Annotated in this window: 52 protein-coding genes and 1 pseudogene (2 of these 53 only partly in view); 25 read left to right on the top strand and 28 right to left on the bottom strand. The window is 73.1% G+C overall.

The window, feature by feature from the left end; translation table 11 throughout:
• Window positions 1-1,154: the 3' portion of a cystathionine gamma-synthase gene (locus ACFZBD_RS13630; protein WP_391139521.1), read on the top strand. Its footprint begins 1 nt before the window's first position; 1,154 of the gene's 1,155 nt are visible here — the last part of the coding sequence; its start codon straddles the left edge of the window (only 2 of its three bases are visible, at window positions 1-2); it ends in the stop codon at window positions 1,152-1,154.
• A 75-nt stretch (window positions 1,155-1,229) separates the two neighbouring features.
• Here ACFZBD_RS13630 and ACFZBD_RS13625 read toward each other — a convergent pair whose 3' ends face one another.
• The 4 genes from ACFZBD_RS13625 to ACFZBD_RS13610 form a co-directional block, all read right to left on the bottom strand.
• Window positions 1,230-1,421: a DUF1059 domain-containing protein gene (locus ACFZBD_RS13625; RefSeq protein ID WP_391139520.1), complete on the bottom strand. Its 192-nt coding sequence runs from the start codon at window positions 1,419-1,421 to the stop codon at window positions 1,230-1,232.
• Between the two features lie 79 nt (window positions 1,422-1,500).
• On the bottom strand, window positions 1,501-1,746 hold the full coding sequence (locus ACFZBD_RS13620; RefSeq protein WP_391139519.1) for a hypothetical protein: 246 nt from the start codon (window positions 1,744-1,746) through the stop codon (window positions 1,501-1,503).
• A complete protein-coding gene (locus tag ACFZBD_RS13615) occupies window positions 1,743-2,324 on the bottom strand; it encodes a sigma factor-like helix-turn-helix DNA-binding protein (RefSeq protein WP_391139518.1) in 582 nt (193 codons plus the stop codon). The genes ACFZBD_RS13620 and ACFZBD_RS13615 overlap by 4 nt, the downstream gene beginning before the upstream one ends.
• A gap of 31 nt (window positions 2,325-2,355) precedes the next feature.
• Entirely contained in the window at window positions 2,356-2,871 is a 516-nt protein-coding gene (locus ACFZBD_RS13610) for a MarR family transcriptional regulator (protein ID WP_391139517.1), read from the bottom strand.
• A gap of 147 nt (window positions 2,872-3,018) precedes the next feature.
• Here ACFZBD_RS13610 and ilvA point away from each other — a divergent pair, with 147 nt between their 5' ends.
• The 3 genes from ilvA (at window position 3,019) to ACFZBD_RS13595 (ending at window position 6,310) form a co-directional block, all read left to right on the top strand.
• Entirely contained in the window at window positions 3,019-4,248 is a 1,230-nt protein-coding gene (gene ilvA, locus ACFZBD_RS13605) for a threonine ammonia-lyase (RefSeq protein WP_391139516.1), read from the top strand.
• A gap of 173 nt (window positions 4,249-4,421) precedes the next feature.
• The gene (locus ACFZBD_RS13600) at window positions 4,422-5,453 is read left to right on the top strand and encodes an ATP-binding cassette domain-containing protein (protein ID WP_391139515.1); all 1,032 of its coding nucleotides are present in this window, start codon (window positions 4,422-4,424) and stop codon (window positions 5,451-5,453) included.
• The gene (locus ACFZBD_RS13595) at window positions 5,450-6,310 is read left to right on the top strand and encodes an ABC transporter permease (protein ID WP_391139514.1); all 861 of its coding nucleotides are present in this window, start codon (window positions 5,450-5,452) and stop codon (window positions 6,308-6,310) included. Before ACFZBD_RS13600 ends, ACFZBD_RS13595 begins: the two co-directional genes overlap by 4 nt.
• Window positions 6,311-6,359: 49 nt before the next feature.
• Here ACFZBD_RS13595 and ACFZBD_RS13590 read toward each other — a convergent pair whose 3' ends face one another.
• The 3 genes from ACFZBD_RS13590 to ACFZBD_RS13580 form a co-directional block, all read right to left on the bottom strand.
• Complete coding sequence (locus tag ACFZBD_RS13590; RefSeq protein ID WP_391139513.1) at window positions 6,360-8,648, bottom strand: protein kinase; 2,289 nt, start codon at window positions 8,646-8,648, stop codon at window positions 6,360-6,362.
• 157 nt (window positions 8,649-8,805) lie between these two features.
• Window positions 8,806-9,303: a transcription elongation factor GreA gene (gene greA, locus ACFZBD_RS13585; protein ID WP_391139512.1), complete on the bottom strand. Its 498-nt coding sequence runs from the start codon at window positions 9,301-9,303 to the stop codon at window positions 8,806-8,808.
• 190 nt (window positions 9,304-9,493) lie between these two features.
• Window positions 9,494-9,895 (bottom strand): DUF4307 domain-containing protein, encoded by a 402-nt coding sequence (locus tag ACFZBD_RS13580; RefSeq protein ID WP_391139511.1) that lies wholly within the window; start codon window positions 9,893-9,895, stop codon window positions 9,494-9,496.
• Between the two features lie 100 nt (window positions 9,896-9,995).
• Here ACFZBD_RS13580 and mca point away from each other — a divergent pair, with 100 nt between their 5' ends.
• The 4 genes from mca to ACFZBD_RS13560 all read left to right on the top strand — a co-directional run bounded on the left by mca (window position 9,996) and on the right by ACFZBD_RS13560 (window position 14,112).
• On the top strand, window positions 9,996-10,877 hold the full coding sequence (mca, locus tag ACFZBD_RS13575) for a mycothiol conjugate amidase Mca (protein WP_391139510.1): 882 nt from the start codon (window positions 9,996-9,998) through the stop codon (window positions 10,875-10,877).
• A complete protein-coding gene (locus ACFZBD_RS13570; RefSeq protein ID WP_391139509.1) occupies window positions 10,870-11,109 on the top strand; it encodes a hypothetical protein in 240 nt (79 codons plus the stop codon). The genes mca and ACFZBD_RS13570 overlap by 8 nt, the downstream gene beginning before the upstream one ends.
• 397 nt (window positions 11,110-11,506) lie before the next feature.
• Entirely contained in the window at window positions 11,507-11,899 is a 393-nt protein-coding gene (locus tag ACFZBD_RS13565) for a rodlin (protein ID WP_391139508.1), read from the top strand.
• A 164-nt stretch (window positions 11,900-12,063) separates the two neighbouring features.
• Window positions 12,064-14,112: a DUF255 domain-containing protein gene (locus ACFZBD_RS13560; protein WP_391139507.1), complete on the top strand. Its 2,049-nt coding sequence runs from the start codon at window positions 12,064-12,066 to the stop codon at window positions 14,110-14,112.
• Window positions 14,113-14,173: 61 nt separating this feature from the next.
• Here the strand turns inward: ACFZBD_RS13560 and ACFZBD_RS13555 are convergent, their stop codons facing one another.
• On the bottom strand, window positions 14,174-15,214 hold the full coding sequence (locus tag ACFZBD_RS13555; protein ID WP_391139506.1) for an LCP family protein: 1,041 nt from the start codon (window positions 15,212-15,214) through the stop codon (window positions 14,174-14,176).
• 609 nt (window positions 15,215-15,823) lie between these two features.
• Here ACFZBD_RS13555 and ACFZBD_RS13550 point away from each other — a divergent pair.
• Together ACFZBD_RS13550 and ACFZBD_RS13545 are read left to right on the top strand one after the other, a co-directional pair.
• Window positions 15,824-16,054, top strand: a complete 231-nt coding sequence (locus ACFZBD_RS13550) for a chaplin family protein (RefSeq protein ID WP_391139686.1) — start codon at window positions 15,824-15,826, stop codon at window positions 16,052-16,054.
• Window positions 16,055-16,308: 254 nt separating this feature from the next.
• Window positions 16,309-17,454, top strand: a pseudogene (locus tag ACFZBD_RS13545) (glycoside hydrolase family 26 protein); the annotation flags it as partial.
• Between the two features lie 723 nt (window positions 17,455-18,177).
• Here ACFZBD_RS13545 and ACFZBD_RS13540 read toward each other — a convergent pair.
• From ACFZBD_RS13540 to ACFZBD_RS13505, 8 genes are all read right to left on the bottom strand, one after another.
• Window positions 18,178-19,326, bottom strand: coding sequence for a GNAT family N-acetyltransferase (locus ACFZBD_RS13540; RefSeq protein WP_391139505.1), 1,149 nt, complete (start codon window positions 19,324-19,326; stop codon window positions 18,178-18,180).
• Window positions 19,323-20,015 (bottom strand): lipopolysaccharide biosynthesis protein, encoded by a 693-nt coding sequence (locus ACFZBD_RS13535; protein ID WP_391139504.1) that lies wholly within the window; start codon window positions 20,013-20,015, stop codon window positions 19,323-19,325. The genes ACFZBD_RS13540 and ACFZBD_RS13535 overlap by 4 nt, the downstream gene beginning before the upstream one ends.
• Entirely contained in the window at window positions 20,012-21,157 is a 1,146-nt protein-coding gene (locus tag ACFZBD_RS13530; protein ID WP_391139503.1) for a glycosyltransferase, read from the bottom strand. The genes ACFZBD_RS13535 and ACFZBD_RS13530 overlap by 4 nt, the downstream gene beginning before the upstream one ends.
• The gene (locus ACFZBD_RS13525) at window positions 21,154-21,972 is read right to left on the bottom strand and encodes a polysaccharide deacetylase family protein (protein ID WP_391139685.1); all 819 of its coding nucleotides are present in this window, start codon (window positions 21,970-21,972) and stop codon (window positions 21,154-21,156) included. Before ACFZBD_RS13525 ends, ACFZBD_RS13530 begins: the two co-directional genes overlap by 4 nt.
• A complete protein-coding gene (gene murJ, locus ACFZBD_RS13520; RefSeq protein ID WP_391139502.1) occupies window positions 21,881-23,662 on the bottom strand; it encodes a lipid II flippase MurJ in 1,782 nt (593 codons plus the stop codon). Before murJ ends, ACFZBD_RS13525 begins: the two co-directional genes overlap by 92 nt.
• A gap of 223 nt (window positions 23,663-23,885) precedes the next feature.
• Window positions 23,886-25,208 carry an O-antigen ligase family protein gene (locus tag ACFZBD_RS13515; protein WP_391139501.1) on the bottom strand — a complete coding sequence of 441 codons (1,323 nt, stop codon included), beginning with the start codon at window positions 25,206-25,208 and terminating at the stop codon, window positions 23,886-23,888.
• A gap of 2 nt (window positions 25,209-25,210) precedes the next feature.
• The gene (locus tag ACFZBD_RS13510) at window positions 25,211-26,665 is read right to left on the bottom strand and encodes a sugar transferase (protein ID WP_391139500.1); all 1,455 of its coding nucleotides are present in this window, start codon (window positions 26,663-26,665) and stop codon (window positions 25,211-25,213) included.
• On the bottom strand, window positions 26,662-27,813 hold the full coding sequence (locus ACFZBD_RS13505; protein ID WP_391139499.1) for a glycosyltransferase: 1,152 nt from the start codon (window positions 27,811-27,813) through the stop codon (window positions 26,662-26,664). The genes ACFZBD_RS13510 and ACFZBD_RS13505 overlap by 4 nt, the downstream gene beginning before the upstream one ends.
• 469 nt (window positions 27,814-28,282) lie before the next feature.
• On the opposite strand from ACFZBD_RS13505, the gene ACFZBD_RS13500 reads away from it, so the two are divergent.
• From ACFZBD_RS13500 to ACFZBD_RS13475, 6 genes are all read left to right on the top strand, one after another.
• Window positions 28,283-28,522 (top strand): chaplin family protein, encoded by a 240-nt coding sequence (locus ACFZBD_RS13500; RefSeq protein WP_391139498.1) that lies wholly within the window; start codon window positions 28,283-28,285, stop codon window positions 28,520-28,522.
• A 256-nt stretch (window positions 28,523-28,778) separates the two neighbouring features.
• The gene (locus tag ACFZBD_RS13495; protein WP_391139497.1) at window positions 28,779-29,264 is read left to right on the top strand and encodes a hypothetical protein; all 486 of its coding nucleotides are present in this window, start codon (window positions 28,779-28,781) and stop codon (window positions 29,262-29,264) included.
• Window positions 29,265-29,509: 245 nt separating this feature from the next.
• Window positions 29,510-29,776 carry a hypothetical protein gene (locus tag ACFZBD_RS13490; RefSeq protein WP_391139496.1) on the top strand — a complete coding sequence of 89 codons (267 nt, stop codon included), beginning with the start codon at window positions 29,510-29,512 and terminating at the stop codon, window positions 29,774-29,776.
• A 259-nt stretch (window positions 29,777-30,035) separates the two neighbouring features.
• On the top strand, window positions 30,036-31,040 hold the full coding sequence (locus tag ACFZBD_RS13485) for a hypothetical protein (protein ID WP_391139495.1): 1,005 nt from the start codon (window positions 30,036-30,038) through the stop codon (window positions 31,038-31,040).
• 165 nt (window positions 31,041-31,205) lie between these two features.
• Window positions 31,206-31,718, top strand: a complete 513-nt coding sequence (locus tag ACFZBD_RS13480) for a hypothetical protein (RefSeq protein WP_391139494.1) — start codon at window positions 31,206-31,208, stop codon at window positions 31,716-31,718.
• Window positions 31,719-32,009: 291 nt separating this feature from the next.
• A complete protein-coding gene (locus ACFZBD_RS13475) occupies window positions 32,010-32,294 on the top strand; it encodes a chaplin family protein (RefSeq protein WP_391139493.1) in 285 nt (94 codons plus the stop codon).
• Window positions 32,295-32,370: 76 nt separating this feature from the next.
• On the opposite strand, the gene ACFZBD_RS13470 is transcribed toward ACFZBD_RS13475, so the two are convergent.
• The gene (locus ACFZBD_RS13470) at window positions 32,371-33,237 is read right to left on the bottom strand and encodes a tyrosinase family protein (RefSeq protein ID WP_391139492.1); all 867 of its coding nucleotides are present in this window, start codon (window positions 33,235-33,237) and stop codon (window positions 32,371-32,373) included.
• The gene (locus tag ACFZBD_RS13465; protein WP_391139491.1) at window positions 33,221-33,676 is read right to left on the bottom strand and encodes a tyrosinase family oxidase copper chaperone; all 456 of its coding nucleotides are present in this window, start codon (window positions 33,674-33,676) and stop codon (window positions 33,221-33,223) included. The genes ACFZBD_RS13470 and ACFZBD_RS13465 overlap by 17 nt, the downstream gene beginning before the upstream one ends.
• 198 nt (window positions 33,677-33,874) lie before the next feature.
• Here ACFZBD_RS13465 and ACFZBD_RS13460 point away from each other — a divergent pair, with 198 nt between their 5' ends.
• The 3 genes from ACFZBD_RS13460 to ACFZBD_RS13450 are packed head-to-tail and all read left to right on the top strand — an operon-like array spanning window position 33,875 to window position 36,059.
• Window positions 33,875-34,378 carry a DUF5949 family protein gene (locus ACFZBD_RS13460; protein WP_391139490.1) on the top strand — a complete coding sequence of 168 codons (504 nt, stop codon included), beginning with the start codon at window positions 33,875-33,877 and terminating at the stop codon, window positions 34,376-34,378.
• A gap of 18 nt (window positions 34,379-34,396) precedes the next feature.
• Window positions 34,397-35,041: a vitamin K epoxide reductase family protein gene (locus ACFZBD_RS13455; protein ID WP_391139489.1), complete on the top strand. Its 645-nt coding sequence runs from the start codon at window positions 34,397-34,399 to the stop codon at window positions 35,039-35,041.
• 1 nt (window position 35,042) lies between these two features.
• Window positions 35,043-36,059: a glycosyl hydrolase gene (locus ACFZBD_RS13450; RefSeq protein WP_391139488.1), complete on the top strand. Its 1,017-nt coding sequence runs from the start codon at window positions 35,043-35,045 to the stop codon at window positions 36,057-36,059.
• Here ACFZBD_RS13450 and ACFZBD_RS13445 read toward each other — a convergent pair.
• Window positions 36,025-36,648 (bottom strand): TetR family transcriptional regulator, encoded by a 624-nt coding sequence (locus tag ACFZBD_RS13445; protein ID WP_391139487.1) that lies wholly within the window; start codon window positions 36,646-36,648, stop codon window positions 36,025-36,027. The genes ACFZBD_RS13450 and ACFZBD_RS13445 overlap by 35 nt on opposite strands.
• Window positions 36,649-36,656: 8 nt before the next feature.
• On the bottom strand, window positions 36,657-37,331 hold the full coding sequence (locus tag ACFZBD_RS13440; protein WP_391139486.1) for a hemolysin III family protein: 675 nt from the start codon (window positions 37,329-37,331) through the stop codon (window positions 36,657-36,659).
• Between the two features lie 207 nt (window positions 37,332-37,538).
• Between ACFZBD_RS13440 and ACFZBD_RS13435 the strand changes: the two genes are divergently transcribed.
• Window positions 37,539-39,362, top strand: coding sequence for a phosphoenolpyruvate carboxykinase (GTP) (locus tag ACFZBD_RS13435; RefSeq protein ID WP_391139485.1), 1,824 nt, complete (start codon window positions 37,539-37,541; stop codon window positions 39,360-39,362).
• Window positions 39,363-39,564: 202 nt separating this feature from the next.
• Here ACFZBD_RS13435 and ACFZBD_RS13430 read toward each other — a convergent pair whose 3' ends face one another.
• Together ACFZBD_RS13430 and ACFZBD_RS13425 are read right to left on the bottom strand one after the other, a co-directional pair.
• On the bottom strand, window positions 39,565-39,957 hold the full coding sequence (locus ACFZBD_RS13430) for a hypothetical protein (RefSeq protein ID WP_391139484.1): 393 nt from the start codon (window positions 39,955-39,957) through the stop codon (window positions 39,565-39,567).
• 146 nt (window positions 39,958-40,103) lie between these two features.
• Entirely contained in the window at window positions 40,104-41,315 is a 1,212-nt protein-coding gene (locus ACFZBD_RS13425; RefSeq protein ID WP_391139483.1) for an aminotransferase class I/II-fold pyridoxal phosphate-dependent enzyme, read from the bottom strand.
• A gap of 223 nt (window positions 41,316-41,538) precedes the next feature.
• Here ACFZBD_RS13425 and mptB point away from each other — a divergent pair, with 223 nt between their 5' ends.
• Window positions 41,539-42,975 (top strand): polyprenol phosphomannose-dependent alpha 1,6 mannosyltransferase MptB, encoded by a 1,437-nt coding sequence (gene mptB / locus ACFZBD_RS13420; protein WP_391139482.1) that lies wholly within the window; start codon window positions 41,539-41,541, stop codon window positions 42,973-42,975.
• A gap of 74 nt (window positions 42,976-43,049) precedes the next feature.
• On the opposite strand, the gene ACFZBD_RS13415 is transcribed toward mptB, so the two are convergent.
• On the bottom strand, window positions 43,050-44,669 hold the full coding sequence (locus ACFZBD_RS13415) for an amidohydrolase family protein (RefSeq protein WP_391139481.1): 1,620 nt from the start codon (window positions 44,667-44,669) through the stop codon (window positions 43,050-43,052).
• Window positions 44,670-44,683: 14 nt separating this feature from the next.
• Window positions 44,684-45,967 carry an alanine racemase gene (locus tag ACFZBD_RS13410; RefSeq protein ID WP_391139480.1) on the bottom strand — a complete coding sequence of 428 codons (1,284 nt, stop codon included), beginning with the start codon at window positions 45,965-45,967 and terminating at the stop codon, window positions 44,684-44,686.
• A gap of 193 nt (window positions 45,968-46,160) precedes the next feature.
• Here ACFZBD_RS13410 and ACFZBD_RS13405 point away from each other — a divergent pair, with 193 nt between their 5' ends.
• From ACFZBD_RS13405 to ACFZBD_RS13390, 4 genes are all read left to right on the top strand, one after another.
• Window positions 46,161-47,288: a PfkB family carbohydrate kinase gene (locus ACFZBD_RS13405; RefSeq protein WP_391139683.1), complete on the top strand. Its 1,128-nt coding sequence runs from the start codon at window positions 46,161-46,163 to the stop codon at window positions 47,286-47,288.
• A complete protein-coding gene (locus ACFZBD_RS13400; RefSeq protein WP_391139479.1) occupies window positions 47,285-48,037 on the top strand; it encodes an IclR family transcriptional regulator C-terminal domain-containing protein in 753 nt (250 codons plus the stop codon). The genes ACFZBD_RS13405 and ACFZBD_RS13400 overlap by 4 nt, the downstream gene beginning before the upstream one ends.
• A 10-nt stretch (window positions 48,038-48,047) precedes the next feature.
• Complete coding sequence (locus tag ACFZBD_RS13395) at window positions 48,048-48,458, top strand: Rid family hydrolase (protein ID WP_391139478.1); 411 nt, start codon at window positions 48,048-48,050, stop codon at window positions 48,456-48,458.
• A gap of 100 nt (window positions 48,459-48,558) precedes the next feature.
• A complete protein-coding gene (locus tag ACFZBD_RS13390) occupies window positions 48,559-50,004 on the top strand; it encodes a gluconate:H+ symporter (RefSeq protein WP_391139477.1) in 1,446 nt (481 codons plus the stop codon).
• Window positions 50,005-50,045: 41 nt separating this feature from the next.
• Here ACFZBD_RS13390 and helR read toward each other — a convergent pair whose 3' ends face one another.
• From helR to ACFZBD_RS13370, 4 genes are all read right to left on the bottom strand, one after another.
• Complete coding sequence (helR, locus tag ACFZBD_RS13385) at window positions 50,046-52,187, bottom strand: RNA polymerase recycling motor ATPase HelR (protein ID WP_391139476.1); 2,142 nt, start codon at window positions 52,185-52,187, stop codon at window positions 50,046-50,048.
• Window positions 52,188-52,386: 199 nt separating this feature from the next.
• The gene (locus tag ACFZBD_RS13380; RefSeq protein ID WP_391139475.1) at window positions 52,387-53,268 is read right to left on the bottom strand and encodes a TIGR04222 domain-containing membrane protein; all 882 of its coding nucleotides are present in this window, start codon (window positions 53,266-53,268) and stop codon (window positions 52,387-52,389) included.
• On the bottom strand, window positions 53,250-55,409 hold the full coding sequence (locus ACFZBD_RS13375) for a protein kinase (RefSeq protein WP_391139474.1): 2,160 nt from the start codon (window positions 55,407-55,409) through the stop codon (window positions 53,250-53,252). The genes ACFZBD_RS13380 and ACFZBD_RS13375 overlap by 19 nt, the downstream gene beginning before the upstream one ends.
• A gap of 135 nt (window positions 55,410-55,544) precedes the next feature.
• Window positions 55,545-55,587: the final stretch of a M14 family zinc carboxypeptidase gene (locus ACFZBD_RS13370; RefSeq protein WP_391139473.1), read on the bottom strand. It continues 1,295 nt past the right edge of the window; the window shows 43 of its 1,338 coding nt (coding positions 1,296-1,338); its start codon lies beyond the right edge, outside the window; its stop codon occupies window positions 55,545-55,547.

Raw genomic sequence — 55,587 nt, 5'->3', positions numbered from 1 at the left:
TGAGCGACCAGCACTCTCATCAGAGCTTCGAGACCCGCGCCATCCACGCGGGCAACACGGCCGACCCGCTGACCGGCGCGGTCGTCCCGCCCATCTACCAGGTGTCCACCTACAAGCAGGACGGCGTGGGTGGGCTCCGCGGCGGTTACGAGTACAGCCGCAGCGCCAACCCCACGCGCACCGCCCTCGAGGAGAACCTCGCCGCGCTCGAGGGCGGCCGCCGCGGACTCGCGTTCGCCTCCGGCCTCGCCGCCGAGGACTGCCTGCTGCGCACGCTGCTGGCCCCCGGCGACCACGTGGTCATCCCGAACGACGCCTACGGCGGCACCTTCCGGCTCTTCGCCAAGGTCGTCCAGCGCTGGGGCGTCGACTTCTCCGTCGCCGACACCTCCGACCTCGCCTCGGTGCGGGAAGCGGTCAACGACCGTACGAAGGTGATCTGGGTCGAGACGCCCTCCAACCCGCTGCTCGGCATCACCGACATCGCGGCCGTCGCGGACGTGGCCCGCACGGCCGGCGCGAAGCTCGTCGTCGACAACACCTTCGCCTCGCCGTACCTCCAGCAGCCGCTGGCGCTCGGCGCGGACGTGGTCGTCCACTCCCTCACCAAGTACATGGGCGGCCACTCCGACGTCGTCGGCGGCGCGCTGGTGACGGCCGACGAGGCGCTCGGCGAGGAACTGGCGTACCACCAGAACGCGATGGGCGCGGTGGCGGGGCCGTTCGACTCGTGGATCGTGCTGCGCGGCATCAAGACGCTCGCCGTCCGGATGGACCGGCACAGCGAGAACGCCGAGAAGATCGCCGAAATGCTGACCCAGCACCCGAAGGTCACCAAGGTGCTGTACCCGGGCCTGCCGGACCACCCGGGCCACGAGATCGCCGCGAAGCAGATGAAGTCCTTCGGCGGGATGATCTCGTTCCAGGTGTCGGGCGGCGAGGAGGCGGCCGTCGCGGTCTGCGACCGCGCCGAGCTCTTCACGCTGGGCGAGTCCCTGGGCGGTGTCGAGTCGCTGATCGAGCACCCGGGCCGCATGACGCACGCGAGCGTGGCGGGCTCCGCCCTGGAGGTCCCGGCGGACCTGGTCCGGCTCTCCGTGGGCATCGAGAACGTCGACGACCTGCTGGCCGACCTGCGCCAGGCGCTGGGCTAGTCCTTCGCCGGACCCAGGCCCGGGCGTCCCTCGCGGGCGCCCGGGCCCATCGGGCCCGCCGCTCCGCGAAGCGCCTCAGGCGGGGACCTTCTCGTCCTCCAGCGAGTCACGGACCATCGCGCGCAGCTCCGGGCTGTCGGTGTGGCCGTGCACGGAGACGGCGTGCTCGGAGGCGGCCCGTACGACCTCCTCCTCGTCACCGATGATGGTGAGCGTGCAGTTCATGACGCTGGGAGTCTTGCGGCAGTCGGCGACTTTCCTGGCCATGACGACCTCCTCGGCTCGGACCGCGTACCACCGCTTCGTCCCGTGGCCGCGTACCGCTCCTTCCAGGCTATGCCCCTCCTCACCAGCCTTCGAGGGGTGGAGTCGTGCCGGGCGGGACCTCCCAGGGCCGGACCACCGACGCCCACACGGCGAAGGCGACCGCGGCGATGACGAGCAGCGTCCACAGGACCCGGCGCACCGCCCGGTCCCGGTGCAGCAGACGGATCCCGCGCTCGACGGCCCGGGCCGACAGGTCGCGGGGGACCCGCGGATGTGGCGCTTCGAGCATCCGCCGGACCTCGTCCTCCCGCCGTTCGTGCCTCATGAGGCGGCCCTCGTCTCCGTCGTGCCCGGCCCTTCCGCCGATCCCGGCCGCCCGGTCCTGCCCGGCCCCTCGGCCGATCCCGGCTCTCCCGCCGCTTCGGCCCCGGGGCGCGCGGCCGCCGCACGCAGGGCGACGACCGAGCGGGCGCAGATCGCGCGGACCCGTTCCTCGGGCAGTCCGAGGAGCGCCGCGGTCTGCTCCTCTGCGACGCTCTCGTAGAGCCGCAGCACGACGACGAGACGTTCCTGCGGGGTGAGCGGGGCGAGGACGCCGCCGCCCCGGGCGCGGTGGTGCCGCCAGGCGGCGCGGGCGAAGCGGGCCACGAGGTCGGCGCGGGTGACGTCGTACGGATCCTCTCCGCGCAGCCGCGCCCACTGGGCGTAGGTGTGCGCGAGGGAGGCGGTCAACAGCGCCTGGGCGCGCGGGTTGCGGACCGGTGTCTCGGCGGTGAGGAGGGTCGCGGCGTGCAGCAGCCGCCCCGCCGCCCCGGCCACGAACGCCTCGAACTGCCGGGTGCGGTGGCGCTCTTCGCCGCTGGGTCCGGGCGTCCGCCGGATGCCGTCCCGTCCTTCTCGCACGTCCTCATATGAGGACAGGGCGCGGCCCAGGTCAAGAGGTCGGGCCGGACTCCGCTTCCGGGTTCGCGGGGAGGCCCGACTGACGGGCGGAGAGCGCGGAGTTGAAGCGGGTGAGCAGGGTGCAGAACGACTCGCGCTCGGCGGGGGTCCAGCCGTCCGTCACCTCGGCCATCAGCTGCCGGCGCGAGGAGCGGACCTCCTCCAGGCGGGTCAGGCCGCGCGGGGAGAGCTGGAGGACGACCGCGCGGCCGTCCTCGGGGTGCGAGGTCCGCTTGACCAGACCGGTGTCGACGAGCGGGGCGACCTGCCGGGTGACGGTGGACGAGTCGATGCCCATGCCGGCCGCGAGGGCCTTCACGCCCATCGGGCCTTCCTGGTCCAGCCGGTTGAGGAGCAGGTAGGCGGCGCGGTCCATGGAGTTGCGGAGCTGACCGGTGCCGCCGAGGCGGGTCTGTTCGGCCCGGCGGGCGAAGACGGCCACCTGGTGCTGGAGGGCATCGAGGAGACCGGGGTCAAGCTCAGTCGTCATGTCCTGAGATGTGGGCATGGCTGCAAGGGCTCTCTCGTGCGGTGGTCGGTTGGTGGGGGACAGAGTACGCGGAGCTGTGGGAGTCCGTACCGGCGCTGCGCAAACCCGCTCGGCCACCCGCCGGCCGGGCGGCCACGAGGCCCGTGAGCTGCGAGACTTGCTGTCATGAGCTTCCGTACGCCAGGCCCCTTGCATCCGCTGATCCTCGACGATGTCCGCGGGGCGCAGAAGATGCTCTCCGGGGTGGCCCGCGTGACCGCGATGGAGGGGAGCAGGCACCTGTCCTCGCTGGTGGGGGCCCCGGTCCACCTCAAGTGCGAGAACCTCCAGCGGACGGGTTCGTTCAAGCTGCGCGGGGCGTACGTACGGATCTCCGGGCTGCGGCCCGAGCAGAAGGCGGCCGGGGTCGTCGCCGCCTCGGCGGGGAACCACGCGCAGGGCGTCGCACTGGCCTCCTCGCTGCTGGGGGTCCGCTCCACGGTCTTCATGCCGCTCGGCGCCCCGCTGCCGAAGGTCGCCGCGACCCGGGAGTACGGCGCCGAGGTGCGGCTGCACGGGCAGGTCGTGGACGAGACGCTGGCGGCGGCGGAGGAGTACGCGGCCCGCACGGGAGCGGTCTTCATCCACCCCTTCGACCACCCGGACATCATCGCCGGTCAGGGCACGGTCGGCCTGGAGATCCTGGAGCAGTGCCCGGAGGTCCGGACGATCGTGGTCGGCATGGGCGGCGGCGGTCTGGCGGCCGGCATCGGGCTCGCGGTGAAGTCGGTGCGCCCCGACGTGCGGGTCGTCGGCGTCCAGGCGGAGGGCGCGGCCGCCTATCCCCCCTCACTGGCCGCGGGGCATCCGGTCATGGTCGACGCGCCGGCGACGATGGCCGACGGGATCAAGGTGGGGCGCCCCGGCGACGTACCGTTCGCGCTGGTCAGGGAGTACGTCGACGAGGTCCGTACGGTCTCCGAGGACGCGCTGTCGACGGCGCTCCTGCTGTGCCTGGAGCGGGCGAAGCTGGTGGTGGAGCCGGCGGGGGCGAGCCCGGTGGCGGCGCTCCTGAGCGATCCGAAGGCGTTCGGGGGGCCGGTGGTGGCGGTGTTGTCGGGCGGGAACGTCGATCCGCTCCTGATGCAGCGGGTCCTGCGGCACGGCATGGCGGCCGGCGGCCGCTATCTGAGCCTGCGGCTGCGGGTCACGGACCGGCCGGGGGCGCTGGCGACGCTCCTCGCGGTGCTCACGGTGGTCGACGCGAACGTGCTCGACGTGAGCCATGTGCGGACCGATCCGCGTCTGGGCCTGACGGAGGCGGAGGTCGAACTCCACCTGGAGACGAAGGGCCCCGAGCACTGCGAGGAGGTCGCGGCGGCCCTGCGGGAGGCGGGCTACGCGGTGATCGGCTAGCCCCCCGCGCGGACACAGGGCGGCCAGCCCCCGCGCGCGCGGACACAGGGCGGCGGAAGGCGCGTCGTCCTGTGCGGCGACACCGTGTGGCACCCGTCACAAAATGGGTGGGCGGCGGGGGCCCCGCGTCCCTAAGCTGGGGTGGCAAACGCCCGAATCGCTGGGAGAACCACATGCCAGGCGCGATCTATGCCGAGGGTCTGGTCAAGACCTTCGGTGACGTACGAGCACTGGACGGCGTGGACCTCGACGTCCCCGAGGGCACGGTCCTGGGTCTGCTCGGCCCGAACGGCGCGGGGAAGACGACCGCCGTACGCGTCCTGACGACGCTGCTCCAGCCGGACAGCGGGAAGGCGGTCGTCGCCGGGATCGACGTGCTCAAGCACCCCAACGAGGTCCGCCGCTCGATCGGCCTCTCCGGCCAGTTCGCCGCCGTCGACGAATACCTGACGGGCCGTGAGAACCTCCAGATGGTCGGCCGGCTCTACCAGATGAACGGCAAGCGGGCCAAGGAGCGGGCGGGCGAGCTCCTCGAACGCTTCAGCCTCGCGGACGCGGCCGACCGCCCCGCCAAGACGTACTCCGGCGGCATGCGCCGCCGGCTCGACCTCGCCGCGGCCCTCGTCGTCTCCCCGCCGGTGATGTTCATGGACGAGCCGACCACCGGCCTCGACCCCCGCAACCGGCAGGCGCTCTGGGAGGTCATCCAGGAACTCGTCGCGGGCGGTACGACGCTGCTCCTGACGACCCAGTATCTGGAAGAGGCCGACCACCTGGCCCACGACATCTGCGTCGTCGACCACGGCAAGGTCATCGCCCGGGGCACGGCCGACCAGCTCAAGGCCCAGACGGGCGGCGAGCGCGTCGAGGTGGTCGTCCACGACCGCGGGATGATCGACCCGGCCCGCGACGTCCTCGCCCGCTACGGCCTGGCCGGCACCGGCCACGGCGAGGTCTCCGTCGAGGACCACACCCGCAAGCTGACCGTCCCCGTCACCGGCGGCGCCAAGCTGCTCGCCGAGGTCATCCGCGACCTCGACGCCCGGGGCGTACGGATCGACGACATCGGCCTGCGGCGGCCCACCCTCGACGACGTCTTCATCTCCCTCACCGGCCACGCGGCCGAGCTGGCGGACGAGGAAAGCGGCGAGACGCCCCAGGACGCCAAGGACCGCAGAAAGAGCCGGAAGGAGGCGGCCAAGTGACCGCAGTCACGGACAGCGCCCCGCACCGCAAGACCCCCGTCCCGCGGGGCGGGATCGTCCAGTCGATCAGCGATTCCCTGGTCGTCGCCCAGCGCAATCTGATCCGGATGACCCGGATCCCCGAGATGATCATCTTCGGCCTCATCCAGCCGATCATGTTCGTCGTGCTGTTCAGCTATGTCTTCGGCGGCTCGATCAGCGTCGACGGCAGCCTGTCGCCGGAGGCCTACCGCGAGTTCCTGATGGCGGGCATCTTCGCCCAGACGGTCACCTTCGCCACGGCCGGCGCGGGCGCGGGCATCGCCGACGACATGCACAAGGGCCTCATCGACCGCTTCCGGTCCCTGCCGATGGCCCGCGGGGCGGTCCTGACCGGCCGCACCCTCGCCGACCTGGTGCAGACGGCCCTCACCCTCGTGGTCCTCGCCGTCGTCGCCCTCCTGGTCGGCTGGCGCACCCACGAGAACATCGGCTCGGTGCTGGCGGGCTTCGCCCTGCTGCTCCTCCTCGGCTACGCCTTCTCGTGGATCGGAGCGCTGATCGGCCTGTCCGTGCGCACCCCGGAGGCGGCCACCTCGGGCGGCCTGATCTGGCTCTTCCCGCTGACGTTCATCTCCAACGCGTTCGTCCCGTCCGAGAACATGCCGACGTTCCTGCGGACCATCGCCGAATGGAACCCCTTCAGCGCCACGGTCCAGGCGGCCCGTGAACTCTTCGGCAACTTCCCGCCCGGCTACCAGGCGCCGGACGCGTGGCCGATGCAGCACCCGGTCTGGGCCTCGATCATCTGGTCGGTCCTGATCATCGTGGCCTTCCGCACCCTCGCGGTCCGCAAGTACCGCTCGGCCACGGCCTGACGGCCCCGGGCGCCCCGGACACCCGGGGCGCCCGGAACCGAGAGCACCCTCAGGGCGCGTAGCCCGAGACCACCACGCCGTCGGCGAGGCCGATGAAGAGGGCCCCGCCGGCGGCGACCGCGCCGGTGGCGATCGACTCGCCCTCCACCGCCGCCCCTTCGGGCCCGTTGTACACCCGGCGGTCCGCCCCGCCCGGAGAGGCCGCCGGGTCGTTTACGGTCACCGCGGAGACCGCCGTCCGCGTCCCGGAGAGCAGCCGGTCACCGACGAACGCCACCCACTGCCCGCCCGCCTCCCCGCTCCACCGCTCGGCACCGGTCTCCAGGTCGTACATCGCGAGCCTCGTGCCGTCGCTCAGCGCCACCACTCCCGCCGAGCTCACCGCGGGCCGGGCCGTCACCAGCATGCTCCGCCCGAGGATCCGCTCGCGCCGCAGGGTGCGGGCGTCGAGCACCTCGACCCCGGGCTCCCCCACCCGCGGACACAGCACCCGCCCGGCGCGGACGACGATGTCGTCGGAGCAGCTGTCGAGCCCGTCCGCCCGTGCCGTCCGCCCGCCGCCGCGGGCGTCCAGCGCGAGGACCGTGCCGTTCCCGGGGACGTACACCTGCCCGCCCGCTGCCACGGGGGTCTCCGGGAAGACGTCGACAGCCGTCCGCCACCGTTCCTCCGGCACGCCGCCGGCCAGCGAGACCGCCGTCACCAGACCGGCCGGCTTCTCGAAGTCGGTGCCGTCCATGTACGTCGTGTACAGGACGTCACCGCGCAGGTCCGTCCCCTTGACCGCGTACGCCCCGCCCGGCGCCGCCAGCCGCCCCACCTCCTCGCCGTCGCTCAGCCGGTACCCCACGAGCCCGTCGGGCCCGGTCATCCAGGCGACCTCCCCGACGACCGCCGGGTACTGCCCGCCGGTCAGCGGCGCGGAACCCCTCGACGGCTTCGACCACGCCTTCTTCCCGTCGGCGGAGCGCAGCGCCACCGCCGCGCCCCCGTCGCCCGAGCACACCAGGAGCTCCGGCCCCACCGCGCACGGGCCGACGCCCGCGTCCACCGCCGTGGCCCACGGCGACCAGCCCGCCGGGCGGGACTCGCGGTCGGAACCGCCCGCGCCGAAGTCCCCGGTCCGCCCCTCACCGCCGTAGGGCTGGATCACCCGGTCGAGCGCCACGGGCCCCGCGCCGGCCGACGGCGACGTACCGGTCGCGCCTCCGCCACCGCCCGGCGTGTCCCCGGCCGAACCGGCCTGCCCGTCCTGCCGGTCCGCGAACACCACGCCCACGGCCGCCAGGACGGCCACCGCCGCGACCCCCGCCGTGATCCGCCCCCACCGCGTGCGCCGGCCCTTCGGCCCCGCGCCGGCCGGCCGGTACCCCGCCGCCGTAGGGGAGTACGGGACCGCCGGGCCGAGGGTCGGCAGATCCGCCACGCCCGTGCCCGAGGCCGCCGCCTCACCGATCCGCCGCGCCGTGTCCCCGTACTCCGCGAGCAGGGACAGCACCCCGCCCGGCCACGGGAACACCCTCGGCACCTCGGCGCCCAGCAGCCCCACCAGCTCGGCCGCGGACGGCCGGTCGGCCGGGGCGAGCCGCAGACACGCGCCGATCACCCCGCGCAGCTCCTCCGGCACCCGCTCCAGGTCGGCCTCGGCCTGGGAGACGCGGTAGAGGACGGCGGCCACGGGCCCGTCCCCGAAGGGATCCTCGCCGGTCGCCGCGTAGCAGAGCAGCGAGCCCAGGCAGAAGACGTCCGAGGCGCCGGTGACGGAGCGCGCGCCGGCCACGTGCTCGGGGGACATGAAGGAGGGCGTGCCGACCATCATCCCGGTCGCGGTCATCGTCGTGGCACCGCCGTTACGAGCGATGCCGAAGTCGATCAACCGGGGCCCGTCGACGGACAGCATGACGTTGCCCGGCTTGAGGTCGCGGTGGAGGACACCGGCGCCGTGCAGGTCGGCCAGCGCCCGGGCGATCCCGGCGCCCAGCTCCCGAACGGTCGCCACCGGCAGCGGACCGGTGCGGCGGACGGCCTGGGAGAGGCTGGGACCGGGGACGTACGCCGTCGCGAGCCAGGGCACCTCGGCGTCCGCGTCTCCGCCGACCGGCGCCACGGCGTACGCGCTCCGCACCATCGCCGCGACCTTGATCTCCCGCCGGAAGCGCTGCCGGAAGGCGGCGTCGCCGGCGAAGTCCCGGCGGACGGTCTTCACGGCCACGAACGTGCCGTCCGCGCCCGTCGCGCGTGCCAGGAACACCTCCCCCATGCCGCCCGCCCCGAGCCGCGCCATGACCTCGTACGGACCGATCCGCCGTGGCGCTCCCGCGCGCAGTGGCCCCAGCACCCTGCCATCCCCCCAAGTCACGACCGACGCGACCGCCACCGTCGGTCATGACAGGGTCACGACTGACGCGACGTCAGCACGGCATCATCGCATGGGCACGCAGCGTGAAGGGCCGGACCCCTCGGGGGGTCCGGCCCTTCACGTGCGCGGAGACGGGTCAGCCGGTGTACGGCTTGGCGCTGAGGATCTTCACCGCGGCCTTCTTGCCGTTCGGCAGTTCGTACTCGGCGTCCTCGCCGGCCTTCTTGCCGTTTACGCCCACGCCGAGCGGGGACTGCGGGGAGTAGGTCTCGATGTCACCGCTCGCGTACTCGCGGGAGGCGAGCAGGAAGGTCATCGTGTCGTTCTCGTCACCGTCGAACGCGATCGTGACGACCATGCCGGGCGCGACGACGCCCTCGTCGGCCGGGGCCTCGCCCACCTTGGCGTGCTCGAGGAGCTGGGTGAGCTGGCGCACCCGGAGCTCCTGCTTGCCCTGCTCCTCCTTGGCCGCGTGGTACCCGCCGTTCTCGCGCAGGTCGCCCTCCTCGCGCGCCGCGGCGATCTTGGCGGCGATCTCGGTTCGCGCGGGACCAGACAGGTACTCCAGCTCGGCCTTGAGCTGGTTGTACGCCTCCTGGGTGAGCCAGGTGACGTTGTCGCTGGTCTGGGTCACGGGTGCTCCTCGTAGGTACCGGGAATACAAAGCATCGCCCTACCCGGAAGGATGTTCCCTCCTGAGTGGGCGAAACCACGAGCCTAACAATTAGTGGCGAAAAGGGGGAGGACAAAAACCACAGGGATGGGATCACCCCAGGTCAGGCCCCGCATCGAAGCCCGACACGCCGCACGCTCCCTACCCGCTGCTACCGGGCCGTACACCCGACCAGCTCGGCACTGGTCGCCCGCGCGGTGGTGCGCACGGACCACACGCGGTCGACGCGGTCGCCGGCCTCCTCGACGCGGACGTCCTTGCGGCCGACCTCGGCCCCGTCCTCGGAGCGCGAGCGCAGCGTGCAGACGCCCCGCGCGTCGGTGTCCTTGCGGATCTCCAGGTGCACCTGCACCTCGGTGTCGCTCACCACATCGAACTTGATCATCTCGGCGCTGATCTTGTTGTCGGCGACGTAGTACCAGGCGAACCAGCCCAGCAGGCCGAGGAAGAGCGCTCCGAGCACGGCGCCCGCGATCCTGAGCGTGCGGTCGGCGCGCTCGTCCGCCGAGCGGCCGTAGCGCCCTTCGGGCCGCTGCTCTCGAACCGCGCTCATGATCTTTACCTCTCGCCGCCGGGGCACCCGGAATTTTCCGCCCCCCGGTTCCGTCACTATAGAGACCTCCCTTCGCGACCGATCACCCGAGGACCGAGTCTTGACTGAGCAGCTGCGACTGATGGCCGTTCACGCCCACCCCGACGACGAGTCGAGCAAGGGCGCGGCCACGATGGCCAAGTACGTGTCCGAGGGGGTGGACGTCCTTGTGGTCACGTGCACGGGCGGCGAGCGCGGCTCCGTCCTCAACCCCAAGCTCCAGGGCGACCCCTACATCGAGGCGAACATCCACGAGGTGCGCCGCAAGGAGATGGACGAGGCGCGCGAGATCCTCGGCGTCCGGCAGGAGTGGCTGGGCTTCGTCGACTCCGGCCTTCCCGAGGGCGACCCGCTGCCGCCGCTGCCCGAGGGCTGCTTCGCCCTGGAGGACATCGACAAGGCGGCCGGCGAGCTGGTGCGCAAGATCCGTTCCTTCCGTCCGCAGGTCATCACGACCTACGACGAGAACGGCGGCTATCCCCACCCCGACCACATCATGACCCACAAGATCTCGATGGTGGCCTTCGAGGCCGCGGCCGACACCGAGAAGTACCCGGAGGCGGAGTTCGGCCCGGCGTACCAGCCGCAGAAGCTCTACTACAACCAGGGCTTCAACCGGCCCCGCACGCTCGCCCTGCACGAGGCCCTGCTCGCCCGGGGCCTGGAGTCGCCGTACGGCGAGTGGCTGGAGCGGTGGAAGGACTTCCAGCGCGCCGAGCGCACGCTGACCACCTACGTCCCGTGCGCGGAGTTCTTCGAGACCCGCGACAAGGCCCTGGTCGCGCACCGTACGCAGATCGACCCGGACGGTGGCTGGTTCCGCGTCCCGATGGAGATCCAGAAGGAGGTCTGGCCGACGGAGGAGTACGAGCTCAGCAAGTCGCTGGTCGATACCTCCCTCCCCGAGAGCGACCTCTTCGCGGGCATCCGCGACAATGCCTGATATGAGCGCACACCTGGCACTGACCCAGCTTGTCCCCTTCGCCGCCGAAGAGCTGGACAAGAACAAGGTGACCCCCGGCGTCCTCGGTTTCGTCGTCTTCGCCGTGATGGCCCTGGCCGTCTGGATGCTGATGAAGTCGATGAACCGCCACATGGGCAAGGTCTCCTTCGAGGAGGCCGCCGATCCGGCCGCCTCCGCCCCCACGGCGGAGAAGACGGCCACGCGGGAGTAGCGGCTCCCCCGACCTGACACGAGGGCCCCGGGCACCCGGGGCCCTCGTGGCATGCCCGCCCACTGATCACCGGGCCCTTCAGCCCCCCGGCCCCCCGGCGACCCGCCGGCGCCTCCCCTTCCTCGGGGACCCCTCTTCCGGGAACACGTGTCCTGCCGACCGCGCGCCCCGACGAGGAGCCGCGGCCCGCGACCGGCCCCCCGCCCGTGTCCCGCCCGCGTCCGGGACGGAAACGGGCCGGACCGAACGGCTGCCCCTCGACATCGCGTCCGATGGCGTTCATCTGCCGAATAGCGCGTCCGGGTGAGGCTCCGGAACCAATCCATTTTCCGGCAGTTGATCAGCATGCTTCGGTAACGGAGCATTCCAGGGCCCTCCAGCTCAAGAAGGAAATCTCGTGATCAAGAAGGTTCTTGCCACGGCGGCAGTTGCGGCCTCCGTTGTCGGCGTCTCGGCGACGACGGCGATGGCGGCGGGCGACGAAGGCAACAGCGCCAACATCATCGGCAACTCGTCGAAGCAGGCGATCGGCAGCAACTCCACCGGTGGCTACATGAGCCCGAACTTCGGCCTTGTCAACGGTGGCGTTCTCCACTGCTTCGACATCCAGAAGGTCCAGGCCCAGGTCCCGGTCGGCGTCATCGCCATCCCGGTCGCGGTTCAGGACGTCATCGGCAACGACATGTCGAACCAGACCTGCACCCAGAACTCCGTGCAGCAGACCGGTGACGACCCGCTGTCGAACCTCCTGCGCAACGTCCTGGCGGACAACGGAAACGTCGGCGGCTGACGCCAGCATCTCCGCTGAAGCGGCCCCGCTCCTCGCATATCCATTGCGAGGGAGCGGGGCCGCTCCCGTTTCCCACCCGGCCACGGCGCGGGCCCCGACCCGCCCGAACCCGCCCACCCCGTGGCGTAGAGGCACGGCTCCGCCGAGTGCGCAAGGATTGGGGTATGCCGAACAGACTGGCCCATGAGACGTCCCCCTATCTCCTGCAGCACGCGGACAACCCCGTCGACTGGTGGCCGTGGTCGACCGAGGCGTTCGACGAGGCGCGCCGCCGGAACGTCCCCGTCCTGCTCAGCGTCGGCTACAGCAGCTGCCACTGGTGCCATGTGATGGCCCACGAGTCCTTCGAGGACGACACCACCGCCGCCTATGTCAACGAGCACTTCGTCGCCGTGAAGGTCGACCGCGAGGAGCGCCCCGACGTCGACGCCGTCTATATGGAGGCGGTGCAGGCGGCGACCGGTCAGGGCGGCTGGCCGATGACGGTCTTCCTCACCCCGGACGCCGAACCGTTCTACTTCGGCACCTACTTCCCGCCCGAGTCCCGCCACGGCATGCCGTCCTTCGGTGACGTCCTCGACGGCGTCTCCCGCGCCTGGACCGAGCGCCGCGACGAGGTCGACGAGGTCGCCGGGAGGATCGTCAAGGACCTCGCGGGACGGTCGCTGGCCTACGGCGGCGACGGCGTCCCCGGCGAGGAGGAGCTGGCCCAGGCGCTCCTCGGCCTGACGCGGGAGTACGACGCGACCCGCGGCGGCTTCGGCGGCGCGCCCAAGTTCCCGCCGTCCATGGCGCTGGAGTTCCTGCTGCGCCACCACGCCCGCACCGGGGCCGAAGGCGCCCTGCAGATGGCCGCCGACACCTGCGAGGCGATGGCCCGCGGCGGCATCTACGACCAGCTCGGCGGCGGTTTCGCCCGCTACTCGGTGGACCGTGACTGGGTCGTCCCGCACTTCGAGAAGATGCTGTACGACAACGCCCTGCTCTGCCGGGTGTACGCGCATCTGTGGCGGGTCACCGGCAGTGAGCTGGCCCGGCGGGTCGCGCTGGAGACCGCGGACTTCATGGTGCGCGAACTGCGGACCAACGAGGGCGGGTTCGCCTCCGCGCTCGATGCCGATTCCGACGACGGGACCGGGCGGCACGTCGAGGGCGCCTACTACGTGTGGACGCCGGAGCAGCTGGCCGAGGTGCTGGGCGAGGAGGACGCGCGGTTCGCGGCCCGGTACTTCGGGGTCACCGAGGACGGGACGTTCGAGGAGGGGTCCTCCGTCCTTCAGCTTCCGCCGGGGGAAGGCGACGCGGCCGTGGCCGGTGCCGAGCGGGTCGCCTCGGTCAAGGAGCGGCTGCTCGCCGCCCGCGAGCGGCGCGAACGGCCCGGACGGGACGACAAGATCGTCGCTGCCTGGAACGGGCTGGCCATCGCCGCGCTCGCCGAGACCGGTGCCTTCTTCGACCGTCCCGACCTGGTCGAACGCGCCACCGAGGCCGCCGATCTGCTCGTACGCCTCCACATGGGCGAGGGCGCGCGGCTGACGCGTACCTCCAAGGACGGGCAGGCCGGGGCCAACGCGGGCGTCCTGGAGGACTACGCCGATGTGGCCGAGGGTTTCCTGGCGCTCGCCGGGGTCAGCGGGGAGGGGGCCTGGCTGGAGTTCGCCGGGTTCCTCCTCGACATCGTCCTGGACCAGTTCGTCGCCGAGGGCGGCGCGCTGTACGACACGGCCCACGACGCCGAGAGCCTGATCCGCCGGCCGCAGGACCCGACGGACAACGCGGCCCCGTCCGGCTGGACGGCGGCGGCGGGGGCGCTGCTGTCGTACGCCGCGCACACCGGCTCGGAGGCGCACCGCGCCGCGGCCGAGGGAGCGCTCGGGGTGGTGAAGGCGCTGGGGCCGCGCGCGCCCCGGTTCATCGGCTGGGGGCTGGCCACGGCGGAGGCGCTGCTCGACGGGCCCCGTGAGATCGCCGTCGTCGGCCCCGCCGGCGAGGGGGACGGCGCCGGAGCGGCCCGTGCGCTGCATCGGACCGCGCTGCTGGCCGACGCGCCGGGCGCGGTCGTCGCGTTCGGCACGCCGGACAGCGACGAGTTCCCGTTGTTGAAGGACCGCCCGCTGGTGGGCGGGGCGGCCGCCGCGTACGTCTGCCGGCACTTCGCCTGCGACGCGCCGACGACCGACCCGGCGGAACTGGCCCGCTCGCTGGCCCGCTGACGGGAGTACGGGGAGCCGCCCCGGCGACCTCTCTTCGGAGGACCGCCGGGGCGGCGTCGTGTCAGGGGGCGCAGAGCAGCGAGGAGCCGCCGGCCGGCCGGTACTCGCCGAGTCCCTGCGGGATGGTGCTCGTCGGGGTGGTGGCGGGCGCGGGCAGCGGCCGGTCGGTGCGCAGCCGCTCGAAGATCTCGGCGGCCTGCCGCTCGTTCCAGGCGACGGTGGAGCCCACGCCGTCGACGGTCTTGAAGCCGCTGACGGGGACGGTCGCGAACTCCGTACGGGACGGGGGGAGGTGTCGCAGCCGGGTGGCGAGCGTCAGCATGTCGGTGACGGAGAGTCCGCGTTCCACCGTCGCCGTACCGCGCAGGGTGGACGCGAACGCCCGCAGCGCGCCGGGGTCTCCGAGCAGGTCGGTGCGTACCTTCCGCAGGGTGTTGACGAAGAACTGCTGCTGCTTCTGCATGCGGCCGAAGTCCATCTTGCCGTCCGCGCGCCGGGACCGGACGTACTGCAGGGCTTCGCCGCCGCCGACCCTGGTGGTGCCGGGGGCGAGGTCGAGCCCGGTGACGGGGTCCTTGAGCGGCGCCTTGGTGCAGACGGGCACCCCGTCCTTCAGGCGGTCCACGCCGTCCATGAACCGCCGGAAGTCGATCTCGAGGTAGCGGTGGACCGGAGTGCCCGTCATCCGTTCGACGGTCTCGACGGTGAAGGCCGGGCCGCCCTCCGTGTGGGCGGCGTTGATCTTCGCCTGGTGGGCTCCGTGTTCGGCGCCGGTCCGCTGGTCGTGGTGGCCCGCGCGGAAGGAGGTGAGCGAGTCGCGGGGGAGACTGACCACGCTGACACGGTCGTTGGCGGCCGAGACGTGCACCAGCATCAGCACGTCGGTGCAGTCGCAGCCCTTGCCGCCGAGGCGGTGCTTCGCCTTCTCCTGTGGGGTGACGCCCTGCCGGCTGTCGACGCCCGCCACCAGGATGTTGAGCCCGCCGGCCGGGGCCGGCAGGGGGGCGGGGGCGGCGGCGAGGGCTCCGGAGCCGAGGGCGAGGAGCGCGGCCGAGGCGAGCGCCGCCCGCCGTGGACGGGTCGGTCTTTTCCTGAGGGACACGGGCGGACACCACCGGGGCTCGGGAATGGGGGGATGCGCGCACGGTAAATCGAAAGCCGTCGCACACAGGTACGCGACGCGACATGGGCGGGAGGAATCACTCTCCTGCGTGGCCTGTGGAATGATTGGGGGACCGCAGTGGATGGGAGGGCGACGATGGCACCCGATCCCGGAAAATGGGAGCGGATGGCCTTCATTCCGAAGAGCCGTTACGTGGCGGACCCGCCACCACCTGCCGACCGGGGTCCATTCCCCGTCTATTCCTCGATGGTGCAGCGCTGGGCCCGGGCGGGGCGTACGGTACCGGGAATCCCGGACCAGGAGTGGGAACGGCTCACGACCACCCCGATCTGGCCGCGCTGAGTTCCGCGGCCGCCACGGCCTTCGCGGGGGTGCGGCGGTGAGGGCGACCGTCGCGGGGAATGTGCGGCGTACGGCCGAATTCTGTGAGCGCGATGGAGTGAAATAGGAGTCCCGGCGAGTAGCCGGTTTCCTTTGTGCGGCATGGTCGTTGTCATGTGTGCAGCGGAGGCCGGGAGCGGCAATTGCGCCCGTGCATCACGAAATCCGTGAAGTGTCTTCCGCCGCGGAAAGGATCCAGACGAAATGATGGGCAAGAAGGCTGCGGTCGTCGTCGCCGGAATCGTCATGGCCATGGGTGCGGCGTCGCCCGCCTTCGCCGACTCGGAGGCGCACGGTGCGGCCATCGGTTCGCCGGGCGTGCTCTCGGGCAACGTCATCCAGGCGCCGATCCACATCCCGATCAACGCCTGCGGCAACAGCATCAACGTCATCGGCCTGGTGAACCCGGCCTTCGGCAACACCTGCATCAACGCCTGACACCGCGCGCCCCGCAACGGGTGCGCTCTGAGGGGCCGGCTCCCCGAGACGTCCACGACGTCGCCCGGGGCCGGCCCCTTCCCGTGCCCGGGATTGCAAGGGCGACACGGCTCGCGGTGCCCCAACCGGGCAATGAAATACACCAATGGACTACGGATCAGATCATCTTCGCGTTCACGGTCGGGTCATTAGGAATACTTTCTGAAGATCAGACTGACGGACCATCAAATGGTGCTGGACGTGAAGGAGTGGCCATGGGCGACCGGAAGCGGAAAATCTCGAGTGCGTGGCTGGGGGTGTTCACCGCCGGTCTCCTCGCATCGGGCTCAGTCGTGCTGTCCTCTCCCGCTTTCGCCGCCGAATCCGCGACGGGCAGGGCCAAGGCGCCCGAACCGGCTCTGTCCCACGCGATGGGGGCGTTCCTCGAATCCGGCCCCGTCGGCGTCAGCCGGATCGCCCAGTTGGAGCGGTGGCTCGGCGGACGCGAGCTGCGGGTCGGTCACACGTACCTCCCCGGCGACCTGTGGTCGAACATCGAGGGCCCCCCGGGCTTCCTGAACGCCTGGGCGGACTGGCGCAACCAGCGGGAGGACCGGCTCTTCGTCCTCAACGTCCCGATGCTGGAGCGCAACGAGGCCGGTGTCTCCGACCACGAGGTCCGCCGCCAGCTCCAGCTCGGCGCGGCCGGCCACTACGACCACCACTTCCGTACGCTGGCCGAACGCCTGGTCGAGATGAAGGCGACGGACACCGTCATCGTCCTCGGCTGGGAGATGAACGGCGTCACCTACACGCACCGGTGCGCGCCCGACCCGACCGCGTGGAAGAAGTACTGGAACCGGATCGTCACCGCCATGCGTTCCGTTCCCGGCCAGAAGTTCCGTTTCGACTTCAACCCGAGCCGGGGCACGGACGCCATTCCGTGGACGGAGTGCTATCCCGGCGACGATGTCGTCGACATCATCGGCATGGACTCCTACGACCAGCCGCCGGGTTCCCGTTTCGACCAGCACGTGAACGAGCCGTACGGCCTGAAGAAGCAGGTCGAATTCGCGGCCGAGCACGGCAAGGAGATCTCCTACCCGGAATGGGGGCTCTTCCGGAACGGCGACAACCCCGAGTACATGCGGCGGATGCTCGAGTGGATGGACGAGCACCAGCCGCTGTACCACACGATCACGGATTACTGCCCGCACGGCGTCTGGCAGTGCGACAGCAACCCGAAGGCCTCGGAGGTCTTCCGGCAGATGCTGTACGGGAACGCTCCGGAGGCCCCCGAGACCCCGTCCGGTCCCGACGCGCCCGTACCCCCGGAGATCCCTGAGATCCCTGAGATCCCGGAGGCGCCGGAGCCGCCGGAGGTGCCCGAGGTCCCGGAGTGGCCCGACTTCCCGGAGTGGCCCGAGTTCCCCGAGGACCCGGACTTCCCGGACTTCCCGGACCCCGACATTCCGGAGGACCCGGACTGGCCCTTCCCGGCGGAGCCCGTCGTCCCGGAGCCGGCGGACCCCGACGTACCGAAGACCCCCGAGCCCAAGCCGGAGCCTGCGCCAGAGGTCCCGCCGAAGACGGAGCCCGCACCTGAGGTCCCGCCGAAGGTCGAGCCGAAGCCTGAGGTTCCGCCCAAGGTCGAGCCCAAGCCCGAGCCCGCACCCGAGGTGCCGCCGAAGACGGAGCCCGCACCTGAGGTCCCGCCGAAGACGGAACCCGCGCCCGAGGTTCCGCCCAAGGTCGAGCCCGCCCCCGAGGTCCCGCCGAAGACGGAACCCGCGCCCGAGGTTCCGCCCAAGGTCGAGCCCAAGCCCGAGCCCGCGCCTGAGGTTCCGCCGAAGACGGAACCCGCGCCCGAGGTTCCGCCCAAGGTCGAGCCCGCCCCCCAGGCTCCTCCGAAGCCCCTGCCCGTCCCGCTGCCTCTGCCGGAGCCGGCTCCTGAGCCCGCTCCCGCTCCCGCGGCCGAGTGCTGGACGGTGAACCTCGGTTCGTGGGTGGAGAGCTGGATCGGCGGACCCGTCTGCGTCCCGAAGAGCGGCTACAAGGAGGCCGTGAAGATCGACGTGACCGGATTCATGAACAGCGTCTGGCCGTTCTGATCCGTCACCGGCCCACCACGGCGGCGGAGGAGATCATCCTCCGCCGCCGTTCGTCCGCCCGCGCAACCTGCGCACCGCCCGGCCCACCCACTCCCGCTCCCGCGCCTGCCGCGCCGCCCAGCGTCGGCCGTCCGCCGCGCCCGCCCGCAGCCACAACAGCGGTGCCGTCGCCGGACCGGCCAGCATCAACCGCTGGTTGGGGACCGTCTCCGGCCGCCAGTGCAGCTTGTAAGGCTCGGTGCCCCGGAGCATGCTCAGCGTCGCCCGCCCGCTCGCACTGGTCTGGCGGGACCCGTGGCGCAGCAGCATCGTCGCCACGTCGATCTTGCGGGCGCGCAGCTCGGGGTCGGCGCCGTACAGATAGCCTCCGGCGAGCCGGGGCGACATCAGGGTGAGGTCGGCGGCCACCACGTCCCCGGCCAGCCGGAACTCGGTCACCATCGCGTCCCCCCGCTCGACCATGGGACGTACCGCCCGCGTGAGGTGCTGGGCGAACCGGTCGCTGGTGTGCTCCGCGGTGACCCCGCGGCCGCTCCACTGCAGCTGATGCAGCCTCAGCAGGCGTTCCAGGGCCGCCGGGACCTCCTCGCCGCTCACGATCCGCTCGTCGATGCCGAGCGCGTCCAGCTTCCGCAGCTTGGCCCGCACCCGTTGGGCCTTGCCCGACGGGATCCGTGCGAGCAGGGCGTCCATCGGCACCGCGGGGAGCTCCAGGCAGAGCGAGTCGGGGAGACGCCGGCGCGGGCCGCGCCACTGGGCGTGGATCCGTTCGGCCGCCGCCCCCGGCCGTACCTCCCGCAGGTCGATCACGGCACCGCGCGCCGCTCCGGCCAGCGCCTCGGTCAGCGCGGACGCTGCCTCGGGGCAGTCGTCGTCGAGGAGGACGTCGGTGAAGTCGGTGATGGCGCCGCCGAGCTGGGTGAGGACCGGCAGGGGGCCGGGGGCGCGCATCAGGGGCGCGGCCGCGACGAGCGCGCCGTCGTCCCGCCGTACGAGGACCACGCGCAGCGCGCCCGGCCTGCCGTACGACAGCCACCAGGAGTGCAGCCACGAGTGGGACTGGAACGGTGTCGCCGTGGCGCAGCGCCCGTAGAGGGATGTCCACCGCTCGGCGAGCCGGCCGAACTCGGCGGCGTCGCGGCAGACCTCGCCGCGCAGACCGTGCGCGCCGCCCGCGGTCACACCGACTCCGGTTCCGGCTGGTGCGCGCTCGCCGCCCCGGACGGGGCCGAGGAGGAGGCCACCGCCGGGCCCGGGACGGACGCGGACGGCTGCGGGCGGCCGGGTCCCTGCTCGGCGCGGGCGCCGCGCCGGGGGCGTACCAGCAGCGCCAGTCCGCCGAGCAGCCCGCCCGCGCAGCCGCCGACCAGCGCGGAGAGCGGCGCGGAAGGCGAGACGGGCGCCAGGGGCTTGGTGGCGCGGGAGAACTGCACGACCTTCACGCCGGTGCTGCCGGAGACGTGCGTGCTGTTGAGGACCAGTGCCCGGGCGACGCCGTCGGCCATGGAGACCGCCTTGGCGGGCTTGGCCGCCCGCGCGGTGATGGAGATCATCGGCGCGTCCGGCGAGGTGGCGGTCTGGACGGCCGAGCGCAGGGTCGCGGCGGACACCCCCGCCCACACCTGGGCGTCGCCGGTCACCGCGATGTCGGTGGCGACCCTGCCGTACGCCTGGGCGAACCCGAGGGCGGCCGCCGGGTCCGACTTCTCGCCGGGGACCACGATGACGTAGCTGGTCGCCGCGTACTGCGGGGTCTTCAGCGCGCCGTAGCCACCGCCGAGCGTGGCGCCGACGAGGACGGAGGCGGGCAGCACCCACCATCGGCGCGGGGTGCGCAGGACGATTCTCAGGGCGGAGCGTGACGGGTTCATGGAGCAGCTCGCTTAGCGGGAGAAGGGGTGCCGTGGACGGCCTGTTCGTAGAGGGACATCAACTGCCGGGCGCTGTGGGCGATGTCGTAGCGGTGGGCGGCGGCAGGCTGCGGCAGCCGGGCGAGGCGGGCGTCCCGGATCCCGCTCAGCGCGCTGATCAGCTCGGGGACGGAGGGTCCGATCCGCCGGGCCCCGGGCGCCGCGTCGGGCGGCAGGTCGTCGATCGCCGGGCAGGCCACGTAGAGCGCGGGCAGCCCGGCGGCCAGCGCCTCGACGACCGCGAGTCCGAAGGTCTCGTCGGGGGAGGTGGAGACGAAGACGTCCATCGCGGCGAGCAGCGACGGCAGATCGGCCCCGTCGGCCCCGGCCGGCGGGGGGTCCTCGCACGCCCCCGCGAGGAGCACCCGGTCGGCGGCCCCGCACTCCCGGGCGGTGTCCAGGAGGGCCTGCCGCTCCGGGCCCTCGCCGACGAGGAGGAGCCGCGCCCCCGGCACCGACGCCACGGCCCGTACGAGACGGTCGAAGCGCTTGCCGGGCGCGAGCCGCCCCACCCCGCCGACGACGAAGGCGTCCTCGGGGAGCCCGAGCGCCGCGCGGGTACGGGGGCGGGCCCCGTCCGCGTACCGGAAGCGGGCCGTCTCGATGCCGTTGGGCACGACGTGGATACGGGACGGGGCGACGCCCCAGCCCTCCAGGCGGCGGGCGACGCTGGGCGAGACGGCGACCGTGGCGGTGCCGAGCCGTTCGGTGGCCCGGTAGAGCGCGCGGGTGCCGGGGGAGAGGGGCCGGCCTTCGATCTGGGTGTCGCCGAGGGAGTGTTCGGTGGCGAGGACCGCGCGGACCCCGGCGATCCGGGCGGCGATCCTGCCGTACACGCAGGCGCGGTAGAGGTGGGTGTGGACGAGGTCGTAGCGGCCCTGGCGGACGATCCGGGTGAGGCGGGGCAGCGCGCCGAGATCGCGGTTGCCCGCCATGCCCAGGTGGGTGACGGGGACGCCGTCCGCCTCGATGCCCTTGGCGACGGCGCCGGGGTGGGTGAGCGTGACGACCTCGCTGCGCACGGGCAGGTGACGCAGCATCAGCCGCAGCTGCTGCTCCGCACCCCCGATGTTCAGGCCGGTGATGACGTGCAGGACCTTCATGACACGTCCGCCGCGGCCCGCCGGCCGGCCTCGGGCGCCGGCCGGGTGCCGGGGGCGTCGGGGGCGGCCGTCGGGCCGGGGTGGCGGCGGCGCAGGGGGTGCAGGGCGCGTTTGGCGGTGAGCCGCCAGGAGGTGTCCCGTCCGTCGATGTGCACCCGCGGCAGCGCGTACGCGCCGGTCAGGCGCCCCGGGGCGATGGCGCAGGCGTGGCCGTAGCCCGCCTCCCGTACGGCCCGGACCACGCGGGCGTCGACGTGTCCGTACGGGTAGCAGAAGCCCGCCACCGGGGCGCCGGTGATCTCCTCCAGGAGGGCGCGGCTCTTCCGGGTCTCCTCGGCGAGGGCCTTGTCGTCGGCGGCGGGGAGCGAGACGTGCCGCAGCCCGTGCGAGCCGATCTCCATCCCGGCCTCGAAGACCCGCCGGATCCCGTCCTCGGTCAGCAGCGGTCTTCGGGGCCCGTCCGCGTCCCAGGCGTTCTCGCCGCCGAGCCGGCCGGGCAGGACGTAGACGGTGGCGGTGAAACCGTGGCCGCGCAGCAGGGGGAGGGCCGTGTCGAGGAAGTCGGCGTAACCGTCGTCGAAGGTGAGGCCGACCAGGCCCTTGGCGCGCCCGGCGGCGGTCGCCGTGAGCAGCTCGCCCACCGAGACACCGCGCAGGCCGTGGTCGCTCAGCCAGCGCAGCTGCCGGGCGAACCGCCCGGGGGGGACGGTCACCCGGTACGGATCATCCGGGGTGTCGGTGATCGAGTGGTACATCGCCACCCACGGGGGCGGCTTCGGCAGCAGACGACGAATCGCGGCGGCGCGGGGCGCCATGACTACGGGCATGGGCGAGCCTTCGTGATGCGGTGCGGGTGAGGGGTGGGATGTCCGGCGCGTGGGCGGCGCAGGCGAGGAAGAGGAGGAAGACGCCGGTGGCGGCGAGGGCCGCGACGGTGAGGGAGAGGACGGCCGGGACGATGAGGACCGAGCAGAGCCAGCCGGCGGCGGTGGCCCATGCGGCGGCGGTGGCCAGCCGCAGCAGATCCACGCCGAGGTGGCGGACGCGGACGGGGATGGACTGGCGGTGCGCCCCGGCCAGCAGCATCACGGCGGTCAGGGTGATCCCGAAGGCGTTGGCGGCGGCGATCCCCACGGCGCCCCACGCCCGTGCGGCCGGTACTCCGGTGACGGCCGTGGCGGCGAGCCCGGCGGCCATCACGGCGGCCGGGTACCACAGCGGGCGGGCCGCGGAGAAGTAGCAGCGGACCAGGGCGCCGACCATCGTCTGGCCGAGCAGCCCGAGGGCGTAGACGCGCATCACGGCGGCGGTCGCGGCGGTGTCGGTGGCGTCGAACGCGCCGCGCTGGAAGAGCAGGGAGACGATCTGCGGGGCGGCGGCGATCACGATCGAGGCGCCGACGAGGACGACGACCGCGGCGAGCAGCAGGTCCCGTTCGACGCGGCGGCGGGCGCCCTCGGCGTCACCGGCGGCGAGGGCGCGGGCGACGACCGGGAAGCTCACCGTGCACAGCATCAGGGAGAGGATCATCGGCATCTGCGCCACCTTCTGGGCGTAGTTCAGATGCGAGATGGCCCCGGACGGCAGGGAGGAGGCGAGGAACCGCTCGACGAGGATCTGGGACTGGCGGGAGAGCGCGAAGGCGATGACGGGGGCGATGAGCCCGAGCACGAGGAGCCGCCCGTCGCCCGCGCCGGGCACGGCCGGCCGCTCCTTGGCCTCCGTCGGGCGGCGCAACTCCCGCAGCAGGAACGGCGCCTGGACGAGCACCATCAGCGCGCCGCCGACGGCGACCCCGGCCGCGGCCGACCGTACGCCGAACGGCTCGCGGAGCAGCACGATCGTGCCGATGATCCCGATGTTGTACGCGACGTAGATGGCGGCGGGCGACAGGAAGCGGCCGTGGGCGCGCAGGGCGGCGGAGCAGTAGCCGGCGAGCGCGAAGGTCAGCACGCAAGTCGCGGTCAGCCGGGTGCAGTCGACGGCGAGCCCGGGGTCGGGGAGCCCGGGTGCGAGGCCCGCGACGAGGAGCGGCGCGCCGGCGATCAGCAGCGCGGAGACGGCGCTGACGGTGAGCGCGAGCCGGGGCAGTGTGGAGCGTACGAGGGTACGGACGGGGTCGCCGGCCGGGCCGCCGCCGCGCCGGGTGAGGGCGCGGGCGAACGCGGGCACGAGGATCAGCGCCATCGCGTCCTCGATGAGCAGCGTCGAGGCGAACTCCGGCACCGTCCAGGCCACCAGGAACGCGTCGGTCTCCGCCCCCGCGCCGAAGTAACGGGCGAGGATCTGGTCCCGGACCAGGCCGAGCACGGCCCCGGCGGCCGTCAGGCCCGCCGTGACGGCCGCGGCCCGCGCCAGGAACCGGCCGGACGGCGACCACGGCCGCCGTTTCGGGCCGCGCCGTCGCCCCACCACGCCCCGCCGTCCCTCCGCGCCCCGAGGCGCGCTTCCGCCGTCCCCGCCCCGCGCCTTCCCCCGGGGCCTGCCCCGAGCCTTGCCTCGCATCGTGCCCCGTGTCGTGTCCCGACCGGCCGCGCCGTCGCCCGCTCGTTCCGCGGCCCGTTCCGCCGCCCAGGACGGCACGCGGGCCGCCGTGGCCACCACCCGGGGCCGGTGCGCCGGCGGCTGTTCGGCGGCCCGGGGAGCGGGCGCGGGGATCGGGCGGGGAAGATCCGGGGCCTCCGGGGGGCGCGGCCCGTCCGTCGGCTCCGGTTCCCCGCGCCACGGGTCACGCACGCTTCACCTCCGCCAGCGACCACCAGGCCGCCAGGCCGAGGACGACCGACATCAGCACCGTCGAAGGGCCGCCGATGTCCGCGTAGAAGAAGTCGATGAGCTGCCACGACAGCAGACCGGTGGCCACCAGCGCGCAGTCCGCGCCGCGCGTACGCCGCCGCAGCGCCCCGACCAGCAGCGCCGCCCAGCTGCCGGCCAGGGCGAGCAGGCCCACCAGGCCCTGCTCGCTGAGCACCAGCAGGTACATGTTGTGCGGGGAGAGCAGCGGCTGGCGCTGGAACGCCGCTCCCGCGCCCGCCGTGTCGCTGCCCGAGGAGAGCGCCAGCGAGGCGTGCCCGTCGCGGTACTGCGGGAAGCCCTTCAGGCCCACGCCGGTCACCGGCTCCGACCGCCACATCCGCCCGGCCGCCGCCCACATCGTGTACCGGTCCGTCACCGACTGGTCCGGCGCCGCCGTCACCTGCGTGATGCTGGCGACGCGCTCCTTCACCATCGCCGAGCCGATCCCGAGGCCGCCCACCAGGACCACCCCGAGCGCGCCCGTCACGAGCGCCACCCGCCCGGCGCGCCGCAACCCGGAGAGCAGCAGCTGGATCGCGCACGCCAGGACCGTCGCGATCCACGCGCCCCGGCTGAACGACAGCACCAGCGGCACGGCGAGGAGACCCGCGCACACCAGGGCGGCCGTCCGCGCCCGCCCGCGTCCGCTGCCCAGCGCGATGCCGGTGACGACGACGAGCCCGTACGAGACGACCGTCGCCATCCCCATCACGTCGGTCGGCCCGAAGGTCCCGACCGCCCGGACGTCCTCGCCCATGTACGAGGCTCCGGTGCCGGTCAGATACTGCGTCACCCCGACCGCGCCCTGCACCAGCCCCAGTGCGACCAGCGCCCACGCGACCACGGCGAAGTCCCGCCGGTCGCGGATCGTCAGCAGGACGGCCGCCGGGACGAGCACGAAGATCTGGACGTAACGGGCGACGCCCGGCAGGCTCGCCGCCGGGTCCTGCGAGGTGATCGCCGCCAGACAGATCCCGAGGACGGGCAGCCCGAGCACGAACGCCGCCCACCGGGTCAGCGGCCGCGCCCCGCCGCGCACCACCCGCACCAGACAGATCAGCACGAGCAGCCCCGAGGCCGCGTCCGCGATCGTGCCCGTACCGCCGGTCCCGCCCTCCGCGCCACCGGCGGACGGGACGAGCAGCAGCGCGATCACCGCCAGGACCGGGGAGAGCGCCACCACCCGGCGCACCCCGTCCCTGACCTCGTCGCGGGCCCCGTCGAGCGGGGCGGCGACCGCCACGGCCGTCGCCATCATCAGCTCCCCGCCGGCCGTACGAGTCCGGCGGCGGTCCGCAGCAGAATGCGGACGTCCTGCCAGAGCGACCAGTGATCGATGTAGTGGTTGTCGAACCGGCAGCGGTCCTCGATCGAGGTGTCACCGCGCAGCCCGTGCACCTGCGCCAGCCCGGTCAGCCCCACCGGCATCCGGTGGCGGGCCGCGTAACCGGCGTGGATACGGCTGAACTGCGCCACGAAGTACGGGCGTTCCGGACGGGGCCCGACCAGGCTCATGTCACCGCGCAGCACGTTCCACAGCTGCGGCAGCTCGTCGAGCGAGGTCCGCCGCAGGAAGTTGCCCACCGCGCTCATCCGTCGGTCGTTGGCCACGCTCCACCGGGTCGCCGACTCGGCCTCGTCCGTCGGGCGCAGCGTACGGAACTTCAGCAGCGTGAAGAGCCGCCCGTTCTGGCCCACCCGCTCCTGTCGGAAGAGCACCCCGGGGCCGTCCGCGAGCCGCACCGCCAGACCGCACAGCAGCAGGACGGGCAGCGCGAGCGCCAGCGCCGGTCCGGCCACGGCCAGGTCGAGGGCCCGCTTCGCGGTCAGCCCGCGACGCTCGCCCGGCGGGACGAGACGGCGGCAGCCGTACCCCCACAGGTGGTCGCTCATCGGCCCGTCCTGGCCCTCGCCGCCGACCCGCCAGGTCGTGCAGCCGTAGTGCTGGAAGAGCTTCACCAGAGCGGCGTCCTCGGTCAGGAAGACCGCGTCGCGGACGGTGTTCTGGATGACCGCCCGGTGGATCTCCTCCATGCTCGTCAGGACCGGAAGCCCCGCCTCCCCGGGCGGCTGCGGCGTCCCGCCGTCCTGCCGGCTGCCGACGATCCCGACCGGCCGGATGCCGTACTCCGGGTGCTGTCCGATCGTCGCCGCGAACCGGCGCGCCGCGCCCGGCCCGCCGACCACCAGCGCCGAGCGCGGCTGCGCCCGGGCCGTCCGCCGCCGGTGCGCCCGCACCGCGCCCCGCGCCACGCACACGGTGGCCACGTGCGCGGCGTACGCGGTGCACAGGGCGCCGGGGCCGAGCGCGAGGGAGGGCGTGAACGCGGCGACGACGGCGGCCGCCACGCACCAGGCGACCCCGGCGCGGGCGGCGAGCGCCGGCACCTCGTCGAGCACGGCGGTGAGGGAGCCGGGCCGGTGCAGCCCCGCGTACGAGTTGAGCGCGAGGACGCACCCCGCGACCAGCAGGAGCAGCCGGACGGCGGGGTACGGCGCGGGCACCAGCCAGGCGGCGCACAGCACGGCCAGCGCGTCGGCCGCGATCAGCGGCGCCGCGGTGGACCGCACCGGCGCGGGACGGCGCGGCGGGAGCGCCAGCCGGTCCGACGTGCCGCGCGGCGGGGCGAGGGAGGCGAGACCGTGGACGGCCTGGCGCGTCGAGGGCCAGGGGCCCGGCGAAGAGGGAACGCTGGTGCTTTCCGTAGTCACTGCGCAATCGGCTCTCTGTGCTCGGTGCACCGCACTCCGGCCAGCTCGCGGTACACGTCCGCGACGGCCGCGCCGGTGCGCCGCACATCGAATCTGCTGAGTACGTGCTCGTGGGCCTGGCGGCCCAGGGAGTGCCGCAGCTCCGGCCGGCCGAGGAGGCGGACCACGGCGGCGGCGAGGGCGGCCGGGTCCTCCGGCGGGACCAGGCAGTGCGGTTCGTGGTCCGGCGGCAGGCTCTCGCGCGCGCCGGCCACATCGGTGAGCACCACCGGCCGGCCGCTCGCCATGGCCTCCAGCGGCGCCAGCGCCATGCCCTCCCAACGGGACGGCAGGACGACCAGGTCGGCCGCGCGGTACCAGGGCGCGATGTCGTCCACGGCGCCGGCGAAGCGCACCGCCTTCGGCGCCCCGGTGCGCAGCCGCGCCCGGTCCGGCCCGTCGCCGACGAGGACCAGCCGTGCCTTCGACACCTCGGCGACGATGGCGGGCCAGGCGGCGAGCAGCACGTCCTGGCCCTTCTGCCGGCACAGCCGTCCGACACAGACGACGAGGGGACCCTCGCCCGGCCCCGGATCGGGGGTCTGAGCCGCCGCGGCCGCGAACCGGGTCACGTCCACGCCGTTGCGTACGACCGACCAGGAGGCCCGCACCCCCGCCTCCTCACCCGTACGGCGCTCGGCGTCGCTGACGCAGACGATCCGCTGCGTCCAGCGCGCCGCCCACCGCTCCCAGCGGCGGGCCATGGCCCCGACCGCGCCGTCGGCCGCCTCGAAGGACCAGGCATGCGGCTGGTACACCGTCGGCACCCGCCCCCGCAGGGCCAGCCGCGCGCACAGCCCGGCCTTGGCGCTGTGCGCGTGGACCAGGGAGGGGCGCACGGCGTCGATCAGCCGGGCCAGGTCGCGGGTCTCCCGGACCAGCCCGGGCCCGGGCTCGCGCCCCGCCCGCCAGTCGTGGACCACGGCGCCCTCCGCCCGGACCGCGGCGGCGAGCGGCGTGCCGGGCGGGCAGGCGACCGCCACCCGCATCCCCTCGCCGAGCTGCGCCCGGACCAGGTCGGTGACGACGCGGGCGACCCCGGCGTCACCGGGCTGGACCGCGTGCAGAACGGTGAAGGGGGAGGAATCCGATTCTCGAGAGGCCCGCACGTCAGCGCCGGACGACGTTCGCGGAAAGGGCGCCCAAAGCACCGCGGCGCGCGTCACGAACCGTTGAATTCCGCATACAGGTTCTCCGCTTTGATGAGAGGAGGAAGGGAAGACCCGTGAAGATCGGGAGAGAGTGAGATGTCGTCCGCACGAAATGGGTGAACGCGCGGCGGGCCCGGAAGCAACGTTCGGGAACGTTATAACCCCGATGCCGGGCGATAGTAAGCATTAGATGCCCGGAAACGCTAACTCCCGTATCCCTTGGGCCGGTTCCTCGTTGTGCGTGTTGCGCCTTTCCAGGCTCGCTCGCCCAAATGGCCCTCTTGTGGCCCAAAGATCGGTTGAACGTCACCCGTTCGGGAGCGCAACCAATGAAATGGGCCCGCGTTGTTGAGGGAGTCGGGCGAATCCGTCTGCGAGCCGGCCGTCCGGTCCAAGAGGCTAGAAAACAATCGAGGAGTGCTTCCCCATGTCCCGTATCGCGAAGGCTGTAGTCCTGACCGTCGGTGTCGCCGCGTCCGTCGCGGGTGCCACCGGTATCGCCGCCGCCGACTCCGGCGCCGAGGGCGCGGCCCTGCACTCCCCGGGCGTCCTGTCCGGCAACCTGGTGCAGGTCCCGGTCCACGTGCCGGTCAACGTCTGCGGCAACACCGTCAACGTCATCGGTCTCCTGAACCCGGCGTTCGGCAACACCTGCGCCAACGTCTGATCGAGCGCCCCGCATCGCGGTCCCTCCGAGGCCGGCGCGCCGCCCCTTCCGGGTGCGGCGTGTCGGCCTTTCCTCATTCGGACGCACCCTTGTGCGCCGTCCGGTGCAACGGCGTACGCCCCTTGGAGGGGCAGGTCAGAGGGGTGGATTCACCCGAACGGAGGCATGGCGCTGTGTAGCTCAGCCGTTGCGGAGCGCTATCACCGCAGGCACGGTGACGGAGAAGTTGTCCGACGCATAAGGAAAAGGAACAAATATGCGTCCCCTGGCATCACGCCGTCTCACCGTCCTGGCGATATCCGCCGCACTCGCCCTCGGCGCGGCGGGACCCGCCGTCGCCGACGAACACCAACCCCTCAGGCCCACCGCCGTCGTCACGGATGCGGACGCGCTCCCGACGACGCCGACCACCGAGGCCGCTACCCGAACCGCCACCGAGGCCGCCACTGCGGCCGCTACGGAGGCCGCCACCGAGGCGGCCACCCGCGCGGCGGCACCCGCCGACCTCATCGGCGACACCGTCGCCGCCGTCGAGCAGGCGGTGGCCGATCTGCTCGCCTCCCTCCCCCTCGGGGGCGTCACCGGGATCGTCACGCAGATCACCGCGACGGTGAACGCACTCGTGCAGTCGCTCCTCGGCGGACTGTCGCTCCCGGCGCTCCCGGCGCTCCCGGCCCTGCCGGAACTCCCGGCCGCGCCGGCGACCGCCCCGCAGCTCCCCGTCGGAGCGTCGACGTCCTAGAGCGTGTCCGGCTTGCGCCGTGCCGGTCCAGCACCCCTGGACCGGCACGGCGCTCGCGCGTCCGATCGGCAAATAGGACCGCGCGCCCCTTCGTTCGGGTGCAGTGTCGAGAAATCCTTCCTCCCGGAGTTTCCGGGGAGCGAACCTCTCGTTACAGAAGACGGAACGACGTACAGGAATCGGCCAAGAGGCCTGTACGGCAAGCGACTTGCTTGTGAAGACGTCATCGAGGAAGGACTCACTCCATGAAGCCCACCAAGGTTGCCGCGGTCGTCGCCGGTTCCATGATGGCCCTGGCCGCCGCCGCGCCCGCCATGGCCGCCGAGCCGACGGCCGTCCCCACCAGCCTGGACGGTGGTCTGGAGGCGCTCAGCAGCGACGGTCTGAAGACGGACACGCTGAGCAGCACCACGGACGGCTCCATGGTCAAGACCGTGGGCGAGACCGCCGAGTCGCTGAACGATGCCAAGAAGGGCACGCAGCTCCTCGGCGGCCTTCCGCTCGGCGGCTGACGACTCCCCCACCCTCGCTCCACCCCCGGCGGGCGCTCGCTCCCTCCGCGCCCCACCACCGCCCCGCGTCGGCCGATCGTATGACTTTCCCCGATCGCCGACCGTGTGGTCCGGTCACGCGGTGCGCCGCTCCTTAGGCTCTCGCCACCCCCACGACCACCGGTCGCCGCAGACGACCGACGGATCGAGTGCGGGGACAGGCCGGTCGGAGCGAGGGGGGACTCCCTGCCGGTCTCCCTTTCCCCAGAGGAAGAGCGGTATGCGATCCATCATCAGCAGGAAACTGCTCACCGCCGCGGCCGCGACGGGTGTCCTGTCGCTGACCGGCGGCTTCGCCGCGACGGCGGAAGCCACACCCTCCACCGCCGCGGACCGGCACTCGCACGCCCACTCCGCCCCGGACGAGTCCGACGGCTACGGCGACGGCGACGACTCCGAGGGTTACGGCTCCGGCGACGCATCGGGCGGATACGGCGACGAGCCCGGCGGTTACGGCGACGAGCCGGACGAGGAGTACCCCCCGCCGCCCGGCACCCCCGACCAGCCGGGCAACCCCGGCACCCCGGAGAACCCGGACGGCCCCGGTGGTCACCCTGACGAGCCCGGTACGCCGGACGAGCCGGGGAACCCGGACCAGCCGGGGAACCCCGACGAGCCCGGTACGCCAGGCCAGCCAGGCAATCCGGACGAGCCGGGGAACCCGGGGAACCCGGACGAGCCGGGGAACCCAGGGCAGCCCGGGACGCCTGACGAGCCTGGTACGCCGGGGCAGCCGGGGAACCCCGACGAACCCGGTACGCCGGACCAGCCCGGAAACCCGGACCAGCCAGGAAACCCGGACGAGCCGGGTACGCCGGGTCAGCCAGGAAACCCGGACGAGCCGGGTACGCCGGGGCAGCCCGGTAACCCCGACGAGCCCGGTACGCCGGGTCAGCCCGGAAACCCCGACGAGCCCGGTACCCCGGACCAGCCCGGGACCCCCGGCGCCCCGGACCAGCCCGGCACGCCCCCCACGGTCCCGCCCTCCACTCCCGACGGGCCCGGGTCGCCGGGCGACGGGAACCCCGGGGGGCCGCAGGGACCCGACACCTCCACCGTTCCGGGCGCGCCCGGCGGGCCGGGCGGGGTCCTGCCCGAGACCGGGAGTGAGGCCGAGCTGAGGGGCGCCGCCGCCGCGAGTGCGGCGCTGATCGTCGGCGGGGCGCTCGTCCGTCTCCGCGGCAGCCGCCTCGTCCGCGTCCGGCGCTCCGGACACGACGGCTGACCCGAGCCACGGACGGGCCGTCAACCCAGCCCCCCGCCGTCACCGGTGGGGGGCTTTCACGTTGCTGCAATCAGGCGAATTTCGCGACGTTCCCCGCGGAGGGCTCGTTCACACGGCACAGCACCACCGCACCCTTGTCTCCTGCTCTGAAGGACGTACGCAGTCATGAATCTGCGAGCTCAAGCCGGCATGGGAATCCTCATGACCGCTCTCGCCTCCGCGGCCATGGCGGCCCCCGCTACCGCCGCCGAGGCGCCGGTGATCGTTCCGCTCCAGGGCCTCGAGCCGGTGATCCCGATGGACGCCCCCACCGTGGCGAGCGGAGTCCCCACGCCCGTCCCCGGCGCCCCCACCGGCTTCCAGCACGGCCGCTCCGCCGCGCTGCCGGACCTGGGCGTGCCCCAGGTGCCGCTCGGCACCACCGTCCCGGAGACCCTCGTGGCCGCCCCGCTGCCCGAGGTCCTGGAGGGCAGCGAGCCCGGCACCGCCCTGCTGACCAACCCGCGCGCCCCGATGGCCACCGCCACCCCCGGAGCCACGCTCGGCAACCCCGTCACCCAGCCGCGCGGTGAGCACGCCGGCCTCCCCGCCCTCGCGGAGCCCCAGCTCGGCGTCATCGGCCCCGCCGTGCGGGGAACGCTCGGCCCCCAGCTGGGCCTGGCGCAGCCGACGGCCTGACGGCGTTCTGGCGTACGACCGATGACCCGGCGGGTGAAGACACGATTCTTCCCCGCCACCCGAGGGGTCGTTGTTCGTTACAACAGAATGCCTGTCGCATGGCCGCGGCTCGCAGACCCGGGGGTTCGCTCCGTCGTATCCGACGGCGGGTGGACCACCGGTCTGCGGGCCACTTCTCCGCGAAGTCGTCCCGTCCGGCCTAAAGGCCGTGACTCGCGCGCCCTTTCGGCGTTGAAGGGGAACGACGGCCGTGATTCTCGCGGTCGCCTTTCCACGTCCAAGGAGTTCTTGATGTCTCGCATCGCGAAGGCTGCCGCTGTTCTCGCCGGCACGGGTGCCGTTGCCCTCAGCGGAGCCGGCATGGCCGTCGCCGACTCGGGTGCCCAGGGTGCCGCGCTCAACTCGCCCGGTGTCGCCTCCGGCAATGTGGTGCAGGTCCCGGTCCACATCCCGGTCAACCTGTGCGGCAACACCGTGACCGTCATCGGTCTGATCAACCCGGCGTTCGGCAACCAGTGCGCGAACGTCGACGGCGGTGGCGACCAGCACCGTGACGGCGGCGGCTACGGCGCCTGACCCAGGCGATCACCGAGCCGAACGGCGAGCGGCCCCCCGGCAGACTGCCGGGGGGCCGCTTCCGTACGCCCGTCCGCTACGCGTAGCGGTAGAGGTCGCTGTGGTCGAGCATCTGCGCCGGGGTGACGTTCCACGGCCCCATCCGCTCGTCGCGGGCCGCGATCCGGCCGCGCTGCGCGTCGCCCGGCGGCGGCTGCCGCTCCGGCAGATAGCCGGCCCGCGGGTGGCGCTGCTGCCAGCGGGACCAGAGCAGGTCGACGAAGGAGTGGTGGAGCCAGAACACCGGGTCGTTGACCGAGGCGCCGCCCAGCATCATGCCGCCGACCCAGCGGTGCACCCGGTTGTGCACGCGGAAGCGGTCGTTGGTCCGGCCCGGTCCCCAGCCCTCCAGGCCGTTGCGGAACCCGGAGGCGCTGGTGGAGTTCCAGGGCGCCACGTCGTACACCGTCTCCCGCATCAGCGCGTCGACCTGCGCCGAGGTGGGCAGCGTGATCGGGTTCGACGGGTTCCCGAAGTCCCGGGTCAGGAAGGTGGTCTCGGTCATGGCGTGCTTCACGGTCCACTGCCCGCCGCCGAAGGCGAACGGGCCGGTCGTCACCTGCAGGTCGCCGCGGCGGCCGTTGCCGCCCATGAAGTCCTCGGCCCAGAGGGCCGCCGCCGGGGTGTTGTCACGGGTCCAGTCCCAGTAGGGCACGCTCACCGTCGGGTCGACCCGGCGCAGCTCCCGCTCGAACTCCAGCAGGAACTTGCGGTGCCAGGGCAGGAAACTGGGCGTCATATGGGCCACCCGGAGGCGGCCCTCGCCGTCGGCGACGTAATAGTCGATGTGCGTACGGACGAACTCGTCGTACGTCCCGCGGCGCTTGAGCTCCAGGACGGCGGAGACGAACTTCTTCCGCTCGGCGCTGGTCAGGTCGCGCTGGTTCTTACGCGTGTACGCCACGCGGGCTCCCTCCCGGGCCGGCGCCGTGGTCGCCCCGGGCGCCGTGGGAGGCGGCGAGGGGGGAGAGGGGCGCGGACCCCAGCTGGTCCACGGCCGCGCGGGTGGCCGCCCGTGGCGTCGGACAGGATGCGTAGTGGTCGACGGGGGTGAGATAGCCGCCGTCCGCGCACCGCATCAGGTGCAGCGGCCGCCCGTCGACGAGGACCTCCGGCACGCCCGCGGGCGTGGCGCGGGCCTGGATGCGGCGCCCCCGGTACATCTCGTCGAAGGTCTCCTCCGCGTCCGCGGCGGACGGTCCCGGCGCGGCGGGAAGACCGGCGGCGGCCCGGGGGCGGTCGCCGCGGGGAGTGGTGGTGATACGGGCGAGCACGCCGCCCGTGAACGCGGCCACGGTCAGGGTGAACAGGGACCGCAGCGCCACGCGGCGCGAAACGATCATGAGGGATCTCCTGGTGGTCGGGAATCCTCCGGCAACGGCTGATCGGGACCCTCCGGCGCAGGCGGAGGCAGAATGCCCTCAGGGCTTAACGAGGGGAACGCGCCTTTGTTGCGGCAGGCGGAGCGCCGGGGTGAATGTCGGCCGATCGGGTGAATTCGTGCCCGGTAGAAGAGAGTTGGGCCACTAGCATCCCGACCCATGACCACTCCCAATGTTGTCTCCTCGGAGCGCAGCGCCTCCCCGCTGGGCACGCTGACCGTCGTCTCGTGGACGACCGGACCCGTCGGCGACACCCCCGTCACCCCCTTCCTGATGGTGTACTCGCTCGGCGACGGCCGTGACGGCCCCCAGGCCGGCGAGGAGGCGATGCGGGCCGCCCTGGAGGCCATGGGCCTGCCGCTCGGCGGTCAGGTGGTCGACGTGGCGCAGGAGCCCGGTGTGGGCGCCCATCTGCTCGTCGAGGCCCAGCAGGCCGTGCTCACCCTGCCGTTCATGAAGGTGCAGTGTCCGGTGCCGGCGGAGTGGGAGGCGGCCGCGAAGGAGATCGGGCACGCCTACCTCATCTGCTCGGTGCGCCCCTGGCCGGAGGCCGTGCCGGGCGAGCCGCTCTCCGAGGAGCGGCTGCGGGCCTTCGCCTCGGACGACGACGTCCTGGCGGCCGGGGCGCACCTGCTGCTGCCGGTACGGCGACTGCAGCGCTGAGCGGCGGGGGGCGGCGTCATGGCGACGGTGAACGTACGGGGCGGGGTGCCGGAGCAGCGGCAGGACGGGGCCCGGGAGAGCGGCGGGGTGATCGGCGCGAGCCGGGCCTTCGCCTGGATGCTGATGATCACCGGTGCGGCGGGCGTGCTGTCCGGCTGGGTCATCACGATCGACAAGATCCTGCTGCTGGAGGATCCGAACTTCCAGCCGGGGTGCAGCCTCAACCCGGTGGTCTCCTGCGGCAACATCATGAAGAGCGAGCAGGCGGCGGTGTTCGGTTTCCCGAACCCGATGCTGGGGCTCGTGACGTACGCGGTGGTCGTCGCGGTCGGCGCCGGGCTGCTCGCCGGGGCGCGCTACCGCGGCTGGTTCTGGCTGGGGCTCAACGCGGGGATGCTCTTCGGCGTCGGCTTCTGCACCTGGCTGATGTACCAGTCGCTGTACGAGATCAACTCGCTCTGCCTGTGGTGCTGTCTGGCCTGGGTCGCCACGATCGTCATGTTCTGGTACGTCACCTCGCTCAACGTCCGGGCGGGCCTGCTGCCGGCGCCGGCCGCCCTGAAGGGGTTCTTCGAGGAGTTCACCTTCGCCCTGCCCGTCCTGCACATCGGGATCATCGGGATGCTCGTCCTGACCCGGTGGTGGGACTTCTGGACCGGCTGACGTGACGTCGGCCTTCGGGCCGCGGGCAGCACTGACCGTGCTGCTCGCGGCCGTTCTCGCTCTCGTCCTGCCGGGCGACCGGCTCGCCCCGGGCTCCCGGCAGGAGGGGGAGCCCGCCGCGCCCGAGGCGGCCCCGGCGCCGCTGACGGTGCCGTCCGGCTTCTTCACCGGCTCCGACGAGACCGGGGTACGGCGGATCGGCGAGGTGCAGAGCTGGCTGGGCGGCGCGTCGCTGACCGTCGGGCACACATATCTGCCGGGCGACCGCTGGTCGAACATCGAGGGGCATCCGGCGCTCTTCGAGCCGTGGGCGCGGTGGAAGGAGGCCGGGCCGGGGCGGCTCTTCGTGCTGAACGTGCCGATGATGGACCGCAGCGAGGACGGCCTGCCGGACACCGAGGTCCGGGCGGGGCTGCGGGGCGGGTCGACGGGGGCGTACGACGCGCACTTCCGCGCGCTGGGCAGGCGGTTGGTGGAGCACCGGCTCTCCGACGCGATCCTGGTCCTCGGCTGGGAGATGAACGGCACCACCTACAGCCATCGTTGCGGCCCGGACCCGGAGAGCTGGAAGGCGTACTGGCGGCGGATCGTCGGGGTGCTGCGGGAGGTGCCCGGGCAGCGGTTCCGCTTCGACTTCACGGCGAGCCGGGGCCGGGACGCGGTGGAGTGGACGCGCTGCTATCCCGGCGACGCGTACGTCGACATCATCGGGATGGACGCCTACGACCAGCCGGAGGGCCTCGACTTCGCCGGGCAGGTGGCCGAGGAGTACGGGCTCGCGGACCACGTGCGGTTCGCGGCGGCGCACGGCAAGCCCGTCTCGTACCCGGAATGGGGTCTCTTCCGCAACGGGGACAACCCGGAGTACGTGCGGGGGATGCTCGACTGGTTCGCCCGGTACCGGCCGGTCTACCAGACCTTCACGGACTACTGCCCGCACGGGGTGTGGGCGTGCGCGGACAACCCGGAGTCGGGGCGGGTCGTCAGGGGCGCGTTCGGAGCGTCAGGCCGCCCTTGAGGGTGTCGACGGTCCGGTTCAGCAGCGGGATCAGGTCCTCGCTCCGGCCGTGCTCGGCCCAGTGGACGGTGGCCTCGCGCAGGGCGGCGAGGACGGCCGCCGTGAAGACCCGTACCTCCAGGTCGTCGGCGTCGCGGGCGGTGCGGTCGGCGAGGGCGCGGGCGAGGCGCTGGGCGGTGTCGGCGGTGGATTCGGTGAACCGGGCCCGTACGGCCGGGATCTCCACCATCAGCCGGGCCCGCAGCCGGGTCTCCTCGGGCTCGTCGGCGAGGGCCGCCGTCACGGCTTCGAGGATCACGGCGCGCAGCGACTCCAGCGGCTCCTCGTCGGCGGGGCGGGCCCGCAGCCGGGCCTCCAGGAGCGGGTCCCGTTCGTCGGTGAGGAGGATGTCCTCCCGGACCGGGAAGTAGCGCACGACCGTCGAGGGGGAGACCTCGGCGGCGGTGGCGATCCGCTCCACGGTGACTGCGTCCCAGCCGTGCGCGGCGGCGAGCCGGTAGGTGGCCTTCCGGATTGCCGCGCGGGTACGGGTCTTCTTGCGTTCGCGCAGGCCGGGACGGGTGGCGGGGTCGACGGGCATGGTCGTCATTGTGCGGGTCAGGCGTGCTGGTAGGCCACCAGGGAGATGCCGACGTAGTGGGCGACGAAGGCCGCCAGCGTCAGCGAGTGGAAGACCTCGTGGAAGCCGAACCAGCGCGGGGAGGGGTTGGGGCGCTTGATGCCGTAGACGACGCCGCCCGCGCTGTAGAGCAGCCCGCCGACGACGACGAGGACGAGGACGGCGACGCCGCCCGCCCGCATGAAGTCGGGCAGGAAGAAGACCGCCGCCCAGCCCATCGCGATGTAACAGGGCGTGTACAGCCAGCGAGGGGCGCCCACCCAGAAGACCCGGAACGCTATGCCGGCCACGGCCGCCACCCAGACCGCCCACAGCAGCGGACGCCCGGTGGAGTCGGGGAGCAGCAGCAGGGTCAGCGGGGTGTAGGTGCCCGCGATGATCAGGAAGATGTTGGCGTGGTCCAGGCGGCGCAGGACGGCTTCGCCGCGCGGGCCCCAGTTGCCCCGGTGGTACAGCGCGCTGATCCCGAAGAGCAGACAGGCGGTGAGGACGTAGATGCCGCAGGCGATCCTCGCCCGGGGCGAGTCCGACAGGGCGACCAGGGCCACACCGGCCACGATCACGGCGGGAAACATACCGGCGTGCAGCCAGCCCCTGAGTCGGGGCTTCACGAACTGCTCTATCTCGTTCACCGACGGCATGGCGGAATTCATGGACCGAATGCTACCTACGCCCCCGTAGGTCCCGAAGAGGAGTGGCGATGCTCACGTGGGCGGCCCTCTGGACATATGGGCGCATGCGTCGGATGATCAAATGAGTGCGGTCGGCACCGGATGAGCGCGAGCGTCTCCACACGAGAAGCATCCGGGTCGCAGCCCCCAAGGGGCCTACATCTAAAAACCCCTCATCAAGGAGCAATCGTGGCGCGCGACAACGCGGCTCCCACCACCGTCCCCACCCAGCACCAGGAACTCGTCTCCTGGGTGAACGACATCGCGGCGATCACGCAGCCGGACAGCATCGTCTGGTGCGACGGATCCGAAGCCGAGTACGAGCGCCTGTGCGAGGAGCTCGTCGCCAAGGGCACGTTCAAGAAGCTGGACGCGATCAAGCGCCCGAACTCGTACTACGCCGCCTCCGACCCGTCCGACGTCGCGCGCGTCGAGGACCGGACCTTCATCTGCTCCGAGAAGGAGGAGGACGCGGGCCCGACCAACCACTGGAAGGCCCCCGCGGAGATGAAGGAGATCTTCGCCGGCCGCGACGGGATCTTCCGCGGCTCCATGAAGGGCCGCACGATGTACGTCGTGCCCTTCTGCATGGGCCCCGTCGGCTCCCCGCTCTCCGCCATCGGCGTCGAGATCACCGACTCCGCGTACGTCGCCGTCTCCATGCGCACCATGACCCGCATGGGACAGGCCGTCCTCGACGAGCTCGGCACCGACGGCTTCTTCGTCAAGGCCGTCCACACCCTCGGCGCGCCGCTCGCCGAGGGCGAGGCCGACGTGCCCTGGCCCTGCAACACCACCAAGTACATCTCGCACTTCCCCGAGACCCGCGAGATCTGGTCGTACGGCTCCGGCTACGGCGGCAACGCCCTGCTCGGCAAGAAGTGCTACGCCCTGCGCATCGCGTCCGTCATGGCGCGCGACGAGGGCTGGCTCGCCGAGCACATGCTCGTCCTCAAGCTCACCCCGCCGCAGGGCGAGGCGAAGTACGTCGCCGCCGCCTTCCCGTCCGCCTGCGGCAAGACCAACCTCGCCATGCTGGAGCCCACGATCTCCGGCTGGACGGTCGAGACCATCGGCGACGACATCGCCTGGATGCGGTTCGGCGAGGACGGCCGGCTCTACGCCATCAACCCCGAGGCCGGCTTCTTCGGCGTCGCCCCCGGCACCGGCGAGCACACCAACGCCAACGCCATGAAGACCCTGTGGGGCAACTCCGTCTTCACCAACGTCGCGCTCACCGACGACGGCGACGTGTGGTGGGAGGGCATGACCGAAGAGCTGCCCAAGCACCTCACCGACTGGAAGGGCAACGACTGGACGCCGGAGTCCGGCACCCCGGCCGCCCACCCCAACGCCCGCTTCACCGTCCCGGCCGGACAGTGCCCGACCATCGCGCCGGAGTGGGAGGACCCCAAGGGCGTGCCGATCTCGGCGATCCTCTTCGGCGGCCGCCGCGCCTCCGCCGTGCCGCTGGTCACCGAGTCCTTCGACTGGAACCACGGCGTCTTCCTCGGCGCCAACGTCGCCTCCGAGAAGACCGCCGCCGCCGAGGGCAAGGTCGGCGAGCTGCGCCGCGACCCCTTCGCCATGCTGCCGTTCTGCGGCTACAACATGGGCGACTACATGGCCCACTGGGTCAAGGTCGGCGCCCAGGCGGACGCCGCCAAGCTCCCGAAGATCTACTACGTCAACTGGTTCCGCAAGAACGAGGCCGGGAAGTTCGTCTGGCCCGGCTTCGGCGAGAACAGCCGCGTCCTGAAGTGGATCGTGGAGCGGCTGGAGGGCAAGGCCGAGGGCGTCGAGACCCCGATCGGCATCCTGCCGACCGTCGACTCCCTGGACACCGACGGCCTGGAGATGCCGGCCGAGGACCTGGAATACCTGCTCAAGGTCGACCGGGACGTCTGGCGCGAGGAGGCCGCCCTGGTCCCCGAGCACCTGAACACCTTCGGCGACCACACCCCGAAGGAGCTGTGGGACGAGTACCGCGCGCTGGTCGAGCGCCTGGGCTGAGCCCCGCCCGAGACTCGTGACGGGCTGCCCACGACAACCGCCCTGACCAGTGGGGTCACGACGGCTCGTCACGACGCGTGCCGGCCCCCGAAGCCCCTCAGCTTCGGGGGCCGGCCCCTTTCCCCGGTCCGGTCGGACGGCGGGGTCGCGCACGTGGGTGGCACCCGGTCCGCGCGCCTCGACGGCACGCGGGCCGGGGCCGTCAGGGGGCGCTGACCAGGTCGGGCGAGGTCAGTGCGGCGGAGTGCGCGTCCATGCGCTCGGCGGCGAGGATCGCGGCGGCGGTGTCCGCCCGGGAGGCGGCGACGACGAGGGCGCGGCCCGCGAGGGCGTGGGCGCGGCGGTGCAGGGACGGGGCGGCGGAGCCGCTCAGTCCGGCGTGGCGGGCCGGGGGCGCGCCGCGCAGCCGGGCCACCTGCTCGGCGATCCGCTCACCGGCCGCCGTGTCGCCCAGCTCGTCCGTGACGGCGAGCAGGGCGGAGAGGTGTCCGGCGAGCTGGATGTCCAGCTCTTCCTCGCGGGAGCGGTGGGGGTACGCGTCGCGGTCGTCGTCGGCCATCCGGTGGACCGACTTGGTGCGGATCGGCTCGTACATGGGGATGGCCTCCTACGGTAGCTCTGGAGCCATCCTAGCTTAGATTCCGTCTAAAGTTGAGTGACGTCCGGGTCGGTGCCCGTGCGGGGCCCGTGAGGGGCGGACGGGGGTGCTGCGGGTGGTGCGGGCGATGCGGGTGGGCGGGCTCAGGGCTGGCCGTAACCGTCCAGGAAGGTGCCGATCCGCGTCACCGCGTCCGCCAGGTCCGTGGCGTTGGGCAGCGTGACGATCCGGAAGTGGTCCGGCTCGTGCCAGTTGAAGCCGGTGCCGTGTACCACCATGATCTTCTCGGTCCGTAGCAGGTCGAGGACCATCTGGCGGTCGTCCTTGATCTTGTAGACGTTCGGGTCCAGACGCGGGAAGAGGTACAGCGCGCCCTTCGGCTTCACACAGGTCACACCGGGGATCTGCGTGAGCAGGTCGTACGCCACGTCCCGCTGCTCCAGCAGTCGCCCGCCGGGCAGGACCAGGTCCTCGATCGACTGGCGGCCCTGGAGCGCCGCCGCCACCGCGTGCTGCGCCGGCATGTTGGCGCACAGCCGCATGTTGGCCAGGATCGTCAGGCCCTCGATGTACGACGTGGCGTGCGCCTTCGGGCCGCAGACCGCGAGCCAGCCGGAGCGGAAACCGGCCACCCGGTAGTTCTTGCTCATGCCGTTGAACGTGAGGACCAGCAGGTCGGGCGCGATCGCGGCGGTCGGCGTGTGGGTCGTGCCGTCGTAGAGGATCTTGTCGTAGATCTCGTCCGAGCAGACGACCAGATTGTGCCGGCGGGCGATCTCGGTGAGGGAGCGGAGCATCTCGTCGTCGTAGACGGCGCCCGTGGGGTTGTTCGGGTTGATGATCACGATCGCCTTGGTGCGGTCGGTGATCTTCCGCTCGATGTCGGCGAGGTCCGGCATCCAGTCCGCCTGCTCGTCGCAGCGGTAGTGCACGGCCGTGCCGCCCGCCAGCGAGACCGAGGCGGTCCACAGCGGATAGTCCGGGGCGGGGACGAGCACCTCGTCGCCGTCGTCGAGCAGGGCCTGCATCGACATCTGGATCAGCTCGGAGACGCCGTTGCCGAGGTAGATGTCCTCGACGGAGAGCGGGATGCCCTTCGTCTCGTAGTGGCTCATCACCGCGCGGCGGGCGGCGAGCAGCCCCTTCGCGTCGCCGTAGCCGTGCGCGTCGGCCAGATTGCGCAGGACGTCCTCGAGGATCGCCGGCGGGCACTCGAAGCCGAAGGCGGCGGGATTGCCGGTGTTCAGCTTGAGGATGCGATGACCGGCGGCCTCCAGCCGCATCGCCTCTTCGAGCACCGGGCCCCGGATTTCGTAACAGACGTTGGCGAGCTTCGTGGACTGGATCACCTGCATGACGCGAGCTTACGGCGGTGCCGAGCCGGGCGCCTCGTGTTTTGGGACACGTCGGGCGGTACGGGGCGGGTCGGGCACGCCCGCGGGCGGGGGCGTACGCCGGTACGGGAGGTGGCGTACGCACGGTACGGGAGGGGGCGGCGAAGCGGGCCGGAGGCGGCCGAACGGGGGACGGCCGGCGGCCGGCCGGGGCGCTCGGCGCGTCAGGCTACATTGACCCGTCATGTGGGTTTCACGTGTGAGCGCCTCCGGATGCCGGTGGCTGGGGGCGGCCGGATCGCTGGCCGTCGCGGTCGGCGGCCTGGCGGCGGGCACCCTGCCGGAGCGCGAGCCGTGGGGCCTCTGGGAGCCCCGGGGCTCTGGGATCACCCTCGCCGCCACCGTCCTCGCGTACGCCGGACTCACCCTGCTCGTCGCCGCCTGGTGGCGGTACGGCCGGCTCCTCGCGGCCGGGGTCCGCGACCGGGTCCTCGTCACCCTCGCCTGGTGGACCACGCCGCTGCTCCTCGCCCCGCCGCTGCACAGCGCGGACGTCTACAGCTACATCGCGCAGGGCGCCATGGTCCTGGAGGGGCACGACGTGTACGGCGCGGGGCCGTCGGTCCTGGGCCCCGGGGACCTCGGGGCGGACGCGGCGGCGAGCGTCGGCGGGCACTGGACCGACACCCCCGCCCCCTACGGCCCCGTCTTCCTGGTCCTCGCCCAGGCCGTCGTGAAGCTCACCGGCGGCGAGATCGTGCCCGCCGTCCTCGGCATGCGGCTGATCGCACTGGGCGCGCTCGCGCTGATCGTATGGGCCGTGCGGGGTCTTGGCGGCGGCCCGGGGGCGCTCTGGCTGGCCGCGCTCAACCCCCTGCTCCTCGTCCATGTCATCGGCGGGATGCACAACGACGGGCTCATGATCGGCCTCATGCTGAGCGGGGTCCTGCTGGCGACCCGTGGGCGGTGGGTGCTCGGCTGCGTCCTCGTCGGGCTCGCCATGATGATCAAGTCCCCGGCCGCCGTGGCGCTGCTCTTCATCGGCGTGATGGTGGCCCGGCGGGACGGGGGCGTACGGGGCGTGGCGCGGGGGCTCGTGCTGCCGGGGCTGGTGGCGGGGGCGGTCGCGGCGGGCGCCACGGTGGTGGCCGGGACCGGGTTCGGCTGGCTGCGCACGCAGAGCGTCGCCGGGACGATCCACACCGCGCTCTCCCTGACGAGCGACATCGGCCTGGGCCTCGGGCTGCTGTTCGGCGACGGCCCCGAGCCGGTCAAGGGTGTGGTGCAGAAGCTGGGCCTGCTGGCGGCGGTGGCGGTCATCCTGGCCCTCGCGTGGCGGGCGTGGAAGGGCCGGATCGACCCGGTGCGGGGGCTGGGACTGGCGCTGGTGGCACTGGTGGCGCTGTCACCGATGGTGCAGCCGTGGTACCTGCTGTGGGGTGTCTGCGCGGTCGCCGCGGTCGCCTGGGACACGCGCGCGGCGCAACTGCTCGCCGTCCTCTCGGCGGCCCTGGCGTACGAGACGGCGCCGACGGGGGCGACGCCGTGGTACGGGTTCGTGGTCGCGGGGCTGGTGCTGGCGGCGGGGCTCGTCTGGGTGCGGAGGGAGCCGTGGGCTCCCGGATCGCGGTCGGGCGCCGTTCCCGTGGCGAGCGGGCACCTGGAGCGGACGCGCCCGTAGGGGCACCGTCCCGTGTGCCCGCCCGCCCAGCGGGACGAGGGCCCACGCCGGGCGGGACGAGTCGCCCGGCGGTCTCAGGAGGGCGGGGTCCGGCGGATTGCGTGGCCCGGGGTGGCCGGGGTGCGTTTGCCGTCTTCGATGACGAACGTGCCGTTCACCAGGACGTGCGGGATGCCCACCGGGAGGGTGCGCGGGTGGGTGTACGTCGAGCCCGCCGCGACCGTCGTCGGGTCGAAGAGGGCCAGGTCGGCGACGTAGCCCTCGCGGACCAGGCCGCGGTCCGGGAGGCGGAGGCGGGCGGCCGGGCGGGAGGTCAGGTGGGCCACGCACTCCTCCAGGGAGAGGACGCCCTCCTCGCGTACGTACTTCCCCAGGTATTCCGGGAACGTGCCGTACGCCCGGGGGTGCGGCTTGAGGCCCTGGAGGATGCCGTCCGACCCGCCGGTGTGGACCCGGTGACGCATGATCGCGCGGACGTTCTCCTCGTGGCCGACGTGCTGGAGGATCGTCGAGCCGAGCCGGTCGTCGATCAGCAGGCGCCGGGCGGTCGTCCAAGGCGCCTCGCCCCGTATCCGCGCGGACTGGGCGACCGTCCGGCCGACGCAGGACGCGAGCCCCGGGTCGCTCACCCCCGAGATCTCGATCGTGTCCCACTCGATCGGCACCCCGTGGCAGCCGTCCGAGCCGATCTCCTCCAGGTGCCGGCGGATCCGTTCCGAGGTCTCCGCGTCCCGCAGGCGCGCCAGGACCGCCTCCGGCCCGCCCTCGCTCGCCCAGCTCGGCAGCATCGCCGCGAGCGTCGTGCAGCCGGGCGTGTACGGGTAGGTGTCGAGGCTGATGTCGGAGCCCCGCTCCAGCGCCTCGTCGAGGAGGGACAGGAGGTCCGGGGCCCGGCCCTTGTTCACGCCGAAGTTCATCGTCGCGTGCGCCAGGTGCAGGGCGCAGCCGGCGTCCCGGGTGAGGGCGATCATCTCCTCGTACGCCTGGAGCGCGCCGGCGCCGTACGAGCGGTGGTGCGGGCAGTAGTAGCCGCCGTACCCCGCCACGACCCGGCACAGTTCCGTGAGTTCAGAGTCGGGCGCGTACATGCCGGGGGTGTACGTCAGACCGGAGGACATGCCGACCGCGCCCTGCTCCATGCCCTCCGCGACGAGCTGCCGCATCCGGTCCATCTCGGCGTCGGTCGCCGGGCGGTCGTCCCAGCCGACCGCGTACATCCGCACCGTGCCCTGCGGGATCAGATACGCCGCGTTCACCGCGATCCCGCGGTCGAGCCGGTCCAGGTACTCGCCGACCGTGCGCCAGTCGAAGTCGACGGACGTGTCCCCGGGCGCGCCGCCGTTCCAGCCGGTGATCGCCGTGCGGACCTTGGCCAGCGTGCGGTCGTCGACCGGCGCGTACGACAGGCCGTCCTGGCCCAGGACTTCGAGGGTCACGCCCTGCGCGGCCTTCGCGGTGTGCTCCGGGTCGCGCAGCAGCGCCAGATCGCTGTGGGCGTGCATGTCGATGAAGCCGGGGGACAGGGCGAGCCCTTCGGCGTCCAGGACGCGCCGGGCGGTGGGGCGCTGACAGCCCGCCGCCGCGGCCTCCTTGACGATGGCGGCGATCCGGCCGCCGTCCACGGCGACGTCGGCGCGGTACGAGTCGCCGCCGGAGCCGTCGATGACGTCCACGTCGCGGATGACGAGGTCCATGGTGACCGGCTCCTCTAGAAGAAGGTGCGGATGTAGTCGACGACCGTGCCGTCCGCCTCGACCAGCGGGATCGACTGCCATTTGTCGAAGGACGTGCACGGGTGGGACAGGCCCATGCCCACCCAGTCCCCGACCTCGATCCCGGCGCCCGGCGCGGTGCGGAGCCAGGTGTGCTGGTCGGACAGGCCGGTGACCGTGATGCCGTCGGCCGGGCGGACCTCGCCGGTGCGGGCGTCGCGGACGACCTGCGCCTCGGGCAGGTCCAGGTCGTGGGCGGCGTCGCGCTTGCCCGCGTTGGCGAACGCCTGCTCGGGCGTCGGGCGGGAGACGACCTGCGCCCAGAGGCGGAACGCGGGCTGGAGCGCGCCCTCCTCGGGGACCCGGTTGAAGGGCGTGAGCTTGCGGTAGTGCCCGTCGTCGTGCGAGACGTACGCGCCGGAGCGGAGCAGTTTCAGGACGGGCAGCGAGAGTTCGGGGATCCCGGCGAAGACGTCGGCGACCGTGTCGAACCAGGCGCTGCCGCCCGCGCTGATCACGATCTGCTCGACGTCGGGCGGGAAACGGCCGGCCTTGTCGAAGTCGGCGGCCAGGGAGACGAGCCGGTGCAGCCACTCCCGTACCCGCTCGGTGGTGGCACCGGGGACCTCGCCCTCGTAGCCCGCCACGCCGACCAGGCGCAGGGTGGTGGTCGCGGCGACGGCGTCGGCGACGGCCGTGCAGTCGGCCTCCGTACGGGCTCCGGTGCGCGCCCCGTCGCCCGCGCCCAGCTCCACGACGACGTCGACGGGGCGGTGGGCGGCCGCCTCGGTGAGGGCCGCGTCCATCAGCTCGACCCCGCGGACGGAGTCGACGTAGCAGATGAACCGGAAGCCGGGGTCGGCGTCGAGTTCGGCGGCGAGCCAGCGCAGGGCGGCCGGGTCGACGACCTCGTTGGCGAGGAAGATCCGGGCGATGCCGTGGGCGCGGTAGACGCGCGCCTGGTGCGGGACGGCGGCCGTGATGCCCCAGGCGCCGTGCTCCAGCTGGCGGTCGAAGAGCTGCGGGGCCATGGAGGTCTTGCCGTGCGGGGCGAAGGCGAGGCCGTGCCGCTCGGCGTAGGTCTCCAGGAGGCGGAGGTTGTGTGCGACGGACTCGGCGGAGAGCGCGAGGACGGGGGTGGTGAAGCCGCCGGTGAAGAGGTTGCGGCGCTGGGCGGCCAGCTCGCCGACGGTCAGGCCCTCGGCGTCGGGCGGCAGGGCCTTGAAGCGGTGGTCGACGCGCTCGTCCGCCAGCCGCTGGGTGGGTGTGGGCTGCTGCATGGGGCCTCCTCAAGGGCGTTGCATTATGTGCAACGGTCATTGCGCATATCGCTTAGTGGTGTCTAACATCCGGGCCAATGCCGGGTCAATGGACCCATGAGGCCGACGACCGACGAGGAGCCCGTACGTGACCGTGACCGTAGACCCGCCCGGGGACGCGCCACCCGTGGATGTCGTCTGCCTCGGCGAGTCCATGGTCACCTTCCTGCCCTCCCGGCCGGGCCGCCTCGCCGACGTCCCCTCCTTCGCCCGCGCCATCGGAGGCGCCGAGTCCAACGTGGCCTGCGCGCTGGCCGCCGCGGGGCACCGCGCGAAGTGGGTCAGCCGGGTGGGGGCGGACGGCTTCGGCGACCACCTGGTGGCGGCCGTCGGGGCGTACGGCGTCGACGTGTCGGCGGTCGGACGGGACACCGCGCGGCCGACCGGGATCTACTTCCGTACCGCCACCGACCGGGCGACCGCCGCGCACGAGGTCGCCTACTACCGCGCCGGATCGGCGGCCTCGGCGATGTCCCCGGCGACGGTGCCGTACGCCTCCGTCGCGGACGGGCGGGTCCTCCACCTGTCCGGTATCACCGCCGCCCTCTCCGACGACTGCCTGGCCCTGGCACGGGAGCTCACCGCCCCGCGGGCCGGCCGGCCGGCCGTCTCCTTCGACGTGAACTTCCGCCCCGGACTGTGGCGCGACCCCGCCGCGGGCGGCCGGATCCTGCTGGACCTCGCGCGGGGCGCGGACCTCGTCTTCGTCGGTGAGGACGAGGCGGAGGAGGCCTGGGGGGTCCACGGTCCCCACGCGGTGCGGGCGATCCTCCCCGAGCCGGCGGTCCTCGTGGTCAAGCGGGGCGGCGCGGGTGCGGTCGTCTTCGAGCACGGGCCGGCGGAGGCCGGGGACGTGTCCCAGCACGCGCCGGCGGCGCCCGGGGACGTGTTCCAGCACGCGCCGGCGGCGCCCGGGGGCCGGGGCGCCCGCACGGGGCCGGACCGCAGCCCCGGGCCGGCGGCCGCTGCCGCTCCCGCGCCCCCCGTCGACGTCGTCACCTCCGTCCCCGCCCCCCGCGTCGACGTCGTCGCCGCCGTCGGCGCCGGGGACGCCTTCGCCGCCGGATTCCTCTCCGCCACCCTCCGCGGCCTCGACGTGACGGCACGGATCCGGCACGGCCACCTCATGGCCGCCGCCGCCCTCACCGTCCCCGGCGACCTCGGGACGCCCGCGACGCCCGCGCACGCCGACCGGCTGGCCGGACTCGACGACGGCGCCTGGGAGAGACTTCACCTCGGCCCCGGCTGGACGGGGGAGGACCAGGAGGTACGTACGCCATGAGCCAGACCGTCGACCGCGCGCTGAGCATCCTGCCGCTGCTCGCGCAGGGCCCCGCCGACCTCGGGCAGGTCGCCGAACGCCTCGGCGTCCACAAGTCCACCGCCCTGCGCCTGCTGCGTACCCTCCACGAGCACGGGCTCGTCTACCGCCAGCAGGACCAGCGCTACCGCCTCGGCGCCCGCCTCTTCGCCCTTGCGCAGGAGGCCGTCGAGAACCTCGACATCCGCGAGATCGCCCACCCCCACCTCACCGCGCTCAACGAACGCATCGGACACACCGTCCACCTCGCGGTGTACGAGGAGAGCGAAGTCCTCTACATCGACAAGGTCGAGAGCCGCTACCCCGTCCGGATGTACTCCCGGATCGGCAAGCCCGTCGCGATCACCGTCGCCGCCGTCGCCAAGCTGCTGCTCGCCGACCTCCCCGAGCCCGAGCGGCGCGCCGTCGCCGCCAAGCTCGACTACCCCCTGTACACGCCCCGTTCGACCCCGAACGCCGCCGCCTTCCTCAAGGAGCTGGCGACCGTACGCGAACAGGGCTGGGCCACCGACCTCGGTGGCCACGAGGAGTCCATCAACTGCATCGGCGCGCCCATCCGCGGCGCGGACGGCCGCGTCGTCGCCGCCATGTCGGTCTCGGCCCCCAACGTGGTCGTCACGGCCGAGGAACTCCTCACCCTGCTCCCCCTGGTGCGCCGCACCGCCGACACCATCAGCCGGGAGTACTCAGGCAACCCCGCCAAGGACTGAAGGACAGCGCATGACCGAGAAGACCGCCCTCACCCCCGCCACCCACACCGCCCCGCCGGCGAAGTTCTCCCACGGCGTCAGGAAGGGCAACATCCTCCAGGTCGCCGGCCAGGTCGGCTTCCTCCCCGCCGTCGAGGGACAGGCCCCCACCCCGGCCGGGCCCACCCTGCGCGAGCAGACCCTCCAGACCTTCGCCAACGTCAAGGCGATCCTGGAGGAGGGCGGCGCGAGCTGGGACGACGTGATGATGATGCGCGTCTACCTCACCGACGTGGACCACTTCGCCGAGATGAACGAGATCTACAACCAGTACTTCGAGGAGCAGGGCCTGAAGGCCCCCGCCTCCGCCCGTACGACGGTCTACGTCGGTCTCCCCCCGGGCCTCCTCATCGAGATCGACGCCCTCGCGGTCCTCGGCTGACCGGGACGGCCCTCCCTGAACACCCGCTCCACGGCACGGCGTCCGTCACCGGAACGCCGTGCCGCGCTCCCCCCTACCCGAAAACGAGGCCCCCCGCCCCATGACCCCCACCGCTCCACCACCCCACACCGGCGGCCTGCTGCTCCTGATACCGGGCACCGCGGGACTGCTCACCGTCGCCGCCCTCGGCATCGCCCTGCTCCTCCTGCTGATCATCAAGGTCCGGCTGCAGCCCTTCGTCGCCCTGCTCGCCGTCTCGATCACCGTCGGCCTCGCCGCCGGCCTCTCTGTCACCGAACTCTTCGGCACGGTCCAGAAGTCGGCCGCCACCTCCGTCATCGAGAACGGCATGGGCGGCATCCTCGGCCACGTCGCCATCATCATCGGCCTGGGCACCATGCTCGGCGCGATACTCGAGGTCTCCGGCGGCGCCGAGGTGCTCAGCTCACGCCTCCTCGGCCTCTTCGGAGAGAAGCGCGCGCCCCTCGCCATGGGCCTCACCGGCCTCATCTTCGGCATCCCCGTCTTCTTCGACGTCGGCATCTTCGTCCTCGCGCCGATCGTCTACGCGGCCGCCAAGCGGTCCGGCAGGTCGATCCTGCTCTACTGCATGCCGCTGCTCGCCGGCCTGTCGATGACCCACGCCTTCCTGCCGCCGCACCCCGGGCCCGTCGCCGCCGCCGGTCTGCTGCACGTCTCCCTCGGCTGGGTCCTCCTGATGGGCGTCCTCGTCGGCATCCCCGCCGTCCTCGCCGCCTGGGGGTACGCCGCCTGGATCGGCAAGCGCCTGTTCGTCGAGGTCCCCCAGGACATGGTGGAGGCCGCCGAGGAGGCCAGGGCGAAGGTCGAGGCCGAGCGCACCGGAGTCGCCGAGGCCCCGGTCCCGCTCTCCACCGTCCTCCTCATCATCGGCACCCCGCTCGTCCTGATCCTCGCCGCGACCTTCTCCTCCATCGGGCTCGACCCCTCGACCCTCCGGTCCGTGATCGAGTTCTTCGGCAACCCGTTCGTCGCCCTGACGATCGCGCTGCTCCTCGCGTACTACCTCCTCGGCATCCGCCGCGGCTGGTCGCGCACCTCGCTCGAGCAGGTCTCCACCTCGTCGCTGAAGCCGGTCGGCAACATCCTGCTCGTGGTCGGCGCCGGCGGGGTCTTCGGCGCCGTCCTCAAGTCGAGCGGCGTGGCCCAGGCGCTCTCCGACACCTTCCACGACGTCGGACTGCCGGTCATCGTCCTCGCCTACCTGATCTCGCTCGTCCTGCGGGTCGCGCAGGGCTCGGCGACCGTCGCGATCGTCACGACGGCCGGGATCGTGCTGCCCCTGGTCGAGGGCGGCGGCCACTCGCAGGCCTTCCTCGCCCTGGTCATCATGGCGATCTCGGCCGGCTCGATCTTCGCCTCGCACGTCAACGACGGCGGATTCTGGATCGTCTCCAAGTACTTCGGCATCTCGGAGCGGGACACCCTCAAGTCCTGGACGGTCCTGGAGTCGGTGCTCTCGTTGGCCGGCTTCGCGGTCGCGGCGGCCCTGAGCCTGGTGGTGTAGGGGGTTCCCCGGGGAGCCGCCTCCCCGGGGAACCACCCGTTCTAGGTGAGGACCACCAGCCGCTGGGTCGCCCGGGTCATGGCCACATAGCGGTCGACCGCTCCCGCCACCCCCGTCCCGAACGCCTCCGGGTCCACGAGGACCACCAGGTCGAACTCCAGGCCCTTCGCCAGCGACGGGGTCAGGGACCGGACCCGCGGCGAGGCCGGCCGGAAGGCGGGATCGCCGATGACACAGGCGGTCCCGTCGGCGTGCTCGGCCAGCCACGCCGCCAGGATCCCGTCCCGCTCCGCGACCCGCCCGTGGTGGACGGGCACGCCGCTGCTGCGGATGGACGCCGGCACGTTCGCGTCCGGCAGCGCGGCGCGGATGACCGGCTCGGCCTCCGCCATGACCTCTTCCGGCGTCCGGTAGTTGACGGTCAGCGAGGCCATCTCGATCCGGTCGAGACCCACCCGCTCCAGCCGCTCCCGCCACGACTCGGTGAAACCGTCCCGCGCCTGGGCACGGTCACCGACGACGGTGAAGCTCCGCGAGGGGCAGCGCAGCAGCAGCATCTGCCACTCCGCGTCCGTCAGCTCCTGCGCCTCGTCCACCACGATGTGCGCGAACGGCCCGGCGAGCGGCTCCGGGTTCGCGGCCGGCGCCGCGGACTCGTCGACCAGGGTGTCCCGCAGGTCCTGCCCGCGGAGCATCGTCACCGCCCCCTCCCCGTCGTCGTCGGCCGCGAGCACGTTGTCGATGACCCCCGCCATGCGCTCCCGCTCGGCGGCCAGGGACGCCTCCCGGCGCCGCTTGCGCCGGGACGCCTCCGGATCGCCGAGCCGCTGCCGCGCCGCGTCCAGGAGCGGCAGGTCGGACACCGTCCAGGCCTGCGCGTCCGCCCGCCGCAGCGCGCGGACCTCGTCCGGCGAAAGCCACGGGGCGCACATCCGCAGGTACGCCGGCACGGACCACAGGTCCCCGACCAGGTCGGCCGCTTCGAGGAGCGGCCAGGCGCGGGAGAGGGCCCCGGTCAGCTCCTCGTCGTGCAGCAGCGCCCGGCGGAACAGGTCCGAGGGCACCTCGGCGTCGAGCCGGTCCCGCAGGATCGCGACCAGTTCCTCCCAGATCAGCTCCCGCGCCTCGTTGTGCGGGACGCCCGCCTCCGCCGCCCGGAACGCCTCGGCCCAGTCCGCGGCGCTCAGCCGGAGATCGGCCCAGGGGGTGGTGACCGTCATCCCCTCCTCGGGAGGCGACTCGTAGAAGCGGACGGCCTTCTCGATCGCCCCCACCATCCGCGCGGACGACTTCAGCCGGGCCACCTCCGGATCGGCCTCGGGCACCGCCGTGGCGCCCTCGGTGACGAGGTCCCGCACCGTGCAGGTCCGCACGCCCTCCTCGCCGAGGCTGGGGAGGACATCGGCGACGTACGCCAGATAGGGCTGGTGCGGGCCGACGAACAGCACGCCCCCGCGACGCTGACCGAGGTGCGGGTCGGAGTAGAGGAGGTACGCCGAGCGGTGCAGGGCGACGACGGTCTTGCCCGTACCCGGGCCGCCGTCGACGACGAGGGCGCCGCGGGACCCCGCCCGGATCACGGCGTCCTGGTCGGACTGGATGGTGGCGAGCACGTCGCGCATCCGGGCCGAGCGGTTGCTCCCCAGACTGGCGATGAACGCGGACTGGTCGTCCAGGGCGGCGTGGTGGTCGAGACCGTCGGCGGTGAACACCTCGTCCCAGTAGTCGCTCACCCGCCCGCCGGTCCAGCGGTAGCGGCGGCGGCTCGCCAGCCCCATCGGCCGGGCGTGGGTCGCCGCGAAGAACGGCTCCGCGGCGGGGGAGCGCCAGTCGATCAGCAGCCGCCGCCCGGTGCTGTCGGTGAGACCGAGCCGCCCGATGTAGACGGGCTCGGAGCCGTCCGCGCCGACGACCCGGCCGAGGCACAGGTCGAGGCCGAAGCGCCGCAGGGCGCGCAGCCGGCCGGTCAGCCGGTGCACCTCCAGGTCACGCTCCAACGCCTCCCGGCCGACGCCCCCGGGCGCCCGGCGGGCGGCGTCCAGACGGTCCGACAGCTCGGCGATCGACTGCTCCAGGCTCTCCGCGACGGCCGCGAAGTGCCGCTCGTCGTCGGCGATGAGCGCGGGATCGGCCTTGGACGCGAGACGGTCGGGAAGGTCGAAAGCTGACAGAGAAACGCGCACTTCGTGAATCACCCAATTCTGCAGGCTCCGGGACAGGTGAGTGATTCTGCGGTACGACGGGGGCCTTGCCGCAAGCCCCCCTGTGCGCTATAAGTTGAGAGTGGCGAGGAGTACGGACTCTTCCGTACCCCCTCCCGCCGGCCTCAGGATCGAAGGCGCCCCGCCTCTCCGCACGGCCTCTCCCTTGGGTCTCCGGCCCTCAGCCGCCGCAGCCGCCCCCGCACCCTCCGCCGCAGCCGCTCCCGCCGGACGGCCTCTCGTTGGCCTTCCTGATCGCCCGGCGCAGCCCCTTGTCCCGTATCCCGCCGGTGCCGAACAGCGCCACGCCGATCCCGTCCGGGTCGACGTGCCCGTGATCGTCACCGCAGGCGGGAGCCTCGGCCCAGGCGGACCCGGCGAGGTGACGGTGCGTCTCCCGCAGCCGCCGCAGGGCCGCGCGGCCCGCGGAGGTCAGCCTGCCCTCGGGGGTGAACCGCCCGAACGGCGACAGGCAGAAGCCCGCGATCAGCAGGGCCACCGCGAGCAGCGAGGCGGGGTTCCACCAGGCCGCGGTCCCCTCCCCGGCCGAGGCGTACACCCCCCACCCCACGAACGCCGACACGGCGCAGACCGCCATGTGCAGGAACCAGACCGACCGCCAGGTGCGCAGCGGACCGAGCGGGCGGAGCAGCCCGTCGTCGACGAGAGCCTCGTCCAGCGCCCGCACGGCCGCCGAGGCGACCAGTCGCTCGTGCAGCCGGCTCGACGCCACGTCGCCCTTGGCCGACTTCTTCTCCGCCGAGAACGTCGCGCGCACCTGCCGGCGCAGCGGATCCGCGTCGTACGCCCGGCCCTCGCCCCACCGGGTCCTCCTCCCGGACAGCACGAGGACGCCGGCGGTGTGCATCGCGAAGAGCACCGTGTCCGCGACCCGCGCCGGACCGCCCGCGAGCAGCGCGATCCGCGCCGGGTCGACCGGGTCAGGGCCCTCCGCCGGTGCCACGGGCGCACGCTCCGCGGCCCGTCGGGTCCGCACCAGCATCCACGCCGACGCCCCGCCCGCCAGGGCGGGCAGGAGCACCGTCAGACCGCTGTCGTACACAGCACGTTCCTTCCTCCGTCGACCGCGTACGTCCAGTAGACGCTCCGGTCGCCGGTGCTTCGGGAGCAGTAGCCGGCCGGGTAGGACGACTGCGCCGTGTGGTAGCCGGTGATCTGCAGGACCGTGTTGTAGCCGTTCGGCACCGTGTCCGCGTCGCAGTTCCACAGGTTCATCGGGCGGGACGCCGTGATGGTGGTGCCGCTGCGCTTGGCGACGAAGCACTGGCCCTTGCGGTACTGCCGCTCCACGCACAGCGTCGTGGAGAAGGCGGAGCGCGAGCCCGCGTGGTACCAGTAGCTGCGCCCGGTGCCCGTCGGGCAGTCCGCGAAGTCGATGCCCTCGGTCGCCGCGGTGACCCGCAGGAAGGCGTTGGCGGCCGCACAGCCCACCGTCTGCGGGACGGAGGTCGACCAGGAGGCGTAGCCGTCGTCGAAGGCGGTGAGGCAGTCGCCGGTGTCGACGGCCCGGAAGGCGCGGTCCTCGGCGTCCGGGGTGGGCGTCGGGGTCGTGCGGGAGCCGTAGGTGGCGGTGGGCGTCGGGGTCGTGCGGGAGCCGTAGGTGGCGGTGGAGCCCGTCGACGGCGACGAGCCGCTACCGGTCGAACCCGTGTCGTCGTCGGCGTTCGCCTGGTAGACGAAGAACGCGATGACGGCGAGCAGGACGAGCCAGAACCAGCCGTCTCCGCCCCCGCCGCTCTTCGGGGCGGGTGCGGGTGCGGGTGTGGGTGGGGCGGGTGGGGTCGTACGGGCGGGCGGTGTACGGGTCGGCGGTGTCGCCCCCGCACGGGGACCGCTCGGACGGTTCGGGCGGTCGGGACGGCTCGCGGGCGCCGGCCGCGGGTTCCGGGCGGCCCGCTTGAGGGCCTCCTCCTGGGCCGCCAGGGCCGCCGCCATGGACTCCCGCGCGGCCCGCGCCTGTTCGGCCCGTTCCCGTTCGGCTCGTTCCCGTTCGGCCCGTTCCCGCTCGGCCTGTTCCGCCCGATCCCGCTCGGCTCGTTCCCGTTCGGCCCGTTCCCGTTCCGCCCGTTCCCGTTCGGCTCGTTCCGCTCGCTCCCGCTCGGCCTGCGCCTGTCGGGCCCGGGCCTTTTCCGCCCGTTCCCGTTCCGCCCGGGCCTGCGCCTCGCGGCGGGCCCGTTCCTCCGGGAGGACCCGGGTCGGGCCGGGCGGCGGGACCGCGCTGGTCTGCTGCTCCGCGGCCGGCGCCAGGGAGCCCCCCGAGCCGGCCGTCTGGAAGACGCGCGCCTGACGCTCGTACGCGCCGATCAGCTCCGTCCACCGCGGCGGCAGCCACCGGTTCCCGGCGGGGGAGCCGGGGGCGTTCGGCAGGCCCGCGATCGCGGAGGTGAACTGGTCCAGGACCTCGGCCGGGGCCGGCCGGGCGCCCGGGTCCACCGCCAGGCACGGCCGGATCAGCGGGGCCAGCTCCTTGGGCAGCCCGCCCAGGTCGAGATCGCCGCGCTGCACCCGGGCCAGCAGCCGCAGCGTGTCCCCGTCCTCCGGGTACGGCGGCCGGCCGACGGAGAGGTGGAAGAGGGTGGCGCCGAGGGAGTAGACGTCGGCGGCGGCCGTGGACACCTCGCCGCGCGCCTGCTCGGGCGAGGTGAACGCGATGGTCCCCAGGGTGAGCTGGGTCCGCGTGAGGTCGCTGGCGTGCGAGATGCCGAAGTCGATGAGCCGCGGCCCGGCCGCCGGCAGCAGGATGTTCTGCGGCTTCACGTCGCGGTGGACGATCCCCATCCGGTGGAGGGTGACCAGCGCCTCCGCCGTCCCGGCGGCCACCCAGCGGACGGCCGAGGCCTGCAGCACGCCCTTGGCGCGGACCAGCTCGGAGAGCGAGGGGGCGGCGATGTACTCGATCGCCATCCAGGGCCGGTCGGCGGTGGCGTCCGCGTCGAGGACCCGGGCGGTGTGGACGCTGGTGACCCGCCGGGCGACCGCCACCTCGCGCGCGAAGCGGCGCCGGTCGGTCTCGCCGACGACTCCCTCGGCGAGCAGGGTCTTCACGGCGACGAGCCGTCCGCCCCGGCCGCGCCCGAGATAGACCCGGCCCATGCCGCCCGTACCGAGCCTGCCCAGCAGCCGGTACTGCCCGAGCCGCGGCGGATCGTCCCCGCGCAGCTCCTCCAGGCGCGCCCCCGTCATGCCGTACCTCCCCCTGGTACCCGTACCGCTCCACAGTGGCACGACAGGGGCGGGGCGGCCATGGAAATCCCCGTCCCGGACGGATCCGGGACGGGGAGTTCACGGAATCGATATCGACGGGTGCCTGTCGGCCCGTCAGCCGGTGCAGTACTGCTGGGCCTTGCCGATCGAGCGGTAC

This window comes from Streptomyces sp. NPDC008121, assembly GCF_042957155.1.
Taxonomy (GTDB): Bacteria; Actinomycetota; Actinomycetes; order Streptomycetales; family Streptomycetaceae; genus Streptomyces.
The sequence above is the reverse complement of the archived record's forward strand: the minus strand, read 5'-3'. Positions and strand labels throughout refer to the sequence as shown.

Excerpts from the sequence above, each read along its gene's own strand:
- ACFZBD_RS13610 (WP_391139517.1), bottom strand. The coding sequence starts at position 2,871 with ATGCCCACATCTCAGGACATGACGACTGAGCTTGACCCCGGTCTCCTC.
- ACFZBD_RS13515 (WP_391139501.1), bottom strand. The coding sequence starts at position 25,208 with ATGGCGACGGCCGTGGCGGTCGCCGCCCCGCTCGACGGGGCCCGCGAC.
- ACFZBD_RS13410 (WP_391139480.1), bottom strand. The coding sequence starts at position 45,967 with ATGCAGCAGCCCACACCCACCCAGCGGCTGGCGGACGAGCGCGTCGAC.
- ACFZBD_RS13560 (WP_391139507.1), top strand. The coding sequence starts at position 12,064 with ATGCCGAACAGACTGGCCCATGAGACGTCCCCCTATCTCCTGCAGCAC.
- ACFZBD_RS13620 (WP_391139519.1), bottom strand. The coding sequence starts at position 1,746 with ATGAGGCACGAACGGCGGGAGGACGAGGTCCGGCGGATGCTCGAAGCG.
- ACFZBD_RS13465 (WP_391139491.1), bottom strand. The coding sequence starts at position 33,676 with ATGATCGTTTCGCGCCGCGTGGCGCTGCGGTCCCTGTTCACCCTGACC.
- ACFZBD_RS13460 (WP_391139490.1), top strand. The coding sequence starts at position 33,875 with ATGACCACTCCCAATGTTGTCTCCTCGGAGCGCAGCGCCTCCCCGCTG.
- ACFZBD_RS13455 (WP_391139489.1), top strand. The coding sequence starts at position 34,397 with ATGGCGACGGTGAACGTACGGGGCGGGGTGCCGGAGCAGCGGCAGGAC.
- ACFZBD_RS13375 (WP_391139474.1), bottom strand. The coding sequence starts at position 55,409 with ATGACGGGGGCGCGCCTGGAGGAGCTGCGCGGGGACGATCCGCCGCGG.
- ACFZBD_RS13475 (WP_391139493.1), top strand. The coding sequence starts at position 32,010 with ATGTCTCGCATCGCGAAGGCTGCCGCTGTTCTCGCCGGCACGGGTGCC.
- ACFZBD_RS13495 (WP_391139497.1), top strand. The coding sequence starts at position 28,779 with ATGCGTCCCCTGGCATCACGCCGTCTCACCGTCCTGGCGATATCCGCC.
- ACFZBD_RS13580 (WP_391139511.1), bottom strand. The coding sequence starts at position 9,895 with ATGAGCGCGGTTCGAGAGCAGCGGCCCGAAGGGCGCTACGGCCGCTCG.
- ACFZBD_RS13405 (WP_391139683.1), top strand. The coding sequence starts at position 46,161 with ATGGTCACCTTCCTGCCCTCCCGGCCGGGCCGCCTCGCCGACGTCCCC.
- ACFZBD_RS13625 (WP_391139520.1), bottom strand. The coding sequence starts at position 1,421 with ATGGCCAGGAAAGTCGCCGACTGCCGCAAGACTCCCAGCGTCATGAAC.
- ACFZBD_RS13440 (WP_391139486.1), bottom strand. The coding sequence starts at position 37,331 with ATGAATTCCGCCATGCCGTCGGTGAACGAGATAGAGCAGTTCGTGAAG.
- ACFZBD_RS13485 (WP_391139495.1), top strand. The coding sequence starts at position 30,036 with ATGCGATCCATCATCAGCAGGAAACTGCTCACCGCCGCGGCCGCGACG.
- ACFZBD_RS13550 (WP_391139686.1), top strand. The coding sequence starts at position 15,824 with ATGGGCAAGAAGGCTGCGGTCGTCGTCGCCGGAATCGTCATGGCCATG.
- ACFZBD_RS13445 (WP_391139487.1), bottom strand. The coding sequence starts at position 36,648 with ATGACGACCATGCCCGTCGACCCCGCCACCCGTCCCGGCCTGCGCGAA.
- ACFZBD_RS13415 (WP_391139481.1), bottom strand. The coding sequence starts at position 44,669 with ATGGACCTCGTCATCCGCGACGTGGACGTCATCGACGGCTCCGGCGGC.
- mptB (WP_391139482.1), top strand. The coding sequence starts at position 41,539 with ATGTGGGTTTCACGTGTGAGCGCCTCCGGATGCCGGTGGCTGGGGGCG.
- ACFZBD_RS13530 (WP_391139503.1), bottom strand. The coding sequence starts at position 21,157 with ATGAAGGTCCTGCACGTCATCACCGGCCTGAACATCGGGGGTGCGGAG.
- ACFZBD_RS13600 (WP_391139515.1), top strand. The coding sequence starts at position 4,422 with ATGCCAGGCGCGATCTATGCCGAGGGTCTGGTCAAGACCTTCGGTGAC.
- ilvA (WP_391139516.1), top strand. The coding sequence starts at position 3,019 with ATGAGCTTCCGTACGCCAGGCCCCTTGCATCCGCTGATCCTCGACGAT.
- ACFZBD_RS13390 (WP_391139477.1), top strand. The coding sequence starts at position 48,559 with ATGACCCCCACCGCTCCACCACCCCACACCGGCGGCCTGCTGCTCCTG.
- ACFZBD_RS13400 (WP_391139479.1), top strand. The coding sequence starts at position 47,285 with ATGAGCCAGACCGTCGACCGCGCGCTGAGCATCCTGCCGCTGCTCGCG.
- ACFZBD_RS13570 (WP_391139509.1), top strand. The coding sequence starts at position 10,870 with ATGCCTGATATGAGCGCACACCTGGCACTGACCCAGCTTGTCCCCTTC.
- ACFZBD_RS13500 (WP_391139498.1), top strand. The coding sequence starts at position 28,283 with ATGTCCCGTATCGCGAAGGCTGTAGTCCTGACCGTCGGTGTCGCCGCG.
- ACFZBD_RS13395 (WP_391139478.1), top strand. The coding sequence starts at position 48,048 with ATGACCGAGAAGACCGCCCTCACCCCCGCCACCCACACCGCCCCGCCG.
- murJ (WP_391139502.1), bottom strand. The coding sequence starts at position 23,662 with ATGCGAGGCAAGGCTCGGGGCAGGCCCCGGGGGAAGGCGCGGGGCGGG.
- ACFZBD_RS13425 (WP_391139483.1), bottom strand. The coding sequence starts at position 41,315 with ATGCAGGTGATCCAGTCCACGAAGCTCGCCAACGTCTGTTACGAAATC.
- ACFZBD_RS13490 (WP_391139496.1), top strand. The coding sequence starts at position 29,510 with ATGAAGCCCACCAAGGTTGCCGCGGTCGTCGCCGGTTCCATGATGGCC.
- ACFZBD_RS13535 (WP_391139504.1), bottom strand. The coding sequence starts at position 20,015 with ATGAACCCGTCACGCTCCGCCCTGAGAATCGTCCTGCGCACCCCGCGC.
- ACFZBD_RS13480 (WP_391139494.1), top strand. The coding sequence starts at position 31,206 with ATGAATCTGCGAGCTCAAGCCGGCATGGGAATCCTCATGACCGCTCTC.
- ACFZBD_RS13525 (WP_391139685.1), bottom strand. The coding sequence starts at position 21,972 with ATGGCGCCCCGCGCCGCCGCGATTCGTCGTCTGCTGCCGAAGCCGCCC.
- ACFZBD_RS13430 (WP_391139484.1), bottom strand. The coding sequence starts at position 39,957 with ATGTACGAGCCGATCCGCACCAAGTCGGTCCACCGGATGGCCGACGAC.